Raw genomic sequence first — 57,202 nt, forward strand, 5'->3', positions numbered from 1 at the left:
ACACCCACCTTACCTTTTTTTTGGGCCGGCCGGGGGGGGTGCCCCCGTGTCGGGGGGGGGGGGGGGGGGGGGGGGCCCCCCCCCCCACCCCACCCCTTGGATTCCGGCCATGGAACTGGAGTCTCTACCCGGGGTAACGAGTACTGGACAAGGGTCGGATGGGGCCGGAGAATGATCGCCACCCCACCCCCCCCAACCGCCTTTCCCAGCCTGACGGACCTGCGTGGAGATCCAGGCCTCCACTGCCATCCACACGCTCCTCCGCCGCTTCCCGCTTTCCTCTCACCAACTGGCCCGGAGCCGACATGTCCGAAGACCTCTATCCCGTGAAGCCGCACATCCGTGAGCGGGCCCACATCAAGACCATGGAGGAGTACCAGCGCCTGTACCGCCTGTCCCTCGACAACCCGGAGTGGTTCTGGGGCGAGCAGGCCAAGTCCCTCACCTGGTTCCATCCCTGGCAGTCCGTCTTCGACGCCGACTACAAGGAAGTGGACTTCTCCTGGTTCTCGGGCGGGCGGCTGAATGCCTGCTTCAACTGTGTGGACCGGCACCTGCCGCACCTGGGGGACAAGACCGCCCTCATCTGGGCCCAGGACGAGCCCGGCGTCTACACCCACATCACCTATCGCGACCTCAAGCACCACGTGGCGCGGGTGGCCAATGTCCTGCTGCACAACGGCGTGCAGAAGGGCGACCGGGTCTGCATCTACCTGACGATGATTCCCGAGCTGGTCTACACCATGCTGGCCTGCGCCCGCATCGGGGCCGTGCACTCCGTGGTCTTCGGCGGATTCTCCGCGGAATCCCTGCGCGATCGCATCGTGGATGCCCACTGCAAGGTGGTGATCACGGCCAACGAAGGCATGCGCGGCGGCAAGCGCGTTCCGCTCAAGCGCACCGTGGACCGGGCCATCGAGGGCATGTCCCTGGTGGAGACGGTGCTCGTGGCCCGCCGGACCGATGGCGAAGTGCCCATGCAGCCCGGCCGGGACCTCTGGCTGGATGACGAGACCGCCAAGCAGCGCTCCACCTGCACCAACGAGTGGATGGGCGCGGAGGACCCCCTCTTCATCCTCTACACCTCGGGCAGCACGGGGAAGCCCAAGGGCCTCATGCACACGACGGGCGGCTATCTCACCTATGCCGCGTTCACCCACAAGCTGGTCTTCGACTACCATCCGGACGACATCTACTTCTGTGCTGCGGACGTGGGTTGGGTCACGGGCCACAGCTACATCGTCTACGGTCCCCTGGCCAACGGCGCCACCTCGGTGATTTTCGAATCCACGCCGCTCTACCCCGATGCCGGCCGCTACTGGCAGATCGTGGACGACCTGGGCGTGAACATCCTCTACACGGCACCCACGGCCCTGCGCGCGCTGGCTCAGGCCGGAGACGACTGGATCAAGAAGTACAGCCGCAAGTCGCTCCGCATCCTCGGCACCGTGGGCGAGCCCATCAACCCCGAAGTCTGGCGCTGGTACCACGATGTGGTGGGCGAAGGGCGCTGCACGGTGGTGGACACCTGGTGGCAGACCGAAACCGGCGGCATCCTCATCACGCCCCTGCCCGGCGTGACGCCCACCAAGCCCGGGTCGGCCACCCTGCCGTTCTTCGGGGTGAAGCCCGTGATCGTGGACCCCGCCACCGGCGTTCCGCTGGAGGGCAACGATGTGTCCGGCGCCCTGTGCCTCGGGGCTCCCTGGCCGGGCCAGGCCCGCACGGTCCACGGCGACCACAAGCGCTTCCGGGACACCTACTTCACCCAGTACCCGGGCTACTACTTCACGGGGGATGGAGCCCGGCGGGACGAGGACGGCTACTACTGGATCACCGGCCGCATCGATGACGTGATCAACGTCTCTGGCCACCGCCTGGGCACCGCCGAGGTGGAGAGCGCCCTGGTGGCCCACGAGGCCGTGGCCGAGGCCGCCGTGGTCGGCTACCCGCATCCCATCAAGGGGCAGGGCATCTACTGCTACGTGCTGCTCAACAACGGCTACGCGGAACAGGGGAACCAGCAGCTCATCGGCGCCCTCAAGGAGCAGGTGCGGCAGGTCATCGGCGCCTTCGCGGCCCCGGATGTCATCCACATCTCCTCGGGCCTGCCCAAAACGCGCAGCGGCAAGATCATGCGGCGCATCCTGCGGAAGATCGCCTCGGCCGAGTACGACGGCATGGGCGACACCTCCACGCTGGCCGAACCGGATGTGGTCAACCGGCTGATCGAAGAGCACCAGAAGAACAACGCCTGATGTTCTCCGGGGATCTGCGCTGCGCGCGCACCCCCGGACCCCCAAGCAGAAGCCCGGCAAAGCCGGGCTTCTGCTTGCTCAAGGGCGGGGTTCCAGAGGGGCCTACAGCGGCAGGCCGCGGACGAAGGCCCGCACCAGGGCTTCGAAGCGGCCTGCCGCGGCGGCGCCGGCCTCGAGCACTTCCTGGTGGGTGAGCGCCTGGGGCAGGATGCCGGCGGCCATGTTGCACAGGCAGGAGATCCCGGCGACGCGCAGGCCCTCGTGCCGGGCGACGATGGCTTCGGGCACGGTGCTCATTCCGACGGCGTCGGCCCCCAGGACGCGGAAGGCCCGGATCTCCGCCGGGGTCTCGTAGCTCGGGCCCGTCAGCCCCAGGTAGACGCCCTCGCGAAGGGTCTGGCCCAGGCGCTGGGCACAGGCCTGGAGGTGGTTCCGGAGGGCCGGGTCGTAGACGGCGGTCATGTCGGGGAACCGGGGGCCGGGCTCGACGTTGGGGCCGATGAGGGGGTTGGTGCCGAACAGGTTGATGTGGTCGGTGAGGGCCATGAGCTCACCCACCCCGAAGGCGGGGTTGAGGGCGCCGGCGGCGTTGGTGAGCAGCACGGCCTTCGCGCCCAGCCGCCCATAGAGGCGCATGGGGGTGACGACGAGGGGCATGGGATGACCCTCGTAGAAGTGGAAGCGTCCGGCCTGGAGGACCACCTTGCGGCCTTCGAACGTGCAGAAGACCAGCTTGCCGCCATGGCCCGCCACGGTGGGGGCGGGGAATCCCGGCAGGTCCGTGAAGGGGATGGCCACACCGGCCTTCGCCTCCGGGCTTTCGGCCAGGGCCCCGAGGCCGGAGCCCAGGACGATGGCGAGATCCGGGGCGAAGGGGGCCTTGGCCCGCAGGACCTGGAGGGGGGCGGAGGCGGTCATGGCGGCTCCTGGAGCGGACGGGACTAGAGGCTGGGGGTGAAGCTCACCGTCACGACGACATCCGGCTGGACGGTGCTCGGGCTGTTCAGGCGCACCCGGACCGGCTGATAGATCGGGGGCGTCGTGGTCACCGAGACGACCGTGGCTGGGGTGGATCCGCCGCTGCCGGTGAAGGCGAAGCTCCGGTTGAGGAAGGGCAGATCCAGGTCGAGCTCGACGCCGGCCGCCAGGGCGGGCGTGATGGAGACGCCGATCACGTAGCGCTTGTCGACGCTCAGGCCGAAGCCGCTGTAGAAGACCTCCCCTTCGGAGAGGTTCGGATAGCTGCCCCGCACCTGGACGGCCTTGGCCATGCTGAGGGTGAAGGGGGCCAGCGGAGTCGTGGTGGCATTGGGATCCAGGCCCCAGTCGGAGACGAAGGAGGCGTAGGTCCCGGTGGTGGGCCGGGGCCAGGGCAGGCCGAAAGGCGCGGTGAGGTTGGTCAGGACCGAATCCGTGAAGATGGTGGAGAGGTCCACCGGCTCGGTCGAGGTCTTGCCCTCCTTGAGGCGGGCGAGCTGGGAGTAGATGTTGAGGGGCTCCGCATCACGGCTGCCATCCGGGTTGGTCCGGCCCGGGGCCAGGAAGAACCGGGCGGCAGCCAGACTGTTGATCGTGGACCAGGTCGTCGGGGTGCCAGGGCTCGCGACGCTGTTCGCCTTGAGGACGAGTTCCCAGGCCAGGGCGCGGAGGGCGGGGGCGGAATAGGGGGTGAGCTGGGTGGTCGCCAGTCCGCTGATGTCCCGGATATCCAGCACGGGGCCCGCCAGGGCGGTGCCCTGGGTGTCGGCCAGGTAGGGCGACTTCAGGATGTTCGCGGCCATGGCCTCGGCCAGGCCCTCGATCCGCGCCATGTCCGGGCTCAGGTCCGTCAGCGCGGTCGCCACAGGGAACAGGGGCGCGAGGGGGACCGAATAGGTCCGTCCGTTGTTGCTCCCGAAGAGGACGTTCCTCGCGATCAGGGGCAGGATCACGCCCTCGTCCCAGGCATCGTCGTTGGCGGGGCCGCCCTGGAGGGAGCCGAAATAGTGGTAGCCGGAGAGGTTGTCGTCGTAGGCCAGGGGGTAGACCGTGCGGTTGTATTCCACGAAGGAACCCCGGGTCTCGGAGACGCCCGGGGCGTAATGCAGGTCGAAGGTGGATCCGGGGGTGGCGAGACCGTAGATGCTCTTGAAGCTGTAGATGGTGTCGCCGATGCCCAGGATGCGGCTGCCGGTCCCGGTGGTCCGGCCGGCCAGGGTGGTCTCAAGGACCGGGTTGCCGGCGTCGGGCGCCACCGAGCTGCTGAAGAGGTAGCTGGGGTTGACCAGCCACCAGGCATCGGTGAGCCCCACCGTGAAATTGACGACGCTGTCCTTGGCGGGGATGGCGGAGGGGATCGGGTCTCCCGCGGTCGCCGTGCCATCGGCGGCCTTCCGCATGGCGTAGCGGTAGCGGGTCGCCTGGGTGATGGTGCTGTTGATGCCCGCAGGATCGCCGACGAGGTTCACCGAGTGCCCCTCACCGCCGTCGAAGCTGCTCATCAGTTCGACCATCAGGGGCTTGTCGCCGGGTACCGTGACGGAGTAGGCGCCGTTGGCATCGGTGAAGGTGGAACCGCCGGAGAGTACCAGCCAGGAGGTGGTCTTGGTGACGCCGTCGGGGTTGAGCTGGTCATTGCGCTGATAGACGCGGATCATCACGCCCCGGGCGGGCAGCGACTTGAGGTTCGTCGAGACGGAACCGTCCATCAGCCCCGTGGGCACGCCGTTGGCATCCGTCGCCAGGGGGACGCGGGAGTAGGTGACCGTCCCGGTGATGGTGGCGGTGGGGGTGGCGGTGGGACTGGATCCACCCTTCTTGCCTCCGCAGGCCAGCGCCGCAGCGAGAAGCGCAACGGCCCCCAGGGCCCGGAGGGAAGCTCGGTACAGCGGCATGACCACCTCAGAACGGCGAAAGGATCAAGTCTAGCATGGCGCCCGCGGCCGATCCCGCGCCGGGACACAGTGGGACGCTTCCTTCCAGTGCCGCGGGTGGCGCGGAGGTTCAGTCCTCCTAGCGCCGTGCGCCAGGGGCCAGCAGGGCGTTCTGGGCCGCGAGTTCGGCGGAGACCTCTTCCTCGTCGTTGAGGACCGGCAGGGGATTCCGCTGCACGCCGTCGACCTTCAGCTCGAAGTGGAGATGGGGGCCCGTGGCGTTGCCCGTGCGGCCCACTTCGGCGATCTTCTGGCCGCGGCGGACGATGTCGCCCTCGTGAACCAGGTTCAGCTTGTGGTGGGCATAGAGGGTGGCCACGCCGTTGCCGTGGTCGACCACCACATAGTTGCCGTACTGCTTGTGCTTCCCGGCCATCACCACCTGTCCGTCCAGGGCCGCGAACACGGCGGTGCCGATGGGGGCGGTGAGGTCGATGCCGCGGTGGCGGCCCTTGTAGCGGACCCGCTTCTTGCGCTGGTTCTTCACCCGGACAGTCTTGGTGCGCATGCGGGGGCCCCAGGCCGAGCTGATGGTCCGGGTCTCCACCGGCCAGAGCAGGTCGAGGTGGCCCGGATCGGCGGGCGCGAAGGTGGGCAGCAGGGCGTTCAGTTCGGCTTCGCTGACCGGGGGCATGACCGACTGCATCCGGGCCAGGAGCTGGGCGGGCGTGCCCGGGGCGAGGTGGGCTTCGAGGTGGCCGGAGGTGGCCGTGCCACTGGCGGCGGGCACCACGGCCCGGACCTGGTAGGGCAGCAGGCGCTCCAGGTGGGGCATGGGGGCCGGAGGCACGACCGCGGGGGTGGGCAGGGCCGCCAGCGCGGGCCTCGGGGTCACGGGAAGGGCCTGGACGGGGGCGTCCTCCGTTTCCGAAGCCTCGGCCACCGCCCGGGAGGGGCGCACCTTCAGGCGAATGCCGACGGACAGCTTGGACAGCTTCCGTCCGGGGTTCAGGGCGGCCAGGTCGGCCAGGCTCATCCCATGGGCCCGGGCGACCGCGCCAGCGGTCTCACCCTTGCGCACGATGTGGACGGCACCATCATCGGCGGGCCTGGAAGAGGTCTTCTTGGAGGTCCGTTTCGGAGCGGCCTGGAGGCCGACACTGAGGGACGCGAGAACGAGGGTCAAGACGGCAATGCGCATGGGGTGAACTCCCGGCTGGAACGGAAAAGCCTGCTTCGCTAGGCCTCCTTGAGGGGGTCGTGACCCCGGTCGCTGATGAGATAGGAACAGTCCAGTTCCCATCCTACCGGGGTCCTGGAACCTTGCATATGCAAATGTTTTCCAACTGGGATGCCGTGCTCAGGGCTCCCAGGGGCACCCGGCCCAGGGCAGGGTCACCGTGCCCCGGCGGCCGCCTTCCTTGCGGAGAAGCCGGGCGGGGCCGATGGCCATGCCGTGGCTCACGGCCTTGAGCATGTCGTAGAGGACCAGAAGCCCCACGGTCACCCCGGCCAGGGCCTCCATCTCGATGCCCGTGCGCCCTTCGCAGCTGACCTGGACCCGGAGCCAGGCCCGGCGGGCGGCGGGATCCCAGTGGTGGACCACATCCACGGCCTCGATGGCCAGGGGGTGGGCCAGGGGGATCAGATCCGAGGCCCGCTTGACTCCGCCCACAGCCCCCAGGCGGGCCACGGACCAGGGATCGCCCTTGGGGCCGCCACCCTTCGACAGGGCCTCGGCGGCGGGGGCGTCCAGTTCCAGGTAGCCGGCGGCCACCGCCAGGCGCCGGGTCACCGCCTTGGCCGAGACATCGACCATCTTGGGGCGGCCTTCGGGATCGAGGTGCGTCAGTTCCGCCATCGTCAGCCCTCCACCCAGGCCAGCAGGATGTCCCTGAGCGCCGCGGTGTCCGGGGCATAGGCCCGGGGGCCGCAGGCCGCCAGGGCCTCCTGGGGATAGAAGCCGTGGCCCACGGCCAGGCTGGGCACGCCGGCGGCCTGGGCCATGTCCAGATCGAAGGGGGTGTCCCCCACCATGAGGATCTCCTCGGGGGCGAGGCCGGTGCGGGCCTGCATCAGCTCCAGGGTCTCCGGGTGGGGCTTGCCGTGGGTGACGTCATCGGGGGTGATGATGGGATCGAAGAAGGTCTCCCACCCGAACTGGGCCATCTGCCGCAGGAGGGGAACCGTCCGCTTGGAGGTGGCCACGCCCATGCGCTGGCCCCGGGCGCGGAGTTCTCCCAGAAGCTCGGGGATGCCGGCGAAGGGCTTCATCAGGTACTCGTGCTCGGCATGGCCGAAGCTGCGGTAGGCCTTCAGGACCGTATCGAGGTCCAGACCCAGCGGGTCGAAGGTGTTCCGGATGCCCGCGTTCACGGGCAGGCCCACATACTTGAGCCACTCGGCCATGACGGAGCGGGGCTGGCCCAGGGCGTCCAGGGTGTGGGCCATGCCGGCCTCGATGAGGGGGCGGCTGTCCACCAGCGTGCCGTCGAAGTCCCAGGCGATGAGTTTCAAAGAGGCCTCCCGGCCTCCATGATGGCAGACCGCGCGGTCGGGCTTCGCCCCGCCGGGCGGTGGGGGGCTCCGGGGGGGACTTGGCGAGCGCCAGCGAGCAGGCGGTTCTCCCCGGACAGCATCAGGCCGACGGCAGGTGGAGCGCCTGGATGAAGGTGGCCTCCGTGGCCCGCTGGAGCTCCGCGACCACCGGCAGCGGAACCGGGCTGTCCACGGAGAGGACCACCATGGCCTCGCCCTTCCGTTCCCGGCGGCCCAGGTTCATGAAGGCGATGTTGATGTCGCGCTGGCCGAGCACGGTGCCGATCTTGCCGATCATGCCGGGGCGGTCCATGTAGCTCAGCAGGAGCATGTGCTCCTCGGGCATGAAGTCCATGGCGTAGTCCCGCAGGCGGACAATCCGGGGCGTCCCTTCGAAGAGTGTGCCGGAGAGGACCCGGGTCTGGCCGCCGCCCTCCAGCATGAGGGTCACCAGGTTGGAGAAGGGGCCGCCTTCCGTGGACTTGCGCTCCTCCACCACCAGGCCCATGCGCTCGGCCACCAGGCCGGCGTTGACCATGTTCACGGGCTGGTCCGTGGCCCGGTCCAGCAGGGCGGCCAGGCCGCTCACGGTCAGGGGCGAGCAGTCGTGATGGGCGATGGCGCCGGCGAAGCCGAAGGTGACCCGATCCAGGCTGCCCTTCATGAGCTGGAGGCCGAATTCGCTGAGGACGGCCATGAGCTTGAAGTAGGGCCGCATCTGGTCCATGACCGCCGGATCGAAGCGGGGTAGGTTCACCGCGTTCTCCAGGGGGACCCGGTCCAGGTAGCTGAGGATCTCCCGGGACACGTCGATGGCCACGTTGACCTGAGCCTCCTGGGTGTTGGCCCCCAGGTGGGGCGTGACCACCACCCGCTCATGCTCGATGATCTGCCTGAGGGTCTCGGACTTGGGGGGCTCCTCGGACCAGACGTCCACCGCCGCGAGGCTCACCTTGCCGGATTGCAGGGCCGCCAGCAGGGCGGGCTCATCCAGGATGCCGCCCCGGGCCACGTTGAGCAGGATGACGCCCTCCTTCATGAGAGCCAGCTGGTCCGGGCCGATCATGCCGCGGGTCTCGTCGTTCAGGGGCGTGTGCACGGTGAGGATGTCGCAGGAACGGCAGAGCTCGTCGAGATCCACCAGGCGCACGCCCAGGTCCTGGGCGCGCTTGGCGCTCACGTAGGGGTCGCAGCCCAGCACCTCGCACTCGAAGGCCTTCAGCCGCATGGCCACTCGGCCCCCGACCTTGCCCAGACCGATGACGCCGGCCACCTTCCCCTTCAGCTCCACGCCCGTGAACTTCGCCCGCTTCCACTCGCCGGCCTTGAGGCTGGCGTTGGCGGCGGGCACGTGCCGGCAGGCGGACAGCAGCAGGGCCATGGTGTGCTCCGCCGCGCTGTTGGTGTTGCCGAAGGGCGCGTTCACCACGATGACGCCCTTGGAGCTGGCGTAGTCCACGTCCACGTTGTCGATGCCGACGCCCGCCCGCGCCACGATCTTCAGGTTGGTCGCCGCATCCAGCAGGGCCTTGTCCACCGTGGTGCCGCTGCGGGTGATGATGGCGTCGTACTCGCCGATGCAGGCGTGCAGGGCCTCCCTCGTCAGGCCGAGGCGGACATCCAGGGTGATGCGCGGGTCGCGCTGGAGCAGGGCTAGGCCTTCGCCAGTCACCTCGTCGGTCACGATGATCTTCATGGAGCCCCCGGTCGGATCCTGATGCAGCGCCGCATTGGGAATCCACCAGGGTACCGGCGAAAGGCTTTCAAGACAAGGATTCCGCGCCTACTCCCGGTAGAGGCTGATCAGACTTCCTGGTCGGGTAGTGGCTCCGGATCCGTGCCGAAGACGCCCTCCCAGCGCGCGACGACCACGCTGGCCAGTCCGTTGCCGATGACGTTCACGGTGGTGCGGGCCATGTCCATGATTTCGTCCACGGCCAGCAGCATGGCGATGCCCGCTTCGCCCGGCAGGCCGAAGCTGCCGCAGGTGCCGGCGATGATGACCAGGGTCGCCCGGGGCACGCCCGCCACGCCCTTGCTGGTGAGCATGAAGGTGAAGACCATCAGCAGCTGCTGGCCCAGGCTCATGTGGATGCCCGCCGCCTGGGCGATGGTGAGGCTGGCCAGCACCAGGTAGAGCGTGGAGCCGTCGAGGTTGAAGCTGTAGCCCGTGGGGATGACGAAGCTGGCCACCTGGCGGGGGACGCCGAAGCGGACCACCTCCTCCAGCAGTTTGGGCAGGGCGGCTTCGCTGCTGGCGGTGCTGAAGGCCGTGAGCGCCGGATCCTTGATGGCCTTCACGAAGCCCAGCACCCGGATGCCCGCCAGCCAGGCCACGGGCACGAAGACCAGGAGGAACAGCAGGGTGAGGGCCAGGTAGAGGCTTCCGACCAGCAGGCTGTACTGCTTGAGGAGGTGGAACACGGCGGGCCAGCCCTTGATGACCGCGCCGTTCACCGTGTGCCCCGCGGCCATGTGGCTCACGTTGTAGGCCATGGCGCCGAAGACGCCCAGGGGCGTGAGCTTCATGACGAAGTCGGTGTACTTGAACATGGTCTGGGCCACGCCGTCGAAGAAGGCCAGCACGGGCTTGCCACGCTCCCCGACCTTCGTGAGGGCGATGCCGAAGATCGTCGCGAAGATCACCACGGGCAGGATGTCGCCTTCCGCCGCGTGCTGGACGAGGTTCGAGGGGAACATGTGGAGCGCGATCTCCCAGCCCGTCTTCGCCTTGGCGGCGGCCACCCCGGCGTGGGCGCTCATGTCCATGGGCAGGTGCGCGCCGGGCTGGACCCAGTTGGCCACGGCCAGGCCGATGAAGAGGGCCAGGGTGGTGACCACCTCGAAGTAGATGAGCGCTTTGGCCCCCATGCGGCCCACGGCCCGGATGTCGCCGGTCTGGGCGATGCCCACGATGATGGTGGACAGCAGCAGGGGGACGATGAGGCCCTTGATGAGGCTGATGAAGGCCTTGGACAGGAAGCGGAAGGTGTCGTAGGCCCAAGGGTACTGATCCTGGGGCAGGAAACCGCCGAGCCCCACGCCCAGGGCCAGGCCCATGAAGATCCAGAAGGTACTGGATTGGTACCAAGGTCGCTTGACGGTCACAGAAACCTCACGCCAGGGGAAAGGGCAAGTTTGGCATGGGACGCCGGTTGCATGCGTCCGGTAGAATTAATCTCTGTTTTGGAGTCAATGGCATGGTCCATGGCAAGCGCTGGAATCTTCTCAATACGCTCTTCCTCACGGGGACCCTGGCCCTCGCGCTGGTGCTGGTGCCCTGGCGCCTGGCCACCTCGGGCCTGGGCTGGAGCGAGGCGCTGGTCTTCCTCGCCATGATCTTCGCCGTGGGCACCGCCATCAGCGGCGGCTACCACCGGCTCTTCAGCCACCGGGCCTACAAGGCCTCCTGGCTGGTGCGCTTCCTCTTCCTCTGCTTCGGCGCCGCCGCCTTCGAGAACTCGGCCCTCAAGTGGTCGAGCGACCACCGGGTGCATCACCAGCACGTGGACACCGAGAAGGATCCCTACCAGATCGGCAAGGGCTTCTGGTACGCCCACTGGACCTGGGTGATGGAGGCCAAGGGCCTGCCCCTGGCCGGCGTGGCGGACCTGGAGAAGGACCCCCTGGTGCGCTGGCAGCACCGGCACCACTTCCTCATCGGGGCCGTAGTGGCCACCATCCCCCTGTGGATCGGCCTCGCCACCGGCAACATCCTGGGCCACCTCGTCTTTGGCGTGGTGCTGCGCATCGTGATGACGCACCACACCACCTTCTTCATCAACAGCGCCGCCCACATGTTCGGCAGCCGCCCCTATACGGACGCCAACACGGCCCGAGACAACTGGATCCTGGCGCCCCTCACCTACGGCGAGGGCTACCACAACTTCCACCACCTCTGGCAGTGGGACTACCGCAACGGCGCCCTCTGGTACCAGTGGGACACCACCAAGTGGCTGCTGAACGTCCTGGGCTGGATGGGCCTCGTGGGGCAGTTCCGCCGCGTGTCCGCCGCGGCCATGACCCGGGCCCGCCTCCACATGGAGGAGAAGCGGCTCCGCGAGCGGCTGGCCCTGGCCAGCCCCGGCGTGGCCACGCCCATGCATGACCGGCTCGCGGCGGCCCGCCTGAAGCTGGATGCCGCCCTGGCGTCCCTCCATGACCGGCACGAAGCCTGGCAGGCCAGGAAGGCCGAGTGGCGGGCCAAGGGCCTGGCCAAGGCCGAGACCTGGCGCGAGGCCAAGGCGGAGTGGAAGGCTTCCGCAGCCTTGCACCGCGCGGAACTCCAGACCGCCTGGGCGGAGTGGAAAGCCGCCCGGTTGGAGATCCGATCGGCCCTGGTTTACGCCTAGGCGTCACGGCAGGTTCGCGAGCGACTTCTGCAATTCCTCGCGGGAGTAAGGTTTGCCGAGCATGGCGGTGTGCCCCAGCCGCCTGAAGCCGTCCCGCACCTCGTCATCGGCATAGCCCGAGGTGATGACCGCGGGAAGGGTTGCGTGGAGCCGCCGGATGCGACGCAGCGTCTCCAGGCCACTCATCCCCGGCATGTTCTGGTCGAGCAGCACGACATCCCAGGCGGCACCGGGTCCGGCGAGGCCGATGGCGCGGTACCCCTCGGCCACCATGGTCACCCGATGTCCCAGGTTCTCCAGGAGGGACATCGAAGCCTCGCCCACGATGGGATCATCCTCCACCAGGAGGATCTTCAACCCCGGGCCGCTCGGGCTGGGGGCGACCGCCTCCTCCACGGCAGGAAGGGTCGGATCCTCCGGTGTGATGGGGAGCCGGATCTGGACCCGGGTTCCGGCGCCGGGCGCGCTATGCATCGCCAGGGTGCCCTTGTGGGCCTGCACGGTGCCGTACACCATGGACAGCCCCAGGCCCGTACCCTTGCCCATGGGCTTGGTGGTGTAGAACGGCTCCACCGCGCGCTTCAAGACCTCCGGAGGCATGCCCTGACCCGTGTCTTCGACGATCAGTTCCAGCTCCCGATCGCCCAGGAGCGCGGTGCGGATGATGAGCTTCCCACCGTCCGGCATGGCGTCCACCGCATTCACGCAGAGGTTCATCAGGGCCGTGCCCAGAGCCGTGCTGGAACCCATGAACAGGGGCAGCTTGGGATCCAGGTCCGTCTTCAGCTGGATCCGCTGCAGGGTGGTGTTGGAGAGCAGCTCGACCTCATTGGACACGAGGGCGTTGAGGTCCACCAGCTCCGCGTCCTCCACCTCCTTGCGGGCATAGGCCATCAGGCCCTTGATCAGGCTCCTTCCGCGATGGGCCGCCTTCAGGATCAGCTCCGCCTGCTTCTGGCAGGGATCCCCTTTGGACTGGATGAGGCTCGCCGTCGACATCACCGCCGCCAGGACGTTGTTCATGTCGTGGGCGATCCCCCCCGCCAGGCGGCCGACGGCCTCCAGGCGCTGGAGGTGCTGGAGCTGACCCTCGAGTGCGGCCTGGGCTTCCTCGGCCTTCTTCCGTTCCGTCACGTCCAGGAGGTTCCCGATGATGCCCGGGCGACCGTTGAAGCAGATGGTGCCGCCGAGGATCTCGATGTGGATGATCCCGCCATCCTTCCTCACCGCGCGGGTTTCAAACCGGCTGGACATGGTCCCCTGGATCCTGCGACGGATGTTTTCCGTGACGAGAGCCTGGTCGTCGGGGTGGATGACCATCAGGGGCGACTTCCCGAGCAGCTCCTCGGCCGAGTAGCCCAGGAGTTCCGCCAGGGTGGGGTTGACATAGGTGAGCACCCCTTCCTGGATGATGTAGGTGCCCGCGAGGGCCGATTCGCTCAGGGCCCGGAACCGGGCCTCACTTTCCCTCAGGGCGTCCTGGGTGCGCTTCCGCTCGGTGATGTCATGGATGAGCGAGTACATGAGCACCTGCTCCCCCATCCGGATGGGGGCGGAGTGCACCTCCACGTCCCGCAGGGAGCCGTCGGCCCCGCGATGGCGGAACTCGAACAGCCGCTTCACGCCGGTCCTCGACAGTTCCATCTGCTGGCGGATCTCGGCCTCCGACAGCGCATTGATCTCCCAGATCCTCATGCGCAGAAGCTGGTCCCGGCTCCAGCCATAGAAGGCGGCCGCCGCGGGGTTGGCGTCGACGATCCGTCCGGTTTCCGGGGCGATGAGCAGCTTGACGCTCGGGCTCTCCTCGAACAGGCTCCGGTAGCGCGCCTCGCTCTCGAGCTGGGCCAGCTGGGCCTCCCGCAGCCCCGTGATGTCCCGTCCGAACACCGAAAGGGCCAGGGGCCTGGTATCCCGGTCGATCCGGTGGATCACCAGGTTGAGGATGGGGGTGCCGGCATAGGTGGCGTACTCGGTCTCGAAGCGCCCCTTTTCAAGGGCCTCCTGGAAATATCCCCGCCACTGGTTGATGTACCCCGGGTCCGAGAACAGATCCTCGGGGCGATCCCCCAGCTTGATCGGATGGTGCCGCCGATCCCGGAAGTAGTCGGAAAAGGATCGGTTGAAGGAAAGGACCCCAAAGGTCACGGGATCGACCGACCAGATGAAATCCTCGGTGCTGTCGAGGATCATGTTCACCATTTCCTTCGATTCGTACATGGCCGGCGCTCCTGGATTGCGGCTGGGAAGGCGGGCGTTTCACGGCACGCAAAACCATACCTGGAGATCGGATTCCTGGGTAATTTCCTTTAATCGGGAACTCCCGGCCAGATTTTCATCTACGGCAGGCGGAACGGGATCGCCGAAGGCGTGGATGTCCGGCGCGGGGCCGGTCTGGGCGGCCCAGCTAGCCTCCCCCCAAGCGCCAGCTCGTGTGGGATCATGGGCTCCTGTTCTTTGGAGCACTGCATGGCTTCCTTCGACCTCATCGTCATCGGCTCCGGCCCCGGCGGGTACATCGCCGCCATCCGCGGCGCCCAGCTGGGCCTGGCCACGGCCCTCGTGGAGAAGGATGCGGGCCTGGGGGGCACCTGCCTCCACCGCGGCTGCATCCCGGCCAAGACCTGGCTGGAGAGCGCCCACCGCTTCGAGCAGATGCAGGTGGCCGACGACTACGGCATCGACGGCGTGGACGCCAAGAGCCTGAAGGCCAACCTCGCCACCATCGTCAAGCGCAAGGGCCGCATCGTCCTGAAGAACGCCAAGGGCATCGAGTTCCTCATGAAGAAGAACAAGGTGACCGTGCTCAAGGGCTTCGGCAAACTGCTGGGCGGCGGGCGCGTGGATGTGGCGGGCGAAGTGCATGAGGCCAAGCGCATCATCCTGGCCACGGGATCGGCCCCCAAGCCCATCCCCGGCCTGGAGACCGATGGCGTCCGGGTGCTCAACAGCGACCACATCCTGGACCTCACCGAGCTGCCGAGCCACCTGGTGATCCTGGGCGCCGGCGCCATCGGCGTGGAGTTCGCCTCCGTGTTCAGCCGCCTGGGCTCCAAAGTCACCCTGGTGGAGTTCATGGACACGATCCTGCCCCTGGAGGACGAGGAGATCGGCCTCGAGCTGGCCAAGATCTTCAAGAAGACCTACAAGATGGACGTGCGCACCAAGACCAAGATCACCCGCATCGAGAAGCGGGCCGACGGCGTGGTGTGCTTCCTCGAAGGTGAGACCCCCGGCGAGGTGGTGGGCAGCCACCTGCTGGTGGCCGTGGGCCGCGCGCCCATGGTGGAGGGCATCGGCCTGGAGGCCACCAAGGCCCAGGTGGACCGCGGCTGCGTGGTCATCGACAAGTTCATGCAGACCGGCGAGCCCGGCCTCTACGCCATCGGCGACATCGTGCGCACCCCCTGGCTGGCCCACGTGGCCAGCGACGAGGGCATCGTGGCCGCCGAGCACGCCGCCCAGAGCCTCGGCAAGGATGTGCATCCCCACCCCGTGCGCTACGACCGTTTCCCCGCCTGCACCTACTGCGATCCCGAGGTGGGCACCATCGGCCTCAACGAGAAGGCCGCCCGGGCCAAGGGCTACGACGTGCAGGTGGGCACCTTCCCCTTCGCGCCCATGGCCAAGGCCAACATCGTGGGCGAGCCCCACGGCTTCATCAAGATCGTGGCCGACAAGAAGTACGGCGAGATCCTCGGCATCCACATCCTCGGCCCCAAGGCCACCGAGCTCGTGGCCTCCAGCGTGGCCCTCATGGGCGGCGAGTTCACCGTGGACGAGCTGATCAACACGATGTACCCGCACCCCAGCCTGAACGAAGTGTTCCCCGAGGCGGCGCGGGCGGTATACGGGCGGGCATTGAATATGTAGGTTGGGGATCATCGCGCCCGGTTAGGGCGCGGAGATGCCAAAAACCGCCCGGCTGGGCGGTTTTTGGCATGGGGTGAAATTTTGAGTGTTGACGAATGGGACTAACCGACTCCGCCTGCACCGACGCTGTGGGCGGAGCCGAGGAAGCTGGAAATCTCGAGAAAGCGAAAGGCTAGGCCGACGGCACCCGACGGCGAATGCTGTCCATTTATATCAAATAATCACCCAATTTTAGGGTTTGTTAATTGTGAAAGACTGGGATGAAGTCCACCAGACGTCTGGAGTGGATACAAAGACGCCAACAACTTCAGATGTCATCAGTGCACTCGCGGGGACCTGGGCCTGTAGTTCAGTTGCACTGACATAAGTGGTCTTGAGCGGATAGGCGGGAGGCGAGAAGCTCGAGTTCCACATGACAACAGAATCCGGGGAAAACCCGGTACCGGTGGCGATCAATGTAAAACCTGCTGACCCAGCGGTAGCGCTTGCAGGTGTGATGCTGTTTAAATTGGGGAGAAAAGCCACAACGGTAATTTTTTTGCTCAAGACATTCGATACATTTCCTGTGGTTGTTTCCAATTGAATTTCATTGGTAAAAACACCGACGGAAGCATTGTTTACCTGAAGTCTGCACACAATGGTATTGACGTCAGGGCCATAAATGGTCCCGAAGGAAGAACCGATATACCCGTTGCCGCTGAGCAGCCTCATCCCTTTGATGGGTCCTACTGAAGGGCTTACATCAACAGAAACATCGGCCAGGGCTTGTCCGGTTTGGGTAAATAAGCTCGGTGAAATGGTGAGGTTCGAGATCGTAAAGCTAGGTTGTTTGGGAACGCTCACCCCATTGCTACCACTGGCATTGCCACCACCGGCATTGCCGCCGCCGCAGGCCATGGCAAGGGCAATGATCATTACGGCCGAAAAGGCTCGAATGTCTCTAAACATGGGAGACTCCAGGAAAGGAATGGCAAGAGCGGCCTAAACGAATGAAGCTAGGCGGCCACGCCTGCACCGAGAGGATGAGCGAAGTCGAGATAGCGAAATGACGAGAGAGAGCGGAAGGCAATGCAGGCGGGGCCCGACTTGAGCGAGAGGTTAGGTTACAGGCCTCAACCTATGAAGTCTGAATTTCTTCAAATATCTTGATTGCTCTCTCGGCTTCTTGTTCACGGCCTTCCTCAGCACCGATCCGAAAGTGGTTCAAGTATTCGACAAAAGCACTCTTATCTTGTCTCGCAGCCATTAGTAAATAGCCGAGGTAAAGAGTGCCAATGCCGGTGGGAAACCTTGTGTATGTCTTTTTAGAAAACCACTTCTTTGCGAACATTGCAGCTGAATTCTGATTCTGCTTCGCCATCTGCTCAGCTTCAGACACTGTGCTAATGCCCAAATATAGAAGCCGACTTAGTAGCCGCTCGTAGACGTCATTCGTTCCTTCATCTAGCTTGGCTGAAACAATGGCAGCAATCGCTCGGTCCAGTTCTACTAGAGCGGAGCCGCTGCTGTAGAGAGATTTCAAGGCCGGTAGATCTAGGTCAATGTTCTTTTCATTATCCGCAATTTTCTTACCAACTTCCAACTCGTAGCCCTTAAGTTCCTCACGGAGCGCACAAAATTCATCATCTGCAATTTCGAGGAGTCCGGCCACTCGGGCAAATCGACGTCGAATGCCTCTGGGAACGCCGCTTGCGGATTTGTATCCAAGGTCATGCTCAATCTCAGCCCATGCGTGTTGAAGGATCGATCTAATCTGGATTTCGAATTTTTTGCCAGCGAAGGTTTTATATTCGATTAACTCTCTTCTCGACGAGCTCAGAAGTGCGACATAGTGCAAGGACTGGTAACCAAATCTATCCGGATCTATTGAAGTGCGTTTGTCGATCGAGTTGTTTCTGTCAATTTCAAACTCACGTTCAACTACTTCGGCGACTCTGTCCACATCTGTGGCGAAGTAGGTTGTGACTCTGATTCCGGCTAGGTCTGTAATCTCATTAAGAGATTGGTAAGATTTCTCAGGCTTGCTTACCTTTCTAGAAAAGCTCTCGATCGATTTGCAACGGCTTGTAGTGGAGTGCACTACAATTCCTTCTCTCACAAGAATTTGCGAGAGAAGATCGGCCATCTTTGAACTCAATTGCTTATAGGTGCTGTTCTCGGAAGCATATTCAATTACAAGCTCACTACCTTCTTTTGACTCGCTCATGGTTCTCCTGGACAACTTTGTAACCTAACTAGAATTAGACGATCAGAGCGGAGAGGGGCGAGGATCGCCCAATTTGGGAGTACAGAGACGTTACTGCTGATCGGATATCAAAATCATGAGATGAATCGACATGCTTAGGCACTCGAAAAGTGTTACGGCCTAAGTCGTTGGTGAACACTAAGGGCCGTTTGGTTCGCCTCATGAAGACACGCTTATCTCGTATCCCCAAGGGAATCATCCGAACGGGCGAATTCAATCCCCGAACGGGGAGGCCAAACCCCCAACAGGACTCACGCTAGCCTCAACACCGCGCGCAGAAGTGCGGCGGCGCGGGCAGGCGGGAGAGGCCTTCGAAGGCCAGCTCCCAGGCTCGGGCGGGCCCGCGGAAGGCGGTGGCTTCAAGGGTGAGCGTGCGCAGCGCGTGGAGGGGCGCGGGGTCGCCGGGCAGGGGCAGGAAGGGGATCGGCTGGCCCGTGGCCGCGCGCAGGGCCGTGCGCAGGGCGGTCGTGAGCGCCGTGCCCTCCGGCAGCACCAGGGGCGGCACCCGCAGCTCGGCGCCCTCGGGCAGGGGCACGCCGGGCCAGAGGTCCGCTTCGAAGCCGCCGTGCTGCTCGTGGTCCGGGGCCTCGCGCCACTCGGGCCGGCGGAAGGTCATCTTGCGGCGGGCCTTGTCCCAGTCCGGCAGGAACAGCTTCAGATCCGCCTTCTCCAGGGGGCCCATGGGGGCCTTCTCCAGGGCCACGGGCACGGCCCGGGCGACGCGGCCCGGCAGGCGCCGGACCAGCATGGGCTTCCCGTCCAGCCAGGGCAGGCCCGCATCCAGCGCGCAGACCAGGGCGCCCAGGCGGCGGCGGTGGAGCTGCAGGGCCTGGGCCAGGTCGCAGCCGGGCGCGGGTACGAGGCCCAGCACGTTCACCGCCAGGCCCCGGGCGTGGACAGTGGCCGCGGCGGAGAGGGGCTCCCGCAGGTCTTCCGCCGTGCGGCCCAGCACCAGGATCTGCGGCAGGCCATGCCCCTGGATGCGCTCCACGAGCACCAGGCTGCCGCCACCAGAAGCGCCGGGGGCCGACAGCACCGCCCCGCCCAGCTCAGCGGCGAGGCGCAGGGCCTCGGGGTTCACGCGGGGCTCCCGGCCCTCGGCCGGAGGGGCCGTGTCAGGGCGATGGGGTCGCTGGCAGGGACGGAGCGCGCTGGGCGCGCGAGGACTGACATGATCCCAGGGTACCTGAGCCCGGATCGCCCGGCAGGCGTCATAGATCTATTAAAGAGATATCAATGCCTTATTTTTCTTGTTCAAGGGCAGTTCGAATGCTATCTTGCCCTTTCAATCGAGGGGCTGAGGTCGGCCCCGTTGACAAGGGATGTGCATGAATAAAGCGCTGCTCCTCACCGTGACGCTGGTCGCCGGCGCGACCCCCGCCCTCCGGGCCCAGGATGGGTTCCGCGTGGGTGCCTCCGTCGGCTCCATGAAGACCACCGGCCCCACCACCCCCTTCGCGATGATCATCGCGACCTCCGGCAGCACCCAGACGGCGCCGACCTACACCTACGGCCAGCCCACGCAGACGCCGCTGTCCCTGGACCTGGCCCTGGTGAAGGGGGACGACGAGTTCTCCCTCACCTACATGGCCTCCAGCAAGAAGGACGGGCGGGACCTGTACGACGCGGCGGGCGCCATCCGGATCGGCGGCGCGATTGGCGGCTCCAACAGCGACACGGCCCACGGCCGCCAGGAGCTGAAGGTGTCCACGCTGGACCTGGCCTGGAAGCGCACCTTCGTGAAGGGCGAGGCCGGCTCGCTGGCCTTCTCCACGGGCCTCCGCGCCTTCGAGCTCACCGACGAGTTCACCACCGAGGGCACCACCACCGGCACGCTGGATCTCGGCATCCACGCCAAGGGCAAGGCCACGGGCTTCGGCCTCACCGCGGGCCTCCACGCCCGCCTGAACCTGTCGAACCAGGTGTGGGTGACCACCGGCTTCACCCTGGCCCAGCTGGACACGACCCAGAAGGCGGAGGACTACCGGCTCTACAACACCACCACCACCTACCTCCTCCCCACCGAGAACACCCACGCCTCCAACCTCCAGACCGAGTCCTACCTGCGCCTGAACATGGCTTTCGTGAAGGGCTTCAACGGGTACCTGGGCTACGAGGTGAAGAACTTCGGCAACGACGCCGTCAAGATCGACAACCTCTACACCCAGATCGGCATGCCGGCCCCCCACGGCTTCGGCCTGTCGGGCTTCACCCTGGGTCTCAGCTACACCTTCTGAGGCCGCACCGCGGGAAACGGACGAGGGGGCCCCGGGGCCCCCTCGTCGCGTCCGGGGTCGGCGAGCTCAGCCCAGCGCCTCCACCAGCTTCTCCCGGCGCCGGTCCAGGGCCGCGGCCGCGGCGGGCAGCAGGAGCAGGTGGGCGGTCAGCACCAGCCCGAAGAGCAGCGCCATGCCCGGCACCAGCAGCCGGGGCCAGGCCCAGGCCAGCAGGGCGTAGGCGCTGCCGAAGAGGCCGGCCCAGAAGGCCGAGGTGCCCATGCTCAGCAGGCCCAGGGCGATGGGCATGTTGTTGTTCTTGAGGCTGTCCATGGCCATGGGCCGTGGCGCCCAGGTGGAGGTCCACTGCCCCACGGCGGTCTGGGCCAGGAAGATGCAGCCCATGAGCAGCATGCCGCCCAGGAGCGGGGCGGGGCCCGCGTGGTCCAGGGCCAGCAGGAGGACCGCCAGCGTCAGGGCCTGGAGCCCCTGGTGGGCGGCCAGGCCCAGCAGCTTCCCCTTGAGCAGGTCCTCCGAGCCCACGGGCAGGAGCAGCAGGCCCTTCACGCCGTGCCGGTCCAGGCCGAACTGGTTGAACACGAAGTTGTTCGCCACCAGGGACAGGTAGGCGAAGGCCGCAGGCACGGTCCAGAGCGGGTTCGCCTTGAACTGGGCGAAGGGGCCCTTCAGCAGCACCACGGTCATGAGGGGCATGAGGAAGGCGAAGCGGCCCAGGTGGCTGCGCATGAGGGTCTGGAAGTGGAGCCGCCCGAGGCCCTCCGCGGGGTGGCGGAAGCTCCAGAGGCGGTCGGGGCCGCGGGTCTGCGGGGCCACCGACGTGCCGCTGGCTTCCCGCGCCATGATGCGGGCGCCCAGGACCATCACCAGGGCCAGCAGGCCCAGCGGGTAGAGGTGCAGGGCCAGGGCCGCGCCCCAGTTCCCTTCCTGGGCCTTCACCAGGCTCCGGGCGGTGGCGTGGGTGGGCAGGGCCTCCAGCACCCGGGCCGCGCCCCGGCCCAGGGCCTGGACCTTCTCGACCTGGGCGGCCTGGAGGGGCCGGGTGGGCGGGTTCCCTCCGCGCGTCGACAGGCCGGGGGACATCAGTGTGGAGCCCAGCCAGGCCAGGATGGCCAGCGCCGTCAGGGCCAGGCGGAGGCGCTTCACCAGGGCCGAGGCCAGACCGCCCACGAGCACCTGGAGGGCCAGCAGCATCAGCAGCGTCTCGAGGAAGACGAGGGGCACCAGCACCAGGGTCCGGGGCGCGGCCAGGCCGAGGCCCAGCATCAGCCCCGTCAGGGCGAGGCCCATCGTCAGCGGCAGCATGTCCGCTAGGCCCGCCGTCAGCTCGGCCAGGTAGAGGGTCCGCAGCCGCAGGGGGAAGCCCCGGTAGGCCTCCCAGGCGAGCTCCCGGGCGCCGCCCAGCACGCCGCCGATGAGGCCGCCGCCGAAGCCCAGGAAGGCGAGCAGGGCCCCCAAGATCGTGAGGACCACGGGCCGTTCGAGGCGGCTGCCCAGCAGCCAGCCCAGGGCGCCGCCGCCGAAGATCAGGCCCACCGCCGCGAGGAGGGCGAGGATCCCCACCACCAGGGCCAGGACCCAGGCGCCCTGCCGGCCCAGTTCCCGCGCGGAGCGGTTCCAGGTGGCCTGGCTGTGGGCCGCCAGCAGGGCGCGGAAGGGGCTCACAACCACGAGAGCGCCCCCTTCTGCGCGCCGCCCACGAGCCCGACGAAGAGCTGTTCCAGGCTCTCGCCGCCGCGGCGCAGCTCGTCCAGGGGGCCGAAGCCCTTGAGCCGGCCCTCGTCCAGGATGGCGATGAGGGGGCAGAGCTTCTCCACCACTTCGAGGATGTGGCTGGTGAGGACCAGCGTCACGCCGCTCTGCTGAAGGCTCTGGAGGATGTCCTTGATGGTGCGGCTGGTGACGGGGTCGATGCCTTCGAAGGGCTCGTCCAGGAACACGACCTGGGGCCCGTGGATCAGGGCCGCGCAGAGGGCCACCTTCTTCTTCATGCCGAAGCTGTAGTCCGCGATGAGGGTCTTGGGGCCGGGCGCCAGATCCAGGGTGTCGAAGAGCTCGGCCTGCCGCGCGTCGATGAGCGCGTCCGGCATCCCGTACATGCGACCCACGAAGCGCAGGTACTGCGGCCCGGTGAGCATGTCGAGCAGGGCCATGTCCTCGGGCATGGCGCCGATCTGGCGCTTCACCGCCAGGGGGTCCGCCTCGAGGTCCAGGCCCAGCACGCGAATGCGGCCGGCGGTGGGCTTCAGCAGGCCCGTGACCATCTTCAGCGTGGTGGACTTCCCGGCGCCGTTGCGGCCCAGGAGGCCCAGGAAGGCGCCAGGTTCGAGGGCCAGGCTGAGGTCTTCGACGGCCGTCTTGTCGCCGAAGCGCTTGGTGAGGGAGGCCAGTTCCAGGGCGGGCATCCTTCGAGGGTAGCAGTGGCGCCCGGAGGCTTCAGGGCCGGAGGGCCCGGTATACTGCGCGCCATGGCAGCCCCTGGAACCTCGATGTCGTCCCTGCTGGGCCTGGTGGCCGTGCTGGCGCTGTCCGCCTGCGCCAAGCCCGAGACCTCCGGCCTGTCCGCCGCCGCCACGGCGCCCCTGGGCGACCTCAACCTGGTGCGCGCCAAGATCCCGCCGATCCTCCTGGCGGCCCAGAAGGCCCCCTACGGACCGCCGGCGGACCCCAGCTGCGCAGGCCTGGTGGCGGAGGTGCAGCAGCTGGACGCGGCCCTGCCTCCGGACTTGGATGCCCCCCCGGCGGCGGATCCGAGCCTGGCCGACCGCGGCCGGGCCGAGGCGAGTGGCGCGGCCGTGGGTGCCCTGCGCCACACCACCGAGGGTCTCCTCCCCTTCCGGGGCTGGGTGCGGAAGCTGAGCGGGGCCGAACGCCACTCCAGGCTGGTGGCTGAGGCCGTCGCCGCGGGCCTGACCCGGCGGGCCTACCTCAAGGGGCTGGGACAGGCCCAGGGTTGCCCGCCGCCCGCGGCTCCCCGGCGCGCCGAACCGGCCCCGCTCCCCGAACCCACGCCCCCACCTTCACCCCAGTAGCCCAGGAGGAACCCATGGATCTCGGCATTCGCGGCAAGGTGGCCATGGTGGCGGCCGGCAGCAAGGGATTGGGCCGGGCCACGGCCCTGGCCCTGGCGGCCGAGGGCTGCGCCGTGTCGGTCTGCGGCCGGGGCGGCGAGGCCCTGGCCACGGTGAAGGCGGAGCTGGAGGCCCTGGGCGTGCCCGCCCTGGCCCTGGCCGCGGACGTGACGAAGGCCGAGGACCTGGCCCGCTGGCACCAGGCCACGGCCGTGGCCCTGGGCCCCGTGCAGATCCTCGTGACCAACACGGGCGGGCCCAAGGCCGCCGGATTCTCGGGGCTTTCCGATGACGACTGGGCCGCCGGGGTGGACTCCACGCTCATGAACGTGGTGCGCCTCTCGCGGCTCGTGCTGCCCGGCATGCGGGCGGCCAAGTGGGGGCGCATCGTCCACATCACCAGCCTGGTCGCCAAGCAGCCCACGCCCCTGCTCACCATCAGTTCGACGCTCCGGGCCGGCCTCTCTGGCCTCACCCGCACCCTGGCCCTGGAGACTGCCGCGGATGGGATCACGGTGAATGCCGTGCTGCCCGGCCATGTGATGACCGACCGTCAGGTCCACCTCGCCGAGGTGCGGTCCGCCGCCGAAGGCATCTCCATGGACGAGTACTACGCCCGCACGGCCGCCGCCATCCCCGCCGCCCGCCTCGGCGATCCCGGCGAGATCGGCGCCGTCATCGCCTTCCTCTGCGGAACCCCCGCAAGCTACCTCACCGGCCAGAGCCTGCTGGTGGATGGGGGGCTCGTGCAGGGCACGTTCTGACGCAGAATCGCCGGCCCGCGGCCGGCGATTCTGCGCAGGTGAGGAACCGTCAGCTCTTGATTCCGCTCACGGTCTGGAAGTAGTGCGCGAAGGCCGCGATGCCGCCGCTGGCCTGCTCCCAGTCGTAGTTCTCGTTGGGCGCGTGGTAGCCGTGGCTGGGGAGGCTGAGGCCGAGGAAGAACACCTCGCAGCCCAGGATGTCCTCCATGGTCTTCACGGCGCCGATGCTGCCGCCTTCGCGGGTGAAGGAGCAGGGGGCGTCGAAGGCGAAGCGGTAGGCGTCCTTGATGGCCTCGGCATAGGGGCCGGTGACGTGGCCCTTGAAGGGCGCCAGCCCGTGCTCCTCGTGGAACTGCACGTCAGGGAAGTGCTCGTTCACGAAGGCGCGGATGCGCTCGATGGTCTTCGCCTCGTCCATGTCCGGCACCAGGCGGCAGGAGAGCTTCACCTCGGCGCGGGGCGGCACGGCGCTCTTGATGCCGGGGCCCGTGTAGCCGCCCACGACGCCGTGGACTTCCATGGTGGGCCGGCCCCACACGCGCTTCATGACCTTGAGGGGATCCTCCGTGCGCATGCCGGTGATCATGTGGTCCTTCTTGAAGGTCTCCACGCTGAAGCCCGCGTGGGCCCACTCCTCCAGCTCCTGCTTGGAGGGCTTCACCACCTCGTCGTAGAAGCCGGGGACCTTCACCTTGCCCGTCTCGCCGTCCATCATGGCGGCGACCACCTTGATGAGCTCGGCCAGGGGGTTGCGGGCCGCGCCGCCCACCACGCCGCTGTGCAGGTCGTGGTCCGCGGTCTCCAGCGTGAGGCGGAAGCCCTTGAGGCCCCGCAGTCCGGCGGGGGTGCTGGGCTTGCCGCGGGTGATCCAGACCGTGTCGCTCACCACGATGGCGTCGGTCTTCAGGCGGTCCCGGTGGCGGTTCAGGCCGCCCTCGAAGCTGGGGGAGCCGATCTCCTCCTCGGTCTCCCACAGGAAGTGGATGTTGAGGGGCACGCCCGCCTGCCGGGCCGCCAGGGCGCCGAAGAAGGCCGTCACCGCCGGGCCCTTGTCGTCCGTGCTGCCGCGGCCCCGGTAGGTGTCGCCGTCCACCACGAAGGTGAAGGGCTCCGCCGTCCACTCGGGCTCATTGGCGGGCTGCACGTCCATGTGGTTGTAGACCGTGATGGTCGAGCAGCTGGGATCCTCCCCGAACCAGCCGTGGATGAGCGGATTGCCGCTGGTCTCCAGGATCTCGGCCTTCCCCCCGTGCCGCTCGAAGAGGGCCCGGGCCGCCTCGGCCACGCGGCGCACGTCGCCCTGGCGGGCCGGATCGGCGCTGATGGAGGGGATCTCCACCAGGGTCTTCAGCTCCGCTTCGAAGGCCGCACGGCTCGCGCTGGCGAACTGCCCCAGGGCTTCACGGGTGAGAAGGGACGGGTTCATAGACGCTCCGGAAAGGGTCAATCATCATCCCACATCCGGAAGTCTTGTCTATTAAGCGATCTAGGCGTCCTCGATGGCTCAGCCGGGATAGCCGCCGGCCATCTTCAGTCCGGTCCACTCCGGCAGTCCCAGGGCCAGGTTCAGGTTCTGCACGGCCTGGGCGGCCATGCCCTTGCCCAGGTTGTCCAGGGCGACCATGACGGCGCCGTGGCCGTGCCGGGCCGCCACCCCGATGTCCGCGAAGGCGCTGCCCGTGGTGGCCGCCACGCGGGGCGATCCGTCCACGATCCGGACGAAGAAGCGGCCCCGATAGAAGGCTTCGAAGTGGGCCTTGAGCGCGGCCGCATCCATCCCCGCGGGCAGCGGGAACTGAGCCGTGGCGAAGATCCCCCGCACCATGGGCGCGCTCTGCGGCACGAAGCTGAGGGGCGCCTCCCAGCCCTCCGCGGCCAGGGTGCGCAGCACCTCGGCCTCGTGCTGGTGGCTCAGCATCTTGTAGGCGCGGAAGTCGGTGGCCCGCGTCGGGTGGTGGGTGGTGTCGCTGGGCGCGGCGCCGGATCCGCTGGATCCCGTGGCGGCGGTGACGGCCACGAAGGCGGGCTTCCACGCGGCCAGCGGCAGCAGGGCCAGCTGCAGGGCCGTGGCGAAGCAGCCGGGATTGGCGATGCGGGTCGCGCCCTTCATGCGCTCGGGCTTCCAGTCCACCAGCCCGTAGACCCAGGCGGGATCCAGCCGGAAGTCCGTGGAGAGGTCGATGACCGTGATCCGGCCGGCGAGGCCCAGGCGCGCCCACTCCGTCTGGCATTCCGGCCACAGCTTCGCCAGCTCGCCGTGCGGCAGGGCGGAGAACACCACGGGGAAGGCGCTGTCGGCCAGGGCGGCCCAATCCGGAGCGGCCTCGAAGGCGCCGTCCACCAGGCCCCGCAGGTTCGGGTGCTGGGCGTGGAAGGGCTTGCCCGCGTGGGTCCGCGCGGTGCCGCGCAGGGACTTCACTGCCGGATGGTTCGCGAGCCACCGCAGCAGCTCGCCTCCACCGTAGCCGGAAGCGCCGAGGATGACGACGTCGACCTTGCTCATGCCCTGGCCGCGATCTTGGATTCGACCAGTCCCAGCACGAACTTGCCGAGGGCCTCGGCGTCGGCCCGGGCGTTGCGGGCGGGGAGGCCCAGGGTGGCCACGAACCGCTCGCCCACGCGGTTGTCCGTGGCGGGGCCGGCCACCAGATCCGTCTGGATGCCGAAGGCGGATTTCAGGTACTGGACACCGCCCGCCGCGCCCACGGGATCGTTGGCGCAGAGGAGGAAGGCGCCGCCCAGGGCTTGCAGGTCCGGGTCCGCGAGGATGGCCTGGACGCCGTACTCGCCCATGATGCCGTCCCCGGTCTCCGCCACGATGACGTCCACGCCGTGCGTGGCCAGCTCCGAGAAGATGATGCGCGACATGGTGGCGGCGCTGCCCGCGTCCGTGCAGACGCAGCCGGCGTCCGTGAAGTCCAGGGCGACTTCGGCGCCGTAGTCCCGCATGGCCAGGGCATCGCGCATGAGCGACACGCCCGTGAGCTTGCAGGCGCCCACGCGGTAGCCCGCGCGGCTGAGCTGGCGGATGGTGGCGCAGGCCGCGGCGGTCTTGCCCGCGTTCATGCAGGTGCCCGCCACATAGACCACGGGGCAGTGGGCGGAGAGGCCCGTGCCCTTGAGCGCGCCCATGCGGATGTGCGCCGGCTGGCCGGCCCGGGACTGGAACTCGGGGAACACCAGCACCTGGCCCAGCACTTCCAGCTCGAAGGGCTTGCCCACGTCCGGGTTGTGGGAGAGGCACTTGCCGAGGACGCCGCCCATGTTGAGGAGGTTCACCGTGTCGCCGGGCTTCAGGGACTCGGGCATGACGCCCTCATAGCCCTGGAGGGCGTTGCGGTGGCCCAGGGCGCCCACGAGGATGTCCCCGTCGTGCAGGGTGCTCATGCGCCCGTAGGGGTCCTCCAGCTGGTTGTAGGTGGTCTTCTCGCCCCGGATGCGGCAGGCGATGACCGAGCCCTCCTCCAGCAGGATCTCCGGCCCGAGGGTGAGGGTCCGGCTCAGCCGCAGGTTGCGGGTGACCGAGGCGAGCTTGTCGACGTGGATGCGCATGGGGGACCTCGAAATCAGTTCGACTTGGCCTTGAGGGTGAGGGTCTGCTGGACGCCGAAGACCTTCGCGAAGCCCGCCGCTTCGGCGCCGGTCCAGAGCTTGTTGGCTTCGCCGTAGGTGGCGATGCGGGGATCCATCAGGGAGTAGGGCGACTGGACGCCCTCCACCACGAAGGCCCGGGGGTGCAGGGTGAGGCGCACCTCGCCGGTCACGCGATCCTGGCTGGACGCCAGGAAGGCCTCCAGGTCCCGGGCCAGGGGATCGAAGAAGTGGCCCTCGTGGAGGAGCGAGCCGTAGAGGTTGCCGAGGCTCTCCTTCCAGAAGAGCTGCTTGCCGCTGAGCACCAGCTTCTCCAGCTCCCGGTGGGCGCCGATGAGCAGGTGCGCGGCCGGGGCCTCGAAGCCCACGCGGCCCTTGATGCCCAGGATGGTATCGCCCAGGTGCACGCCCCGGCCGAGGCCGTAGGGCCGGCCCACGGCATTGAGCTGGGCGACGAGGGTGACCGGATCCATGCTGTTGCCGTCCAGGGAGACGGGCACGCCCGCCTCGAAGCCGATGACCAGCGACTTGGGCGGCAGGCTGCCGATGACGCCACCGGGGAAGGCGGCCTCGGGCAGGGTGGTCCAGGGGTCGAGGGTCTCCCGGCCGCCCACGCTGGTGCCCCACATGCCCTCGTTGATGGAGTAGTCCTTGGTCTTGGGGGGGAAGATCACGCCGCGGTCGGCGCAGTAGGCCATCTCCTCGGCCCGGGAGAGGGCCAGGTCCCGGATGGGCGTGAGGATCTGGAGGTCCGGCGCCAGGGCCCGGAAGGCCACATCGAAGCGCACCTGGTCGTTGCCGGCGCCGGTGGAGCCGTGGGCGATGGCGGCGGCGCCCATGTCCTTGGCCAGCTCCGCCACGGCCCGGGCCTGGCAGACGCGTTCGGCCGACACCGACAGCGGGTACATCTGGCCCCGCAGCACATTGCCGTAGACCAGGTAGCGCAGGTAGCCGTCGAAGAGCCCGGCCCGGGCGTCCACCGTGGTGTGGCTCACGGCGCCCAGCTTGGGCGAGGCGGCCTCGATGCGGGCCAGCTCCTCCGGCGAAAAGCCCCCCGTGTTCACCGTGACCGTGGCCACGTCGTAGCCCTGCTCCTTGAGGTAGAGCACGCAGAAGGAGGTGTCGAGGCCGCCCGAGAAGGCGAGAACGGCGAGCTGGCTCATGGGAGACCTTTCAAGAGAGAAACATCAGGGGAGCCGTGCCTCAGTTCGCCCACAGCGCAGCCTCCGCCTGGGCATGGGCCTGCTGCCTGGCCTCGATCCAGCCGCGGGCGGCGGCGAGGTCGGCGGCGAGGGTGTCCAGGGCCAGGTTGCCGGCGCCGCCCAGGTGGGTGGCGGTGAGGGCCGCCCGGTCCGGGGCGAAGGTGCCGTCCTGGATCTGCTGGGCGACCTTGCGGTAGGCCTCGCGGAAGGGCATGCCGCCCTGCACGAGGACATAGGCCTGGTGGGCGGCGTAGAGCTCGTCGCTGGAGGCCGCGGCGGCCGCTTCGGCCTTCACCTGGAGGGCGGGCAGCAGGGGCCGCAGCACGGTGAAGAGGTCGTCGGCATGCCGCAGGGCGGTGATCAGCGGCTGCTTCAGCAGCTGGAAGTCCCGGTGGTAGCTGGAGGGCAGGCCCGAGGCGACCTGCTCCACGAGGCCGGCGGCGCCGCGCAGCTCGCGGCAGCGGCCGCGCGCGAGCTCCACCACATCCGGATTCTTCTTCTGGGGCATGATGCTCGACCCGGTGGTGAAGGCATCCGGCAGCTTGAGGAAGCCGAACTCCTCGGTGCTGTAGAGCGAGACATCCCACAGGAACTTCTCCAGCACCCCGCCCACGGAGGCGGCCCACTGGAGTACGGCGGTCTCGTGGCGGCCCCGGCTGTTCTGCACGTCGATGGGGCTGCGCTGGACCTTCGAGAAGCCCAGTAGCTTCGCGGTGAGTTCCCGGTCGATGGGCAGGGGCACGCCGAAACCGGCGGCGGAGCCCAGCGGGCAGCGGTCCAGGCGGCCGTACACGCCCTGCAGGGCCTCCAGTTCCTCCAGCAGGCCTTCGGCGAAGGCCGTGGCCCAGAGGCCGAAGGTGCTGGGCATGGCGCGGCGCAGGTGGGTGTAGCCCGGCAGGGGCGTGTCCTGGTGCGCCTTGGCGAAGGCCAGGAAGCCCTCGGCCAGGTCCGCCACCCGCAGGCCCAGGACCACCAGGGCGTTGCGGAGGTAGAGGCGCAGGGCCAGGATCACCTGGTCGTTGCGCGAACGGCCCAGATGGATGCGGCCGCCCACGGGGCCCAGGTTCCGCATGAGGTCGGCCTCGATGGCGGTGTGGCCGTCCTCCATGTGGGGCGGGATGGGGAAGGCGCCCTGCTTGGCCAGATTGGCGATGCGCCGAAGGCCGCGGACGAGCGAGACGGCGTCCGCCTCGGGGATGAGGCCCGTGGCGGCCAGCATCCGGGCGTGGGCGGCGCTGCCCAGGGCGTCCCAGGCCAGGAGGGCCAGGTCGGTCTCGGGGTCTTCGCCCACGGTGAAGCGGTGGATGGCCGCGTCGAGCGGGACATCCTTGGCCCAGAGGGTGGTGGCTTCAGGCCTCATGCGGCACCTGCATCTTGAAGAACGCGGGAACGAGCTTGGCATAGAAGTCCGCCCCCGCCTCGAGTTCCTGGATGGTCAGGTACTCGTTGGGGCTGTGGCTGCGGAAGGTGTCGCCGGGGCCCACCTTCACGGCCGGGATGCCGCCGAGGAAGGCCCAGTCCGAGGTGGTGCCCGAGCCCACGGGGCCCGCCTTCTTGGCGGCCTGGAGGGCGGCCCGGACGATGGCGTGGCCGGGATCCGTGCCTTTGGGGAGGTAGCGCTGGGAGTGGATGGCGACCTCGCTCTCCAGCTGCCGCTGGAAGTCGGCACACAGGGCGTCGTGGTCCTGGTCCGGGCCCGTGCGGAGGTCGATGAAGAACTCGCAGGCGTCCGGCACCTGGTTGCGGCGCAGGCCGCCGCTGATCTGCGTGACCTGGGCCTTCTGGCTGCCCAGGAGCGGGTGGGCCGGGAACTCCATGGCCGCGATCTTGGCGATGTCCCGGGCGGCCTTGTGGATGGCGTTCTCGGCGCCCAGCATCTGGGCATTGGCCACATGGCCGCTCTGGCCCCGGGCCGTGCACTTCAGCAGGAGCATGCCCCGCTGGGCCGCGCAGACGCGCAGGCCCGTGGGCTCGCCCACCACGGCGCCGTCCAGGGGGCCCAGCTGGTCGAGGATGGTGGCGATGCCCTGGCCGCCGGTCTCCTCCTCGGCGGTGAGGGCCACGACGACTTCGCCGTCGAGGGGCTGCGAGACCAGGTCGAACGCGGCGAGAAGGATGGCGGTCACGCAGCCCTTGGCATCGTTGGCGCCCAGGCCCTGGAGCCGCGAGCCGTGCCAGACCGGCGTGAAGGGGTCGCCCTCCCAGCCGCTGCTGGGAGGTACGGTGTCCAGGTGGGAGTTGAGCAGGAGCCGCGGTCCACCCTTCTTCCCGAAGGTGAACCAGAGGTTGTGGCCCTGGCGCTGGACCTCGAAACCCTGGGCGGAGACGAGGTTCTGCACCAGGTCCGCGAGGGGGCCCTCTTCGCCGGACACGCTGGGCGTGCCGACCAGGAGCGTGAGCAGCTCGGCTGGGCTCATGGCTTGGTCCCTGCGGTGGGCGCGGCGGCGCCCGACACGATCATCGTCCCGCTGCCCTCATTGGTGAAGATCTCCGCCAGCAGGGCGTCGGGGGCGATGCCGCTCACCAGGTGGGCGCTGAACACGCCGCCCTGGAGGGCCGCCCTCACCGCCGCCACCTTGGGGCGCATGCCGCCGCTGATGACGCCCTTGGCCTCGAAGGCGGCGAGCTCCTCCAGGGTGGCGTGGGGGATCAGCGAGGAGGACTTGGCCACATCCTTCAGCAGGCCCGGCACCGACAGCAGGAAGAACAGCTTCTCGGCGTGCAGGGCCTCGGCCAGGCTGGCGGCGATGGTGTCGGCATTGGTGTTGTAGATGGCGCCGTCCTCTCCGCCGGAGAGCGGCGCCACCACAGGCACGAAGCCGCCGTCCAGCAGGTGGCTCAGCACGTGGGGATCCACGGTGTCGATGTCGCCCACCAGGCCGAAATCCACCAGCTGGGGCTCGGTGGCGCCGTCCGGCACGACGGGCACCGGCGGCCGCTTGGTGGCCTTGAGCAGGCCGGCGTCCAGCCCCGTGAGGCCCACGGCGGGCACGCCCGCGGCCTGCAGCTCCGCCAGCAGGTCCATGTGCACCTGGCCCGCGAAGACCATCTTGGCGGCGTCCAGCACCTCGGGACTCGTCACCCGCCGCCCCGCCACCTTCTGCACAGGGATGTTCATGGCCTCGCAGACGGCGTCCAGCTCGGCACCGCCGCCATGCACCACCACCACCTTGATGGAGAAGGACCACAGCAGGGCGATCTGCTCGCAGAGGGCCTTGCGGATCTTGGGCTCGGCGATGACTTCGCCGCCCACCTTCACCACGAAGGTCTTGCCGCGGAACAGGCGGACATACCGGGAGGCTTCCTTGAGGGCGGCGTAGGGATTGGGGGAGAGCGGCATCAGTGACTCCAGGATCGGACGGAAGGTCAATCGTTCAGAAGGTGATCGATGGTGGCCCGCTGCACGTGGAAGCGGTTCTCGGCCTCGTCCACCACGCGGCTCCAGGGACCGTCGAGGACGCTGTCGTGGACCTCCAGGTTCCGGCGCACGGGGAGGCAGTGGGTGAAGATCGCCTCCTTGGCGGCCTTCTGCATGTGGGCGGCGGTGGGCATCCAGGCGCCCAGGTCGGCCATGGGCGCGGCCTCCAGGCCCGACGTCGTGGAGGGGCCCCAGGCCTTGGCGTAGACGGCCGCACTGCCCTCCAGGGCGGCATCCTGGTCCGTGGTGTAGACGACCTTCCCACCGGTGGCCGCCGCGTACTTCTCGGCCTCGGCCCGGACTTCCGGCGCCAGCTCGTAGCCCTTGGGGTGGGCCACGCGGATCTCCGCACCGCAGGCCGCGGCGGTCAGCAGGAAGGAGTTGGGCACGGCCTTGGGCAGGGGCTTCATGTGGGGCGCCCAGGTGAGGGTCACGGGCACCTTGGTGCTGCCATGGGCCTCCTGGATGGTGAGCAGGTCCGCCAGGCCCTGGTGGGGATGCTCCCGGGCGCTCTCCATGCTCAGCACGGGCACGGTGGAGAAGCGCCGGAAGGCGTTGATGACGGGATCCAGCTCATCGATGGCGTCCCCATCGCCGTGGGAGAAGGTCCGCACCGCCAGGGCGTCCACGTAGCGGCCCAGCACGGGCACGCCCTCGCGCACGTGCTCGGCGCGGTCCTGGTCCATCACGGCGCCGTCCCGGTCCTCCAGCTTCCAGGTGCCGGCGCCCACTTCGAGCACGATGGCGTGGCCGCCGTGGCGCAGCATGGCCGCCTCGAAGCTGGCCCGGGTGCGCAGGCTGGGGTTGAAGAAGACCATGCCCAGGATGCGGTCCGCGAAGATGGCGCCGGGGCGCTGCTTCTTCCAGGCGGCGGCCTTGGCCAGGATCTGCTGGACGCCCTCGGGGCCCAGGTCGGCGATGCGGGTGAAGTGCTTCATGTCGGCTCCCGGAGTCAGGGCTTGGCGAAGGCGTGGATGGCGGCGACGAGGGCGGTGAGGGCGGCGTCGCTGACATTGAGGGGCGGCATGAGGCGCAGCACCTGGGGATCGCCGGAGCCGCCCAGGAGGATGTGCTGCGCCATGAGGTGCTTCTTGAGGGCGGCGGCGTGGGGTGTGCGGAGGCCTAGGAGGAGGCCCTCGCCCTGGATGGCCTCGACGACCGATCCCTTCAATTCCTTCCGGAGTCGCGCCGCGGCTTCGGAAGCCTGTGTCATCAGCCCCTCCGATTCGATGACGTCCACCGTGGCGAGCAGGGCCGCGCAGGCCAGGGGGCCGCCGCCGAAGGTGCTGCCGAGGTCGCCGCCCTTGAGCTTCGAGGCCACGGCGGCGGTCATGAGCAGGGCGCCCATGGGCACGCCGGAGGCCAGGCCCTTGGCGGAGGTCATGAGGTCGGGCCGCACGCCGTAGAACTGGGAGGCGAAGGGCGTGCCCAGGCGGCCCATGCCCGTCTGGATCTCGTCGAAGATGAGCAGGGTGCCGGTGGCGTCGCACTTGGCGCGCAGGGCCTGGAACCACTCCTTCGAGGCGGTCTTGATGCCGGCCATGCTCTGGATGGGCTCGAGGATGACGCCGGCCACGCCCGAGAAGTCCGCCGCGTCGAGGGCCGCGAGGTCGCCGAAGGGCAGGCGCAGGCAGGGGGTGAGGCTGTCCGCGAAGGGCTGGGTGATCTTGGGATCGTCCGTCACGGAGAGGGCGAGCGTGGTCCGGCCGTGCCAGCCGCCCTCGAAGGCGCCGAGCGTCTTCCGGCCCGTGAGCAGCAGCGCCACCTTCAGGGCGTTCTCGTTGGCCTCGGCCCCGCTGTTGCAGAAGAAGACCGAGTCCATGCCGGAGAAGGCCGTGATCGTCGCGGCGGCGGCATCCCGCACGGGCAGGGCCGCGGCGGCGGAGTAGAAGAGCAGCGAGGCGGCCTGGTCCGCCACGGCCTTCACCACCTTGGGGTGGCTGTGGCCCGTGGCGCACACGCAGTGGCCCCCGTAGAAGTCCCACCAGGCCTGGCCGCGGTCGTCGAAGACCCGGTCGCCTTCGCCCTTCACCAACGGGAAGGGGTAGGGGGCGTAGGTGGGCAGCAGGGCGGGAACGGCGGGCGTGGAAGGCATGCGGGAATCCTGTGCATATGCGCGCATGGGGATGCATAACCATGCAATCGTTTGCATAATATGCACAGATCGAATGCTTGGAAGCAAGAACTATTTCACGACTTTTGCGGAACGGCCGTGTGATTGGCTTGCGAATTCATGCAATTTCATGCAACATCCATGCATGGACTTGGATCAGCTCATCCTCCGGCTGCTGGAGGCCCACCCCATCGCGGATCAGACCGACCTGCTGGAGCGGCTGTCCGCCGAAGGCCACGAACTCACCCAGTCCACCCTGTCCCGACGCCTCAAGCGCCTGGGGGTGCAGAAGGTCCAGGGGCGCTACCGCCGGGTGGAGGGCTCCGCCCAGATCCTGCCCGACATCACCATCACCGAGGCGCCGCCCAACCTGCTGGTCCTGCGCACGGCCCCGGGGTTTGCCCAGGCCCTGGGCCTCAGCCTCGATGCCGACCCGATCCCGGGCCAGGTGGGCACCCTCGCCGGGGACGACACGGTGTTCGTGGCGGTCCTGCCCGAGCGCCTGGCCGAGGTGAAGGCGCACCTGGCGCGGATGGCGGCGGGGAGGTAGGGTCTCCGGGTGCCAGCCTGTAGACTTACCTGGTACCCGCCAGGAGCCCCTCATGGACCGTTTCGGTAGTTCGAAGCTGCGCATCGGCTGGACCCTGGTCTGCCTGTTCTTCGCCGGGCTGATGCTCATGGGGGTCCGGGGCCAGCAGGGCGCGGAGGGCTCGCAGATCGTCGTCTTCGGCACCCAGGTGCCCCTGGGCGCGGATTCGCTGCGGGACTACGCCCTGGGCAGCCTCCAGGGGGTCATGTACTGGCTGGTGTCGCTCGTGGTGCTGTTGGGGGCCTTCGGGCCCGTGAGCCAGTGGACGGCCGCCGCGGCCCGGGGCGAGCGGCTCAAAGGCTTCTTCGCCGGCACGGGCCTGGGCTTCGCCCATGGACTCTTCCTCTCCCAGGTGGCGCTGATCCCCGTGTGGGCGCTGAGCTGGCGCCTCGTCGGCCAGGCCTGGCCCCCGGAGCTGCTGCGGGCGGACCTGCACGGCCTCCTGCTGGGCCTCCAGATGCTGCTGTGGGCGGTGCTGCTGTCGCGCCTGCTGAAGTCCAGCGCCGGCCTGGCGCTGCTGCTCACCCTGCTGCTCCGGGAGCTGGGGCCGCGCCTGAGCTTCTTCCTGGACTTCGGGCAGGACCTGGGCTGGAGCGCGGGGCAGGTGAAGGTGCTGGAGGTCTTCGTCCGCCTGCTGCCCATGGCCCAGCTGCCCTCGGATCCCTTCTCGCCGCTGGCCCTGCCGCTGTCGATCGGCGGGCCCCTGGTGCTGGGGGCCCTGGCGATGCTGCTTCCCACGGGTGGTGGTCGGAAGTAGCCGGTGCGCCGCGGCCTGGGCTTCCTCCTCCCGGTGATCCTCCTGGGCCAGTCGGCCCAGGATCCGGGCGAACTCCGCCAGAAACTCGCGGCCATCCAGGGGCGCCTGGGCCAGGTGGACCAGCAGCTCGCGGCCCTGAAGAAGCGGCGCAAAGGCGTGCTGGTGGACCTCCAGGGCATTTCCCTGCAACGGGACCGGGCGAAGGCCCAGGTGGAGGGCGCCCGGTTGCGGCGGGACCAGGCCCAGAGCGAGGTCCAGGTCATCGGCCGCGAGCAGGCCCGCATCCAGGGCGAAGTGCTGAAGCTCCAGGCCGACCTCCGCCGGCAGGTGCGCTGGATGCAGGCACTGGGTCCCTGGGGCGACTTCGGCCTCTACGCCACCTTCAAGGATCTGGACGCCTGGCTGGAGCGGGGCCGCGTGCTGGCCTGGGCGCGGCTGCAGGAGCGGAAGCGCCTCGACCAGATCCACCGCCTCCAGGGCGATCTCGCCACCAAGGAGAAGGCCCTGAAGGAGGTGCTCGCGCGGCTGGCCAGCGAGGAGCGGGACGCTGCCCAGCTCCAGGCTGCGCTGCGCCTCCAGGAGGAGAAGCTCAACGGGTTCCTGGACGGCCTCCAGAAGGATGAGTCCGCCCAGAAGCAGGTGCAGGCGGAGCTGGCGGAAGAGGCGGTGCAGCTCGAGCGCCTCCTGGCCGGCCTGCTGGTCCAGCCCAAGGGCGAGGTCTTCGAGGCCGCCGTGGGGTTCGCGACGCTGCATGGGAGCCTGCCGCAGCCCGTCGACGGAACGCTGGCCCAGGGGTTCGGTGAGCACCTGCACCCGCGCTTCCACACCAAGACGGTGCAGAGCGGCCTGCTCATCGCGGCCGCCACGGGCGCGCCCGTCGCGGCGGTGGCGGATGGCAAGGTGGTCTACGCGGACTACTACCAGAGCTACGGACCCATGGTGATCCTCGAGCATGGCGGCGGCTGGTTCACCCTCTACACCCACCTGCTGGGGCTCCAGGTGGCCAAGGGCCAGGTGCTCAAGGCGGGTGAGGCCGTGGGCGCCGTGGGCGACACCGTGGACGGCCCCCGCCTCGGCTTCGAGATCCGCCACCAGGCCCAGCCCCAGGATCCGCAGAAGTGGCTGAAGAATCGGTATCGCTAGGCTGAGAAAGCGGATCCCCGGCTCTGCCGTGGATCTGCGCGGGGGCCCGGGGGTGTTCGCGCAGCGAAGCGGAGCGTGCCCATCAGATCCCGGCGACGCATGCGTCGCCGGGGGAACCCCCGAAGGATATTCAGCGCACCACGTTGCTGGCGTTGAAGAGCGGCACGTAGATGGCCAGCAGGAGGGCGAGGACGACCACGCCCATGAAGAGGATCAGGATGGGGCCGATGAGGCTGGTGACGGCCGTGGTGGCCTTCTCCACTTCCTGATCGAAGAAGTCGGCCACGTGGTCGAGCATTTCGGGCAGGGCGCTGCTCTGCTCGCCCACGCGCACCATCTCGACGGCCAGGGGGTCCAGGATCTTCGCCTGTTCCAGGGCCAGGTGCAGGCTGCTGCCGGCGCGCACCTTCTCCGTGACGGTGGTCAGGCCCCCCTTCATGCGCTCGCTGGGGCTGGTCCGCTGCACGACCTCGAGGGCCTGGACCACGGGCAGGCCGCCGGACAGCAGCACGCCCAGGGTGCGCGAGAAGACGCTGGAGTGGTACATGCGGTAGAGGGTGCCGACCTTGGGCACCGTCAGCAGCAGGCGCTCGGCCAGCTTGCGGCCGGCCTCGGAAGCCGCCATCCAGCGGGCGAGGACGCCGAGGCCGACGAGGACGAGGCCCTGGAGCCAGATCGTGGAGCTGACCACCTTGCCCATGCCCAGCAGGATCCGCGTGAACAGGGGCATCTCGATGTCGCCGCCGGCGTAGAACTCCGCGAAGCGGGGCAGCACCACGTTGAAGATCACGCCGAGGGCGAGGATCAGCACCATCACCAGGAAGGCGGGATAGAAGAGGGCTTCGATGATGCGGCGGCGGCTGGTCTGGGCGAATTTCTGGAAGGACAGCCAGCGGGCCAGCACGTCGGGGAGGGTGCCGCTGCGTTCACCCGCCACGACATTGCTGCGGTAGATCGCCGGGAAGGTTCCGGCCTGTTCCATGGCATCCGAAAAGGACATGCCCTCGCGCACCAGCTCCACCACCTGGCCCAGGCTGCGGCGCAGCTGGGGATCCTTGCCGTGGCCCACCAGCAGTTCCAGGGACTGCAGCAGGGGGATGCCGGCCTTGAGCAGGGCCAGCAGCTCCTGGTTGAAGAGCACCAGGGATTCGGTCTTCAGCTGCGCCCGGCTGCTGAAGGCCGTGTCGGTGCGGGTGATCTCCAGGGGGAACCCGCCTTCGGCCAGGACTCGGGTCCGCAGCGCCTCGACACTCTCCGCCTCGAAGTCGCGAACGAGGACCTCGCCGTTGGAATGGGTGAGCCGGACTGTGAATCGCATGGGCACCTGGAAGCTTGAGGATAACGGGAAAGGGGGCCCGGAGGCTGGAGGCTCCCCGCGCAACCGGTTAGCCTCGGGGGTGCCCCCGGAGGCTCCGTGCCACGACGCCCGCTGTTCCTGCTGCCTGTCCTGACCCTCGCCCTGGCGGCCCAGGCCCCCCCGGCGGCCCCTCTGCGCAGCGGCGTGCCGGAGCCCGCGGTCCTGGACCTGCGGACGGAGGACGGGGCCCGGCTGGTGCCGAAAGACAACCGGGATGCGGCCCAGGTGGAAGCGGCCCGGCAGCGCTGGGCGCCCCTGGTGGCGGGCCTGAAGGGCGCCCCGGCCGTGCGGCTGCTCCTGCCTGCCGGCGAGACGCGGCTCCCCCTCCTGCTGGCGGCGGCCCAGGCCCTGAAGGCCCAGTCACCGGACCAGCGGCTCTACGTGGCCTTCGATCCCCAGGCCGCGCCCCTATTGGATGAAACAGCCTGGGGCGCCGTGGACGGCGGGGCCCTGGTGCCGGCGGACCTGAACCTGGATCCCGCCCAATGGCGGGGCCAGCTCACCCGGGCCCAGGATGCCTTCCCCGGGCGGCCCTGGACCCTCTGGCTGCCCTCGGATCCCGGCCCCCTGGTGTCGACGCTCCTGGGCGATGGCGGGCGGGTGGTGGTACCCGCCGGCGGTCCCGGGGCCCGGCTGGCGGAGGCGCTCCCCGCGGGCTTCACCGAGGTCGAGGGCGGCCTGGGCGACCTGACCCTGCGGAACCGGGCCGGGGCCATGCGGCGCTGGACCTTCGCGGGGGGCGTCTGGTCCTCGGTGCCCCTGCCCAAGGACCGGACCGAGGTGGCCGTGAGCGCCGCCGAGGCCTATGACGTGGGTGCCCTGCTGGCCAGGGTGCGGGCGGCCCAGCTGCGCTCCCGGGCCGCGGCCCGCACCGTGCAGGCCAAGGCGGAACTGGATCTGCACCTGCAGGCTCCCACGGGACGCGGGGGGGATCTGGGCTTCAGCTTCGGCTACTTCGAGCAGGCCGGCGAGTGGCCGGAGCTGCTCCAGAAGGCGGTCCGCTTCAACGGGGTGACCGCCAAGCTGGATGGCGAGGTGCAGCTGCCCCTCATCGAAAGCCGCCAGTCCATGTCACTGCCCGTGGCCCTGGGCCTGACCGAACGCTACCGCTACCGGGACGGCGGCCCCGCGGGGCCGGGTCGGCGCCGGCTGAGCTTCGAGCCGGTGGATGCGGATCCGCTGCTGTACTCCGGGGACCTGGAGGTGGAGGAGGCCACCGGGCGGATCCTGGTGGAGCACCGGGAGCGCACGAACCTGCCCGGCACCGTGAAGAGCGAGCGGGAGATCCTCACCTACGGCCAGGCGACGCCGGACCTTTGGCGGCCCGTCGCGGTGCAGACCTTCGAGCGCTGGGTGAGCGCGGGCGGCGTGGTGCAGGTGCAGCGGCGCTTCACCTACCGCGACTTCCAGGTCAATGGCGAGGGCTTCGAGGCCAGTCGCGCCGCGGCGCGGGAGTCCGGGTCCACCATGCTCAAGGTGACGCCGGAAGGGGCCCGCTACTTCACGAAGCAGGGGGACGGCACCCGGAAGATCGAGGAGAAGGCGAAGAGCAGCGGCCGGGCCCTGGCGGGCGTGGTGCTGGTGGATCCGGGCCTCACCCCCCCGGTGGCGCCCCTGGGCGGCCTCCTCTACTTCGACTACGACGCCTTCGGCAAGGGTGTGCAGCTGAACGCCCTCACGGCCATCCTCTTCAACACCGCCAGCCTGGCCATCCCCCGGGGCCTGGGCAGCTTCGACGTGAGCGCCGACGCCACCACCCTGCTGCTGAGGACCACGGAGCGCCCCGTGGTGAACGGGCGCCTGTCCGATCAGGATGGCGTGGGCCGCCGCTTCGGGAAGGCGGGGGTGGAGTTGGGTCGGGATCTGGGCCTGGGCTTCCGCCTGGAGGGCCGCGGGGACTTCCAGTACGACGACTATGGGGAAGGGGACGACAAGTACCGCACCCCCGGGTACCAGCTGCCGCCCTCGGGGCTGACGCGCATCGGCACCCTCCAGGGCTCCTGGCTGTTCCGGGGCTTCCAGGTCCGGGCCTACCACGGGTGGGGGCGCCGTCCGGAGGGCACCTACGGCCTGGCTTCGGCGCCCCAGGAGGTTCCGGAAGGCGGCGACTTCCGCCGCTGGGGCGGCAGCCTGGGCCTGGATCGGGAGGTGACTCCGGGGTTCTGGCTCCACGGCGAGGCGGGCTGGGCCTCGGGCCGGGCCTTCGACCGCTTCAACGCGCTGGATGTGGGGGGCATGGGCGGTGCGGTGCGGATCGCGGGCATCCGGTCCCACGCCATCACGGCCGACCGGCTGGCCTACGGCAAGGCTGCCCTCGCCATCCCCACCGGTCCGAACCTGCGCCTGTCCCTCAGCCTCGAGTACGCCCGCGCCCGCAGCCTGGATGACCAGAAGACCTATGGGATGAGCGGCGCCGGCATCACAGGCGACCTGCCGGGCTTCTGGCTCTTCACGGCCGTGCGCGTGGACCTGGGCGTGGGCCTGCAGAGCGACATCGCGGGGGTCCGGACCGTGAATGGGTACGTGGCCCTCCTCCGGGTTTTCTAGAGGGCTTAGACCTAAAGATCTATATCTTTAATTGATTGGGTTTAAGTGTAAATTTTGGGATTGCGGAGGAACCCTTCCGGGGCCATGATGGCTGTCCTGATGCCTTTCCCGTGGCACGGGTTCGGAGGTGAACATGCAGAGATGGCGCACACCCTTCCTGTGGCTGGCCGGTCTGGGGCTGGCCCTCATGACGGCCTGCAGCGGATCGAGTTCCGGCGGGGGCAGCGGAACCATGAACGTGCATCTGGTGGACGGACCCATTGCCGGCTACCAGGAGATCAACGTCAACATCCAGACCGTGGAGATCGCCAGCGATGGCGGCTGGATCACCCTCGGCACGCCCAACAAGACGATCAACCTGTTGAGCCTCGTGGGCGGTGTGGACGAGACGCTGGTTGCGGGCGCCACCCTGCCGGCGGGCCACTACGGGCAGATGCGGCTCGTCCTCGGTTCGGGGAACACCGTGAAGCTGTCGGACGGCACCGTGGAGCCCCTGAAGGTGCCTTCGGGCATGCAGAGTGGCATCAAGCTGATCGTGAACTTCGATGTGGCCGCGGGTACCACGAAGGATGTGTGGATCGACTTCGATGCGGCCCACTCCATCCAGGTCGTGCAGGCCGGGGCTTCGGGCCAGTACCTCCTCAGGCCGACGATCTGGGCCTTTGACAAGCTCGTCACGGGTTCCATCCACGGCGTGCTGACCGACGCCGCGACCTCCACGGGTCTGCCGGGCGCCACGGTCTATGCCGAGGTCCTGGACGGTTCCGGGAACGCCCGGATTTCCCGCAGCACCGTGACGGACGCCACCGGCGCCTACACCCTGGACCTGCTCCCCGTGGGTGCGACCTACTATGTGGTGAGCCAGCCCCTCACCGGCACGACCCCGAAGGCCTATGACGCCAAGGCCAGCGAGGCCTTCGCCCTGACCGCCACGACCCCCGTGTTCACCTACAGCGCGGCCTTCACCGCCAACGCCTCCACGGGCGGTGTGTCCGGCGGCCTCACGCCGCTGGCCACCAGCAGCCAGAGCGACCAGGTGAACCTGCTCCAGTCGCTGGTCACCTCTTCGGGGACGTTCAGCTTCATCGTGCGCACGACGATGGCGGTCGTGGGCACCACGGAGACCTACGGCTTCACCACCGTCCCGGTGGGAACCTACGGCGTCCAGGCCGTGCGGAGCACCCTGAACCTGGATGGGACCACCACCACGACCACCTCGACCGTCCAGCCGGCCACTGTGACCGCGAGCACGACGGCCACCGTGAACCTGGGGCTCTAGCCTCACCGGTTCGAGGTCCGGAGGCCCTGGCGACGGGGCTTCCGGACCTTGGTCTGCCCCGTGGCCAGCGGGCAAGAGGTTCGCATCTGCTTTGAAGACGGGGCTGGGTTGGGAGTAGCATGGGCCCAACCGATCCCGGCCCATCTGATGACGAGCCCCCTTCCAGGGTGGCCCCAGCCAAAACCTGAGCCGCCGGGCTCGCTATCTGAACCCGGAGCGTGCAGATGCTGGATGTGGCCTTGGTCCTCGCGTCCTCTGGATGCTGGTTCGCCGGGGCCCTGCTGTCCGCCTTCTCCCGGCCGCCGGAGCGCTTGGCCACCGGCCTCGGCCTTCTCGGCAGCCTCCTGGCTCTGGGCGCGTCGATCCACCTCCTGCTGGGAGGGCCCACCTCCTGGGTGGTGTTCCAGGCCTGGGGCCTGCCGGCCCGCCTGGAGGTGGATGCCCTCTCCGCCGCCTTCCTGCTGCCCCTGCACCTGGTCGGCGGCCTCGGCCTGATCTACGGGCGGCGCTACTGGCCGGCCCAGCTGCCCTGGGGTTCGGGGCGCTCCCTGCGCTTCTTCTACGGCCTGCTGGTGGCGGCCATGACGCTGCTCTTCCTGGCCCGGCACGGGCTGGTGTTCCTGGTGGCCTGGGAGCTGATGGCCGTATCCGCCTTCTTCCTGGTGGGCACCGACCACGAGAAGCCCGAGGTCCGGCGCGCCAGCTGGGTCTACCTGGCCTGCACCCACACGGGCACGCTGCTCCTCACGGCCATGGTGATCCTCATGGCCCAGCGGATGGGGGGGCTCCAGTGGACGGTCCTTCCGGTTTCCACCTCGCCCTGGTTCGAGGGCGGCATCCTCCTCCTGGCCCTGGTGGGCTTCGGCTTCAAGGCGGGCGTGCTGCCCCTGCACTTCTGGCTGCCGTCCGCCCATGCCAGCGCCCCCAGCCATGTCTCGGCCATCCTCTCGGCGGTGATGCTCAAGACGGGCATCTACGGCATCCTCCGCGTGTCGTGCCTGCTGCCCGCCATCCCCCGGGGGGTGGGCGGGACGCTCCTGGCCCTGGGCGCCCTCACGGCGGTGTACGGCGTGGGGAATGCGCTGGCCCAGCGGGACTACAAGCGCCTCCTGGCCTACTCCAGCATCGAGAACCTGGGGATCATCCTCATGGGCGTGGGCCTGGGCTGGACGGGCCGGGCCACCCACGATCCCTGGCTCATGGCCCTGGGCTTCGGCGGGGCCCTCTTCCACATCTGGAACCACTCGCTCTTCAAGAGCCTCCTGTTCTACGGGGCCGGGGCCATCCTGCACGCCACGGGCACCCGGGACATGGAGGCGCTGGGGGGGCTGGGCCGGAGGATGCCCCGCACGGCGCTGCTGGTCTTCCCCGCCGTGCTGGCGGTGACGGCCCTCCCGCCCTTCAACGCCTTCCTCAGCGAGTGGTTCCTCTACCGGGGCCTCTTCACCTCCCTCGCCCACGGCTATCCCTGGTCCGCGGCCCTGGGCCTCGTGGCCCTGGCCCTGGCCGGGGGCCTGGCGGCGGTGGCCTTCGCCCGGTTCTTCGGCACCCTGTTCCTGGGCTCGCCCCGGAGCGAGGCCGCCGAGCATGCCCATGATCCCGCCGGCTCCATGCTCCTGCCCATGGCCGTCCTGGCCGGGCTCTGCCTGGCCGTGGGCCTGGGCGCCTTCCTGCTCCTGCCCCTCCTGGATCGCGCGGTCGCCGTGCTGGCGCCCGGAACCCCGGCTCTGCTCGCCCGGGGCCTGCAGGGGGACCTGCGGCTGCTCGCGGGCCTGGAGCTCGTGTTCCTGCTGCTCGTCGCAGCGGGCCTCGCCTGGCTGCGCCGCCCCGAAGCGGTCGCCGCGGCGTCCGGACCCCAGGACCTTCCGACCTGGGGCTGCGGGTATGCGGTCCCCGTGCCCCGGGCCCAGTACACCGGCAGTTCCTTTGCGGACGCCTGGGCGCCGGTCCAGCCGGGCCTGCGGGCCCGGAGGCCGCACCTCCGGGGGCTCTTCCCGGGCGGGGCCTCCTTCCGCCAGGCCTTCAAGGAACCCGTCGGAGAAGTCTTTCTGGAACCGCGGGTGGCCCGGGTGGCGGAACGGCTGCTCCGGTTCCGGCGCTTCCAGCAGGGCCACCTGCCGGTCTATCTCCTCTATGTGCTGCTGACCCTCCTGGGCACCTTCCTCTGGATGCTGCTGAGAGAGAGGCTGCTGGGATGAGCCTCTACCTCCTCGCGCTCCTGGCTGCGGCGGTCTCCGGAGTGCCGGGACTGTTCCTGCGGCGGAGAGGGGGGGAGGTGGCGACGGGACTGCTGGGTCTGGCCGCCCTCCTGGGCCTGACGGCCTCTTTCCGCGTGCTCGCCGGAGGCTCCGGCGGAACCCTCGCGCTGCGCACGGCGGCGCTGGGCGCTCCGGGGCTCCTCGTGTTCGATCCGCTGGCGGCCTTCTTCGCCATCCCAGTGCTCGTGCTGGCCTTCTGCGGCAGCCTCTACGGCCTGGGCTATTGGGAGAGCCGCCGAGGCAACACGCCGGCCCTGCGCCTGGTCTTCGGGTGGCTGACGGCTTCTCTGGTGATGCTGGTGGCGGCCTCGCACGCGCTGACCTTCCTCCTGGCCTGGGAAGGCATGGCCATCGCCGCCTTCCTGCTGGTGATGGCGGAGGACCGCGAGGCCGAGACCCGCCGGGCCGGCTGGATCTACCTGGTCGCCACCCACACGGGCACCCTGATCCTGATCGCAGCCTTCGCATTGCTGGCCAGGACCACGGGCCAGTACGGGTTCACCGCGCTGCCCGCCGGGCTGGCCGCCAGCCGCGGGGGGACGATCCTCTTCGTGCTGTTCCTGCTGGGCTTCGGCTTCAAGGCGGGCATCCTGCCGCTGCACTTCTGGCTGCCGCCGGCCCACGCCGCCGCCCCCAGCCACGTCTCGGCGCTGATGTCGGGGGTGCTGCTCAAGATGGGCATCCTGGGGATCGCGCGTCTCCTCTCCTGGGTGCCGGACCCGCCGCTCTGGTGGGGCGGGACGCTGGTGGCGCTGGGTGTTTTGTCGGGCCTCCTCGGCGTGGCCTTCGCCCTGGGCCAGCACGACCTGAAGCGCCTGCTCGCCTACCACTCCATCGAGAACATCGGGATCATCCTGCTGGGCCTCGGCCTCGGCACCCTCGGCAAGAGCCAGGGGAACCCCGTGCTGCAGACGCTGGGGTACGCCGGGGCGCTGCTTCATGTGGTGAACCACAGCCTCTTCAAGGGGCTGCTGTTCCTGTCGGCGGGCTCGGTGCTGCACGCCACGGGCACCCGCGACTTGGAACGGCTGGGGGGCCTGGGGCAGCGCATGCCCTGGACTGCCGCGGCCTTCCTGGCGGGCTCCTGGGCCATCTGCGGCCTGCCTCCCCTCAACGGCTTCGTGAGCGAATGGCTGATCTATGTGGGGGCCTTCCGGGGATTGGGCCTCGGGCGGCAGGCCTGGCCCGTGGTGATCCTCCTGTCCCTGGCCCTCATCGGGGCCCTGGCCCTGGCCTGCTTCGCCAAGGCGTTCGGGGCCGTCTTCCTGGGACTGCCGAGGACGGAGGCGGGAGCCCGGGCCCAGGAGGCGCCCCGCGTGATGCTCCTGCCCATGGGGCTGCTGGCCCTGGCCTGCCTGGCCATCGGCGTGGCGCCCCTGTTCCTGATGCCCGCCCTGGGCCGCGTGGTGGACACCCTCGGCCCGGCGGGCGGGTCAGGCCTGCCCTCCTTGCCCGGCTTGGGCGCGATCTCGGGGATGGCCCTCGCCCTGGGACTCCTGGCGCTCCTGCTCTGGCGCTGGCTCCGGCCCGGTTCCCGGGAAGACGGCCTGCCCACCTGGGACTGCGGCTACGCAACCCCGGATGCGCGCATGCAGTACACGGCCTCGTCCTTCGCGGACGGCCTGGTCCGGGGCCTCCGCTGGGCCCTGTGGCCCGTGGTGCACCGCCCCAAGGTGTCGGGCTGGTTCCCGCGTCCGGCGCGATACGAAGGCCATGTGCCCGATCCGGTCCTCGACCGGGCCGCGGCCCCCGGCCTGCGGTTCGGCGTGCGGGGCGCCGCTCTGCTCCGCGTGGCCCAGGGCGGGGCGCTGCCCGTCTACCTGCTCTACGTCCTGCTCACCCTGCTGGTACTCCTGGTCTGGATGGTGGCCTGAGATGGTTCGATCCCTGCTCCCGACGATGCTCCAGTTCCTGCTGCACGGGCTCACCGTGCTGCTGCTGCCGCCCCTGCTTCCCGGCCTCATCGCCAAGACCAAGGCCCGGATGGCCGGTCGGCAGGGGCCGCCCGTGCTCCAGCTCTACTACGATCTGGCCAAGCTCGCCCGCAAGCGCGCCGTCTACAGCCGCACCACCACCTGGGTGTTCCTCGCCGGCCCCGTGGGCGGCGTGGCTGCGGGTCTGGCCGCCTCCGCCCTCGTCCCCTTCGGCCACACCCCGGCACCGATCTCCTTTGAGGGCGATGTCATCCTCTTCGCCTACCTCTTCGGGCTGGCCCGCTTCCTCACGATCCTCTCCGCCCTGGACACCGGCTCCAGCTTCGAGGGCATGGGCGCGGCGCGGGAGGCGACCTTCTCGGCCCTGGCGGAGCCCGCGCTCTTCCTGGGCTTCGCGGCCCTGGCCAAGGCCAATGCCAGCCTGTCGCTGGGGACCATGCTGGCCTTCCCCGGCAGCCTCACGACGCGGTTCACGGGACCCCTGATCCTCATCCTGGCGGGCTGGGTGATCGTCTACCTGGCGGAGAATTCGCGCATCCCCGTGGACGACCCCAACACGCACCTGGAGCTCACCATGATCCACGAGGTGATGGTGCTCGACCATTCGGGCCGGCCCTTCGCCCTGGTGCTCTACGGCGCCAGCCTCAAGCTCCTGGTGCTGGGCGCGCTCATCCTGACGCCGGCCCTGCCCCGCGCGGCGCACGCCTGGCAGAACTGGCTGGCGTTCTATGCGGCCCTGGCCGGCCTCGCGGTGGGGGTGGGCCTGGTGGAGAGCTCCATGGCGCGGTTCCGCATGACCAAGGTCCCGCAGTTCCTCGTGGCCGGGGTGCTGGCCACGGGTTTCGCCTTCCTGCTGATGCTGGTGTAGCCATGCTGCCCGACCTGCTCATCGCCCTCACCATGCTGTCCAACTTCAGCCTCGTGGCCACCAGCCGCGTCAGCAAGGCCATCCAGTTCGCCGTCCTCCAGGGCGTGCTGCTGGGCCTGATGCCGCTGGCCATGGGCCTGGGCCGCCACTTCCACATCGTCCTGCTGGCCGTCGCGGCGGTCACGGTGAAGGGCTGGCTCATCCCCTTCCTGTTCCGCCGCGCCCTGAAGCAGGTCCACATCCAGCGCGAGGTGGACCCCTACATCGGCTACACCGTGTCGCTGATGCTCTGCGCCCTGGGCACGGGCCTCAGCCTGCTCCTGGCCCACAACCTGCCGCTCAAGCCGGGCACGGAGTACGTTCTGATGGTGCCGGCCTCGCTGGCGACGCTGTTCACGGGCTTCCTGCTGCTGGTGTCCCGCCGGAAGGCCCTCACCCAGGTGGTGGGCTACCTGGTGCTGGAGAACGGCATCTACCTCTTCGGCCTGCTGCTGGTGGAGGACATGCCGGCCTTGGTGGAGGCGGGGATCCTGCTGGACCTCTTCGTGGGCATCTTCGTGATGGGCATCGTCATCAACCACATCCGCGTGGCCTTCGATTCCACCGACACCCGGCACCTGGCCGAGCTGAAGGACTGACCCATGGCCTGGCTGCTCATCCTCGTCCCCCTCCTGGCCGCCGCCCTGGCCTTCGCCGTGTCGTCCCCGACCCTCCGCGCCTGGATCCTGCCGGCCGTGGGCATCCTCCACCTGGGGCTGCTGCTCGTGGCACTCGGCGGATGGCGGGCCCTGCCGGCCACCGCCTGGTTCGGCCTCGACGCCCTGGGCGGCTGGGTGCTGCTCGTCATCAGCGTGCTGTTCTGCATCTGCGCCTTCTACGCCCCGGCCTACCTGGCCCTGCGCCCCGAGCGTGACCACCGCGTGCTCTCCACCTGCCTCCTGGGCTTCCTGGGCCTGGCCTCGCTGCTGGCGCAGGCCCGCCACCCCGGCATCGCCTGGGTGGCCATGGAGACCACCACCCTGGTCACCGCACCCCTCATCTACTTCAACCACAACCGCCGCTCCCTCGAGGCCACCTGGAAATATCTCGTGATCGGCTCGGTGGGCATCGCCCTGGCGCTGCTGGGCACCCTCTTCATCGCCTACGCGGCGCACATGGGCGGGCTGGAGGAGCCCCTGCGCTACACGCGGCTCATGGAGAACGCCTCGCTCCTGTCCCGGCCCTGGCTGCGGGCGGGCTTCGTGCTGACCCTGGTGGGCTACGGCACCAAGATGGGCCTGGCGCCCCTGCACACCTGGAAGCCCGATGCCTACGGCGAGACGCCGGGCCTGGTGGGCGCCCTCCTGGCGGGCGGGGTCACCAGCTGCGCGTTCCTCGCGTTGCTTCGGATCTACGCGGTGGTGGCCGCGGCGGGCGAGGGCGCCTTCGCCCGGGAGCTGCTGGTGGCCTTCGGCATGCTCTCCATGGCCTGGGCCCTGGTCTTCATGATCCGGCAGACGGACATCAAGCGGCTGCTGGCGTACTCCAGCGTCGAGCACATGGGCATCCTCGTCTTCGGCATCGGCATCGGGGGCCTGGCGGCGAAGTTCGCCCTCTTCCACCTGGCGGCCAACGCCCTGGTGAAGAGCGTGCTGTTCCTGTCCGCGGGCAACATCCACCGCAGCTACGCCAGCAAGCAGCTGCCCTTCGTCACCGGGGCCCTGCGCCGCACGCCGGTGTCCGGCTGGCTCTTCCTCCTGGCCTTCCTCGCCATCACAGGCATGCCGCCCTTCGCGCCCTTCCTCAGCGAGTTCAGCATCGCGTCGGGTGCCCTCGGCACGGGCCATCTCGCAGGCGGGGCGGCCTTCCTCATCCTGCTGGGCAGCATCTTCCTGGCCATGAGCGAGACGGTGGTGAAGGTGGTCTTCGGCACGCCCAGCGCTCAGCGGGTCCGCACGCCCTACAAGGATGCGCCGGCCACCACGGCGCCCCTCATCGCGGCGCTGGCGCTGGCCTTGGTCCTGGGCATCTGGCTGCCCCGGCCCCTCCAGGCCATGCTCGACCACGCCAGCACCACCGCGGAGGGCCTCCCCTCCGCCCGCCTGGAGGTGCGGCCATGACCCTCGTCCTGCCCATCCTCCGCAACGGCCAGCGCCTGCCCCTTCGGGAGGTGCCCGAACTGCCGATCCGAGAGTTCCGCGAGGCCATCCTGCAGCGCATCCATGAAGGGGACCGCCTCGCCTGCCTCTGCGCCGACTTCGACCTCCACCTCCATGCGGTGCTGGCCGACGATGCGGGACAGGCGCTTCGCGCCCTCCGCACGAAGCTGGACGCACCCCGCTATCCCGCGCTTACGCCCGACTGCCCCCAGGCCCACCTCTTCGAGCGGGAGATCGCCGAGCAGACCGGCATCGTCCCCGAGGGCCATCCCTGGCTCAAGCCGGTGCGGTTCCACCTCCCCTGGACCGGCGCGCCGGATCCCTGGCAGCGGGGTGGGGCACCGGTCCCCGGTGCCATGGACTTCTACCGGGTGGAGGGTGAAGAGGTTCACGAGGTGGCCGTGGGGCCGGTCCATGCCGGCGTCATCGAGCCTGGCCACTTCCGGTTCCAGTGCCACGGTGAGCGGGTCTTCCACCTGGAGATCGCCCTGGGCTATCAGCACCGCGGGCTGGAGAAGGCCCTCCTCGGGGGTCCCCATCCCCTCAGCCTCAAGCAGGCGGAGACGGCCTGCGGGGACAGCAGCATCGCCCACGCCTGGGCCTACTGCCGCCTGCTGGAGGGCCTGGCGGGTGTGGAAATCACGCCTCGCGTGGATCTGGTGCGCGGTGTGGCCCTGGAACTGGAGCGCGTCGCCAACCATGTGGGCGACCTGGGCGCCCTGTCCGGCGATGTGGGCTTCCTGCCCACGGCCTCCTTCTGCGGGCGCATCCGGGGTGACTGGCTGAACCTGAGCGCCGAGGGCTGCGGCAGCCGCCTGGGCCGGGACTGGCTGCGTCCCGGGGGCCTGCGGCAGGACCTGGAGCCGGCGCGGGCCGCCGCCATGCGCCCGCGCCTGGACCGGGCCTGGATGGACACGAAGGACGCGGTGGAACTGCTCTGGGGCGCGGCCTCCGTGATGATCCGCTTCGAGGCGGCGGGTCGCGTGGACCCGGACCAGGCCCGCGAGATCGGGCTGGTGGGCGTGGCGGCGCGGGCCTGCGGGCTGAGCCGGGACGTGCGCCAGGACCATCCCTTCGGCCCCTACGGGACCCGGCCCGTCCCCGTGGCCCAGGCCGAGAGCGGCAATGTGCATTCCCGGGCCTGGGTGCGCTGGCTGGAGCTGGGCGAGAGCGCGGGATTCCTTTCCGCGGCCCTGGCCTCGCTGGCGGAAAGCGAAGCCGACCCCAGGCCCCGACCCCTGCCGCCACGGGCTCCGGAGCACCTGTGCATCTCGCTCACGGAGGGCTGGCGCGGCGAGGTACTGCACCTCGCCTGGACGGACGCCCAGGGCCGCTTTGCCCGCTACAAGATCGTGGATCCCTCCTTCCACAACTGGTTCGGCCTGGCCCTGGCCCTGCGGGGCGAGCAGGTCTCCGACTTCCCCCTGTGCAACAAGAGCTTCAACCTCTCCTACTGCGGGCATGACCTATGATCCACATCCTGCTCTCCCGCTGGCGCCAGGGGTACCGCACCTTGCCCTATCCGAAGGAACTGCCCGCGCTGCCCGAGCGGTTCCGGGGGCGGCCACTGATCCATCCGGAGCGTTGCCCCGACGGCTGCCGGGCCTGTGCGGAGGCCTGCCCCACCGAGGCCATCGCCTTCGGAGCCACGGGCCCGCGCATCGACCTGGGCCGCTGCCTCTTCTGCCCCGATTGCACGGAGGCCTGCCCCGAGGGCGCCATCGAGTACACCCAGGAGCACCGCCTCGCCACCCGGACGCGGGAGGACCTGAGCCTGGGTCCGGCGGTGGAATACCGGCTGGCGGCGGCCCTGGACGGGGAGCTGAAGCGGCTCTTCGGCCGGTCGCTCAAGCTCCGGGTGGTGAGCGCCGGCGGTTGCAACGGCTGCGAGGTGGACGTGAACGTGCTGGGCACCCTGGCCTGGGACCTGGGGCGCTTCGGCATCCAGTTTGTGGCCTCGCCGCGCCACGCCGACGGCCTGCTCCTCTGCGGGCCGGTGACGCAGAACATGGAGCTGGCCGTGCGCAAGACCTACGACGCCATCCCGGGGCCCAAGCTCGTCATCGCCGTGGGGGCCTGTGCCATTGCCGGCGGACCCTACTACCGACAGGAGGAGCAGCTTGGCGGGGCCGCGAGCGTGGTGCCCGTGGACCTCTTCATCCCCGGCTGCCCGCCCCACCCCCTGACCATCCTGGATGGCCTGCTCCGCCTGCTCGGCAGGCTGGAACCCAGGGCGGGGACCGCATGAAGATGTAGTAAAAGTACACACTCGCCCTCCTCGGAACGCAGGGATGGACGCGATACGAGTGTCCAAACATGCATGACCGGGGGGCTTGGCCGCCTGGCTGGCAATTCTGGGTCTCAACCTAAAAATGGTCTCGGGACTCCATTGCCCCAGGAGGCGACCATGAATCGTTGGCGCGGCATATCCATCCTTTTGGCAAGTATGGGCTTGGCCTTTCTGCTGGCCTGCGGGGGATCCTCCGGCTCCAGCAGTGGCGCCATGACCGTCCACCTGGTGGATGGCCCCATCAGCGGCTATCAGGAGATCAACGTCAACATCCAGACCGTGGAGATCAGCGGCAACGGCGGTTGGATCACCCTCGGAACCCCGAACAAGACCTACAACCTGCTGAGCCTCACCGGCGGCGTGAGCGAGCTGCTGGCCTCCGGAGCGACGCTGCCCGCGGGCCACTACCAGCAGATGCGGCTGGTCCTCGGGTCGGGCAACACCGTGAAGCTGGCGGACGGCAGCGTCCAGCCCCTCACCGTGCCCTCGGGCCTGCAGACGGGCATCAAGCTGATCGTGAGCTTTGACGTGGCCGCCGGCACCACGAAGGATGTGTGGATCGACTTCGACGCGGCCCACTCCATCCAGGTGGTGCAGGCCGGGGCCTCCAGCCAGTACCTCCTGCGGCCGACGGTCTGGGCCTACGACAAGATCGTCACCGGCTCCATCTCCGGGAAGCTGACCGACGCCGCGACCTCGACGGGCCTCGCCGGCGCCGTGGTCTATGCCGAGACCCTGGACACGGGCGGGAATCCCCGGATCGCCCGCAGCACGGTCACCGACGCCACCGGGGCCTACACCCTGGACCTCCTGCCGGTGGGCGCCACCTACTACGTGGTGAGCCAGCCCGTGCTGGGCACCACCACCCCCAAGGCCTATGACGCCAAGGCCAGCGATGGCTATGCCCTCAGCGGTACCACGCCGGTCTTCACTTACAATGCCGCCTTCACCGCGGATGCGGCCACCGGCGGGGTGTCCGGCGGCCTGACGCCCGTGGCCACCAGCAGCCAGAGCGATGCCGTGAACCTGCTCCAGACCCTGGCCACGCCCACCTCGGGCAGCTTCGCCTTCATCGTGGACAGCACCATGGCCACCGTGGCCACCTCCACCGAGTCCTACGCCTTCGCGACGGTGCCGGTGGGCCTCTACAGTGTCCAGGCGGTGCGGACCACGCTGAACCTGGATGGCACCACCACGGTGACCTCCTCCACCCTCCAGCCCGCTACCGTGACGACCGGGCTCACCGTGACCGTGAACCTGGGGCTCTGAGCCGGGGAAGAAGGTCCATGGGGGCGGTCCGGACAAGGGCCGCCCCTGTGGCTCACCCGGCCAGTCCGGTCAGCACGCTCAGGACCTCCTCGTCCCCGGGCCGCTGGTCGGGGTCCTTGCGGCAGAGCCGTTCGACGAGGTCCACGAGGGCGGCGGGGAGGTCGGGCCGGAGCGCCGCCAGATCCGGCAGAGGATCCCGCCGGTGCTTGTCGAGGATCTCGAAGGGCGTCTCCCCGTCGAAGGGCGGATGCCCCGCCAGCAGCTCGAACAGCATGATGCCGAGGGAGTACCGGTCCGCGGCGGGCCCCACCTGGGCTCGGATCTGGGCTTCCGGCGCGGCATAGCGGGGGGTGCCCAGGAAGGCGTAGGTGGTGGTCAGGGTGTTGGAGTCCACGATCCGGGAGATTCCGAAATCCATCACCTTGGCTTGATCGCCGTCGAAGATCACGTTGCCGGGCTTCAGGTCGCGGTGGACGATGCCGAGGTGGTGGGCGTGGGCCATGGCCCCGGCAATCTGCAGCGCGAGGCGGTAGAAGGCGGGCAGCGAGGGGGGGCCATCCTCGCGGAGGGCCTGGTCCAGCCGCCGACCGGAGATGTACTCCATGGCCAGCCAGGGAGGGCCTGCCTCCGGGCCGGGATCCAGCATCCGCACCAGGTTGGGGTGATCCAGCATGGCGCCGAGTTTCGCCTCCTGCCGGAATCGCCGCAGGAACTCGGGATCATCGTGCCGGTAGGGGTGCAGCAGCTTCAGGGCCACGGGCAGCTTGGTGGTGCCGTGGCGGGCGAGGTAGGTGCTCGCGAACCCGCCCCGGCCGAGCAGCCGTTCGATCCGGTACGGCCCCAGCTGTTCGGGGTCGCCGAAGGAGGAGGATTCGGGCGGGCGTCTCCGGCGCCGGAGGAGCAGCCAGGCGCCGGCCACGGCCAGGGAGAGGCCGACGGCCCATCGCAGACGGGAAGCGGGTGCCGGGGTGCCCTGGGGGGCTGCCGCGGGGGTGGGAAGGGTGGCTTGGGCCGGAGCGGAGGTGGCCTGGTCCGGGCTGCGGGGCGGGGGGGGGTCCCGCCGAGGGGGCGGCGGGTTCCTGGTCGCGGCGGCCGGGCCCCCTTCCCGGGATGGTCCGGGCGCGGGAACCGGTGTTGGGTCCGCAGGGGTCGGGGCGGGCTGGCTTTGGGCCGGGGGCACCGCCACGGGCTTCGACGGCGCTGGAACCGGGTCGGGGTCCTTCGGGGGCGGGACGGCCTGGGCCTTCTGGCTGAGGCGGTGGGCGAGGGCCTCCCGCGCCGCGTTGGGTTCCCGCTGGTGGGCTGCGCGGTCCAGGGCCGCATGGGCGGCTTCGGTTTCTCCCAGCTCGATGAGGCAGCGGGCCAGATGGGTGTAGGGCGCGTAGTCGTTGAGCAGGTTGTTGCCGTAGATGACGATCCGCGTGGCCGAGGCCGGCCGCAGCTCGATCGCCCGGCGGAAGGCGGCGGCGGCCGTCTGCCATTGTCCCTGCCGCTCGGCATCCAGGCCGTCCTGATAGGCGGCATAGAAGGTGGGCTGGCTCTGGGCCGCCAGCAGGGGTGCGAGGCCGAGCATGAGCGCACTCCGGCGCATCTCAGTCCCCCACGAAGAGGTGGCGCAGGACCCGTTCCAGGGGCTTGCGGTCGAACTGGATGATGGCCGAGAGGTCCAGCCGGTGTTCGCGGATGCGCTCGGTGCCCAGGGAGGTGGAGCCGATGCGGGACAGGATCTGATCCACGTCGAGGGCCTTCGAGACCCGGCGGTTGGACCAGCCGTACCGGTAGGCGACATCCAGGCCGAGGGGCCCCTGCTTGAGTCCGGTCCCGAGGGCGACCCGGTACATGACGCGCTGGAGGCCGGTGGCGGCGTCGACCACGGGCTGGGGTTCCCGGCTGATGCCCGCCCGGAGGGGGATCACAGTGCCGTTGGAGGTGATGTGGAGGTACTCGGTCCCGAGGTGCAGGTCCGTGGCATTGGGGGTCCGGTCGCCCTTGTCGAAGTCGAAGAAGCTCTGGCCATTGAGCCGGGGGGAGTCGGACATGTAGCGGGTGGTGGACCACAGGGTGTGGGAGAGGTCCGCCGTGATCAGCCACTGGTCCGTGGGGCGGTAGGCGTAGCCCAGGCCGGTGCCCGATGGCCAGTGGAGACCCGTGCTCATGGGGGATCCCGTGAAGCCGCCGCGGGGGAGGTTGGTGGCCAGTTGGGTCGCGAACGTGTAGTCGGCATGGAAGCCGGTGCGGTGGACGATCCCGAAGCTCCAGGTGGGCCAGCGCCAGATGAGCCCGAGGTTGAAGTTCTCGCCGTCCATGGCATTCCCCTGCTGGAAGGTCGCCACGGTCTGCGTCGTGCCCGTGGTGCGCAGGCTGGTGGAGACGAGATCCCAGCGCCCGCGCCACTGGTTGTACGAGAACCCCAGCAGGATGCGCTGGGACACTTCGTAGGCTGCGGCCAGGGAGTAGAGATCGATCTGGCCGGTCTGGGTGATGTCCTGGACCAGCAGGGAGGGGGATCCGGAGGTGGTGAGCGGGGATTCCGTGAGGGTGCGGTGGCTGTGGTCGGTCAGGGCCAGGGCGCGCTGGATGGACAGCTGCAGCACCAGGTTCCGCCCGGCCACCTGCAGGGGTGCGGTGGCGGAGATGAAGAGGGGATCGAAGCGGGTGCTGCTGACGAGGGAATCGCTCACGGCCAGGATGCGGCCCTGGCTGGAGGTCTCGAAGTCCTCGTAGCTCACGGAGCGCTGGGTCCCCCGGGCCACGAAGCTGACCTCGGGATGGAGGAGCTGCGCCAGGCCGGCAGGATTGAAGGACACCGCCGTCGCATCGTCGGCCACGGCGATGAAGGCGCCGCCCAGTCCCATGGCGCGGGCGCCGGCGCCCTGAACGGTGAAGTTGGTGCGGGACTGCTCGGAGATCAGGGTGCCGATGGGAGTCTGCGCCCGCAGAAACCCGGACCCCCCCGCCGCGAGAAGCAGGCAGGGAAGGAGCATCTGGCAGCGGCCGAAGGAGGAGGACTTCACTCGTACATCATGCCTGTATCCAGGAACGGCGGGAACCAGGGCCGCTGGGCCTTCCGGGCGGATCAGGAGGAGGTGAGGACCGTCCGGATTTGCCGGGACAGGTCGTCCAGGAACTGGTAGCGCTTGGTGTACATCGAGCGCTTGTTGGGCTTGATGTCCTCTGCGGTCCTGCGCGGCGCCTTGATCGGCAGCTGGTACCAACCATCTTCCCGGCGCACTCCGCTGGACTCCCGCCAGAGCTCATCGTAGTCGAATAGGATCTTCTTGCCCGGCCCCAGGAGCCGGCCCCGCGCGACGTGAATGCCGTTGCCCACTCCGAGCAGGCTGGCCACCCGAAGGGACCGGGTGATCTCCTGCGCCACGAAGACCATCAGGGCCTTGGGCCGGAGCCCATGCATGGCCTTGGTCGCGAGCTTGATGGTCTCCTCGTCGCCGCCCTTCCGGCCCTGGAGGGCGCCGAGGTAGCAGCACCATCCGGCGGCCTGGTGTTCGAGGGAGTAGGCGAACGAGCTGATGGCTCCGGGAATGCCCTCCAGCTCGAGGAAGACCCCGATCTCGCCTTCCTTGCGGAACTGGGGGTCCGCCCGCATCAGGAGGCGCAGGGTGCCCGCCTTTTCCAGCGGGATGCGCGCCAGCAGGAGGCCCTCCTCCCGGAGCATGGCCTGCTGGAACGCCCCGCCTTTGGCGTTCACGAAGATGTAGGTGTCGCGGATGACCTTGAAGCGCTTGGCCCAGTCCCACCGGCGGGACATGTAGGTTCCCATGGGGCGGAAGGCCAGCCTTGGGCTGGCGGCCACGAAGGGGCGGACGACCGGCTCATCGAGAAAGGCGAACCAGCCCTGAACGGAGGCTTCCCGGAGGATCGCCAGGGCGGCCCAGCGGAGGTGGCGCTTGATCTTCTTCCGCTCTTCAGGGCGGGCTTCGTAGGCCTGGGTGCTGTAGTGCCAGGCCTTTCTGGAAACCAGGATGTAGCTTCGGATCACGCGTAGAAACCGCGGTACTTCATGGCCTGGGCCACGCGATCCAGGGCCAGGATGTAGGCGCCGATGCGGGGGTTGGTCTTGTACTTGTCCGTGGTGGCGAAGGTGGCCTGGAAGGCGTGGGTCATGTAGTCCACCAGGCGCTCGTTGACTTCGCGCTCCCGCCAGTAGAAGCCCTGGCGGTTCTGCACCCACTCGAAGTAGCTGACGGTGACGCCGCCCACGTTGGCCAGAATGTCGGGCACCACGAGCACGCCGTGCTCCAGCAGGA

Annotated in this window: 46 protein-coding genes (1 of these 46 running past the window's edge); 19 read left to right on the top strand and 27 right to left on the bottom strand. The window is 69.1% G+C overall.

Translation table 11 applies throughout. The features are described 5' to 3' along the window. Nucleotides 1-305 precede the first annotated feature (305 nt). Entirely contained in the window at nt 306-2,258 is a 1,953-nt protein-coding gene (gene acs, locus MLE43_RS08420; protein ID WP_243303199.1) for an acetate--CoA ligase, read from the top strand. Nucleotides 2,259-2,360: 102 nt separating this feature from the next. Here acs and MLE43_RS08425 read toward each other — a convergent pair whose 3' ends face one another. The 7 genes from MLE43_RS08425 to MLE43_RS08455 form a co-directional block, all read right to left on the bottom strand. Then, nucleotides 2,361-3,176: a purine-nucleoside phosphorylase gene (locus tag MLE43_RS08425; RefSeq protein ID WP_243303200.1), complete on the bottom strand. Its 816-nt coding sequence runs from the start codon at nt 3,174-3,176 to the stop codon at nt 2,361-2,363. Between the two features lie 23 nt (nt 3,177-3,199). After that, nucleotides 3,200-5,131 carry a hypothetical protein gene (locus MLE43_RS08430; RefSeq protein ID WP_243303201.1) on the bottom strand — a complete coding sequence of 644 codons (1,932 nt, stop codon included), beginning with the start codon at nt 5,129-5,131 and terminating at the stop codon, nt 3,200-3,202. 118 nt (nt 5,132-5,249) lie between these two features. Further along, nucleotides 5,250-6,311, bottom strand: coding sequence for a peptidoglycan DD-metalloendopeptidase family protein (locus tag MLE43_RS08435; protein ID WP_243303203.1), 1,062 nt, complete (start codon nt 6,309-6,311; stop codon nt 5,250-5,252). 159 nt (nt 6,312-6,470) lie between these two features. Continuing rightward, nucleotides 6,471-6,971, bottom strand: a complete 501-nt coding sequence (moaC, locus tag MLE43_RS08440) for a cyclic pyranopterin monophosphate synthase MoaC (protein ID WP_243303204.1) — start codon at nt 6,969-6,971, stop codon at nt 6,471-6,473. Nucleotides 6,972-6,973: 2 nt separating this feature from the next. Next, nucleotides 6,974-7,627: an HAD family hydrolase gene (locus MLE43_RS08445; RefSeq protein ID WP_243303205.1), complete on the bottom strand. Its 654-nt coding sequence runs from the start codon at nt 7,625-7,627 to the stop codon at nt 6,974-6,976. Nucleotides 7,628-7,748: 121 nt separating this feature from the next. Further along, the gene (gene serA, locus MLE43_RS08450) at nt 7,749-9,344 is read right to left on the bottom strand and encodes a phosphoglycerate dehydrogenase (protein WP_243303206.1); all 1,596 of its coding nucleotides are present in this window, start codon (nt 9,342-9,344) and stop codon (nt 7,749-7,751) included. Nucleotides 9,345-9,451: 107 nt separating this feature from the next. Next, nucleotides 9,452-10,756, bottom strand: a complete 1,305-nt coding sequence (locus MLE43_RS08455) for a dicarboxylate/amino acid:cation symporter (RefSeq protein ID WP_243303207.1) — start codon at nt 10,754-10,756, stop codon at nt 9,452-9,454. 92 nt (nt 10,757-10,848) lie between these two features. Here MLE43_RS08455 and MLE43_RS08460 point away from each other — a divergent pair, with 92 nt between their 5' ends. Beyond that, a complete protein-coding gene (locus tag MLE43_RS08460) occupies nt 10,849-12,000 on the top strand; it encodes an acyl-CoA desaturase (protein ID WP_243303208.1) in 1,152 nt (383 codons plus the stop codon). Nucleotides 12,001-12,003: 3 nt separating this feature from the next. Here the strand turns inward: MLE43_RS08460 and MLE43_RS08465 are convergent, their stop codons facing one another. Further along, nucleotides 12,004-14,217 (bottom strand): hybrid sensor histidine kinase/response regulator, encoded by a 2,214-nt coding sequence (locus MLE43_RS08465; RefSeq protein ID WP_243303209.1) that lies wholly within the window; start codon nt 14,215-14,217, stop codon nt 12,004-12,006. A gap of 249 nt (nt 14,218-14,466) precedes the next feature. Between MLE43_RS08465 and lpdA the strand changes: the two genes are divergently transcribed. Further along, on the top strand, nt 14,467-15,870 hold the full coding sequence (gene lpdA, locus MLE43_RS08470; RefSeq protein ID WP_243303210.1) for a dihydrolipoyl dehydrogenase: 1,404 nt from the start codon (nt 14,467-14,469) through the stop codon (nt 15,868-15,870). 231 nt (nt 15,871-16,101) lie between these two features. Here the strand turns inward: lpdA and MLE43_RS08475 are convergent, their stop codons facing one another. The 3 genes from MLE43_RS08475 to MLE43_RS08485 form a co-directional block, all read right to left on the bottom strand. Then, nucleotides 16,102-16,818 carry a hypothetical protein gene (locus tag MLE43_RS08475; protein ID WP_243303211.1) on the bottom strand — a complete coding sequence of 239 codons (717 nt, stop codon included), beginning with the start codon at nt 16,816-16,818 and terminating at the stop codon, nt 16,102-16,104. 169 nt (nt 16,819-16,987) lie between these two features. Then, the gene (locus MLE43_RS08480) at nt 16,988-18,076 is read right to left on the bottom strand and encodes a GTP pyrophosphokinase (RefSeq protein ID WP_243303213.1); all 1,089 of its coding nucleotides are present in this window, start codon (nt 18,074-18,076) and stop codon (nt 16,988-16,990) included. 301 nt (nt 18,077-18,377) lie between these two features. Next, a complete protein-coding gene (locus MLE43_RS08485) occupies nt 18,378-19,196 on the bottom strand; it encodes a hypothetical protein (RefSeq protein WP_243303214.1) in 819 nt (272 codons plus the stop codon). Between the two features lie 247 nt (nt 19,197-19,443). On the opposite strand from MLE43_RS08485, the gene MLE43_RS08490 reads away from it, so the two are divergent. Beyond that, complete coding sequence (locus MLE43_RS08490) at nt 19,444-20,352, top strand: hypothetical protein (protein ID WP_243303215.1); 909 nt, start codon at nt 19,444-19,446, stop codon at nt 20,350-20,352. Nucleotides 20,353-20,418: 66 nt separating this feature from the next. Here MLE43_RS08490 and MLE43_RS08495 read toward each other — a convergent pair whose 3' ends face one another. Then, a complete protein-coding gene (locus MLE43_RS08495; RefSeq protein WP_243303216.1) occupies nt 20,419-22,020 on the bottom strand; it encodes a hypothetical protein in 1,602 nt (533 codons plus the stop codon). Continuing rightward, on the bottom strand, nt 22,011-22,754 hold the full coding sequence (locus MLE43_RS08500) for an ABC transporter ATP-binding protein (protein ID WP_243303217.1): 744 nt from the start codon (nt 22,752-22,754) through the stop codon (nt 22,011-22,013). The genes MLE43_RS08495 and MLE43_RS08500 overlap by 10 nt, the downstream gene beginning before the upstream one ends. 84 nt (nt 22,755-22,838) lie before the next feature. On the opposite strand from MLE43_RS08500, the gene MLE43_RS08505 reads away from it, so the two are divergent. Both MLE43_RS08505 and MLE43_RS08510 read left to right on the top strand, forming a co-directional pair. Continuing rightward, nucleotides 22,839-23,381 carry a hypothetical protein gene (locus MLE43_RS08505; protein WP_243303218.1) on the top strand — a complete coding sequence of 181 codons (543 nt, stop codon included), beginning with the start codon at nt 22,839-22,841 and terminating at the stop codon, nt 23,379-23,381. A gap of 14 nt (nt 23,382-23,395) precedes the next feature. Next, nucleotides 23,396-24,184, top strand: a complete 789-nt coding sequence (locus MLE43_RS08510) for an SDR family oxidoreductase (RefSeq protein ID WP_243303219.1) — start codon at nt 23,396-23,398, stop codon at nt 24,182-24,184. A 49-nt stretch (nt 24,185-24,233) separates the two neighbouring features. On the opposite strand, the gene MLE43_RS08515 is transcribed toward MLE43_RS08510, so the two are convergent. From MLE43_RS08515 to MLE43_RS08555, 9 genes are all read right to left on the bottom strand, one after another. Further along, entirely contained in the window at nt 24,234-25,610 is a 1,377-nt protein-coding gene (locus tag MLE43_RS08515) for a M20/M25/M40 family metallo-hydrolase (RefSeq protein WP_243303220.1), read from the bottom strand. Nucleotides 25,611-25,688: 78 nt separating this feature from the next. Further along, a complete protein-coding gene (gene argC / locus MLE43_RS08520; protein WP_243303221.1) occupies nt 25,689-26,687 on the bottom strand; it encodes an N-acetyl-gamma-glutamyl-phosphate reductase in 999 nt (332 codons plus the stop codon). Next, on the bottom strand, nt 26,684-27,736 hold the full coding sequence (locus tag MLE43_RS08525; protein ID WP_243303222.1) for a hypothetical protein: 1,053 nt from the start codon (nt 27,734-27,736) through the stop codon (nt 26,684-26,686). Before MLE43_RS08525 ends, argC begins: the two co-directional genes overlap by 4 nt. Nucleotides 27,737-27,750: 14 nt before the next feature. Further along, a complete protein-coding gene (gene argG / locus MLE43_RS08530; protein WP_243303223.1) occupies nt 27,751-28,938 on the bottom strand; it encodes an argininosuccinate synthase in 1,188 nt (395 codons plus the stop codon). A 40-nt stretch (nt 28,939-28,978) separates the two neighbouring features. Beyond that, a complete protein-coding gene (gene argH, locus MLE43_RS08535; RefSeq protein WP_243303224.1) occupies nt 28,979-30,337 on the bottom strand; it encodes an argininosuccinate lyase in 1,359 nt (452 codons plus the stop codon). Further along, a complete protein-coding gene (locus MLE43_RS08540) occupies nt 30,327-31,394 on the bottom strand; it encodes a M20/M25/M40 family metallo-hydrolase (RefSeq protein WP_243303225.1) in 1,068 nt (355 codons plus the stop codon). Before MLE43_RS08540 ends, argH begins: the two co-directional genes overlap by 11 nt. Then, nucleotides 31,391-32,317, bottom strand: coding sequence for an acetylglutamate kinase (gene argB / locus MLE43_RS08545; protein WP_243303226.1), 927 nt, complete (start codon nt 32,315-32,317; stop codon nt 31,391-31,393). The genes MLE43_RS08540 and argB overlap by 4 nt, the downstream gene beginning before the upstream one ends. A 26-nt stretch (nt 32,318-32,343) precedes the next feature. Next, nucleotides 32,344-33,333, bottom strand: coding sequence for an N-acetylornithine carbamoyltransferase (locus tag MLE43_RS08550; RefSeq protein WP_243303227.1), 990 nt, complete (start codon nt 33,331-33,333; stop codon nt 32,344-32,346). A gap of 14 nt (nt 33,334-33,347) precedes the next feature. Further along, on the bottom strand, nt 33,348-34,490 hold the full coding sequence (locus tag MLE43_RS08555) for an aspartate aminotransferase family protein (RefSeq protein WP_243303229.1): 1,143 nt from the start codon (nt 34,488-34,490) through the stop codon (nt 33,348-33,350). 148 nt (nt 34,491-34,638) lie between these two features. Between MLE43_RS08555 and MLE43_RS08560 the strand changes: the two genes are divergently transcribed. From MLE43_RS08560 to MLE43_RS08570, 3 genes are read left to right on the top strand one after another with little or no spacing between them, the layout of a single operon-like run. After that, a complete protein-coding gene (locus tag MLE43_RS08560) occupies nt 34,639-35,058 on the top strand; it encodes an arginine repressor (protein ID WP_243303231.1) in 420 nt (139 codons plus the stop codon). A gap of 52 nt (nt 35,059-35,110) precedes the next feature. After that, on the top strand, nt 35,111-35,854 hold the full coding sequence (locus tag MLE43_RS08565) for a hypothetical protein (RefSeq protein ID WP_243303234.1): 744 nt from the start codon (nt 35,111-35,113) through the stop codon (nt 35,852-35,854). A gap of 3 nt (nt 35,855-35,857) precedes the next feature. After that, nucleotides 35,858-36,997, top strand: a complete 1,140-nt coding sequence (locus MLE43_RS08570; RefSeq protein WP_243303236.1) for a murein hydrolase activator EnvC family protein — start codon at nt 35,858-35,860, stop codon at nt 36,995-36,997. Between the two features lie 130 nt (nt 36,998-37,127). Here MLE43_RS08570 and MLE43_RS08575 read toward each other — a convergent pair whose 3' ends face one another. After that, nucleotides 37,128-38,315 (bottom strand): type II secretion system F family protein, encoded by a 1,188-nt coding sequence (locus tag MLE43_RS08575; protein ID WP_243303237.1) that lies wholly within the window; start codon nt 38,313-38,315, stop codon nt 37,128-37,130. 96 nt (nt 38,316-38,411) lie between these two features. Here MLE43_RS08575 and MLE43_RS08580 point away from each other — a divergent pair, with 96 nt between their 5' ends. The 10 genes from MLE43_RS08580 to MLE43_RS08625 all read left to right on the top strand — a co-directional run bounded on the left by MLE43_RS08580 (nt 38,412) and on the right by MLE43_RS08625 (nt 52,937). Beyond that, a complete protein-coding gene (locus MLE43_RS08580) occupies nt 38,412-40,901 on the top strand; it encodes a hypothetical protein (RefSeq protein WP_243303239.1) in 2,490 nt (829 codons plus the stop codon). A gap of 133 nt (nt 40,902-41,034) precedes the next feature. Continuing rightward, the gene (locus MLE43_RS08585; RefSeq protein ID WP_243303241.1) at nt 41,035-42,180 is read left to right on the top strand and encodes a DUF4382 domain-containing protein; all 1,146 of its coding nucleotides are present in this window, start codon (nt 41,035-41,037) and stop codon (nt 42,178-42,180) included. A 224-nt stretch (nt 42,181-42,404) separates the two neighbouring features. Next, nucleotides 42,405-44,378, top strand: a complete 1,974-nt coding sequence (locus tag MLE43_RS08590) for a proton-conducting transporter transmembrane domain-containing protein (RefSeq protein WP_243303242.1) — start codon at nt 42,405-42,407, stop codon at nt 44,376-44,378. Next, nucleotides 44,375-46,312, top strand: a complete 1,938-nt coding sequence (locus tag MLE43_RS08595) for a proton-conducting transporter transmembrane domain-containing protein (RefSeq protein WP_243303243.1) — start codon at nt 44,375-44,377, stop codon at nt 46,310-46,312. The genes MLE43_RS08590 and MLE43_RS08595 overlap by 4 nt, the downstream gene beginning before the upstream one ends. 25 nt (nt 46,313-46,337) lie before the next feature. Further along, nucleotides 46,338-47,240: a respiratory chain complex I subunit 1 family protein gene (locus MLE43_RS08600; protein WP_420843193.1), complete on the top strand. Its 903-nt coding sequence runs from the start codon at nt 46,338-46,340 to the stop codon at nt 47,238-47,240. Nucleotides 47,241-47,242: 2 nt separating this feature from the next. Next, the gene (locus tag MLE43_RS08605) at nt 47,243-47,878 is read left to right on the top strand and encodes a hypothetical protein (protein WP_243288378.1); all 636 of its coding nucleotides are present in this window, start codon (nt 47,243-47,245) and stop codon (nt 47,876-47,878) included. 3 nt (nt 47,879-47,881) lie between these two features. Then, a complete protein-coding gene (locus tag MLE43_RS08610; protein ID WP_243303245.1) occupies nt 47,882-49,339 on the top strand; it encodes a proton-conducting transporter transmembrane domain-containing protein in 1,458 nt (485 codons plus the stop codon). Continuing rightward, nucleotides 49,336-50,850, top strand: a complete 1,515-nt coding sequence (locus MLE43_RS08615; protein ID WP_243303246.1) for a hydrogenase large subunit — start codon at nt 49,336-49,338, stop codon at nt 50,848-50,850. Before MLE43_RS08610 ends, MLE43_RS08615 begins: the two co-directional genes overlap by 4 nt. Next, nucleotides 50,847-51,626, top strand: coding sequence for an NADH-quinone oxidoreductase subunit B family protein (locus tag MLE43_RS08620; RefSeq protein WP_243303247.1), 780 nt, complete (start codon nt 50,847-50,849; stop codon nt 51,624-51,626). The genes MLE43_RS08615 and MLE43_RS08620 overlap by 4 nt, the downstream gene beginning before the upstream one ends. A 255-nt stretch (nt 51,627-51,881) precedes the next feature. Further along, a complete protein-coding gene (locus tag MLE43_RS08625) occupies nt 51,882-52,937 on the top strand; it encodes a DUF4382 domain-containing protein (protein WP_243303248.1) in 1,056 nt (351 codons plus the stop codon). Nucleotides 52,938-52,989: 52 nt separating this feature from the next. On the opposite strand, the gene MLE43_RS14860 is transcribed toward MLE43_RS08625, so the two are convergent. From MLE43_RS14860 to MLE43_RS08645, 4 genes are all read right to left on the bottom strand, one after another. Next, on the bottom strand, nt 52,990-54,510 hold the full coding sequence (locus MLE43_RS14860; protein WP_275976143.1) for a serine/threonine-protein kinase: 1,521 nt from the start codon (nt 54,508-54,510) through the stop codon (nt 52,990-52,992). Between the two features lie 19 nt (nt 54,511-54,529). Continuing rightward, on the bottom strand, nt 54,530-55,951 hold the full coding sequence (locus MLE43_RS08635) for an OmpP1/FadL family transporter (protein ID WP_243303250.1): 1,422 nt from the start codon (nt 55,949-55,951) through the stop codon (nt 54,530-54,532). A gap of 62 nt (nt 55,952-56,013) precedes the next feature. After that, nucleotides 56,014-56,934 (bottom strand): VirK/YbjX family protein, encoded by a 921-nt coding sequence (locus MLE43_RS08640; RefSeq protein WP_243303251.1) that lies wholly within the window; start codon nt 56,932-56,934, stop codon nt 56,014-56,016. Further along, on the bottom strand, nt 56,931-57,202 hold the final stretch of the coding sequence (locus tag MLE43_RS08645; protein WP_243303252.1) for a Glu/Leu/Phe/Val family dehydrogenase. It continues 982 nt past the right edge of the window; the window shows 272 of its 1,254 coding nt (coding positions 983-1,254); the start codon falls outside the window, past its right edge; its stop codon occupies nt 56,931-56,933. The genes MLE43_RS08640 and MLE43_RS08645 overlap by 4 nt, the downstream gene beginning before the upstream one ends.

The sequence above is a fragment of the Geothrix oryzisoli genome (assembly GCF_022808865.1).
In the GTDB taxonomy this organism is placed as follows: domain Bacteria; phylum Acidobacteriota; class Holophagae; order Holophagales; family Holophagaceae; genus Geothrix; species Geothrix oryzisoli.

What these genes read in the sequence shown, in the direction of transcription:
- serA (WP_243303206.1), bottom strand. Translation starts at nt 9,344, where the DNA reads ATGAAGATCATCGTGACCGACGAGGTGACTGGCGAAGGCCTAGCCCTG.
- MLE43_RS08560 (WP_243303231.1), top strand. Translation starts at nt 34,639, where the DNA reads ATGCAACATCCATGCATGGACTTGGATCAGCTCATCCTCCGGCTGCTG.
- MLE43_RS08460 (WP_243303208.1), top strand. Translation starts at nt 10,849, where the DNA reads ATGGTCCATGGCAAGCGCTGGAATCTTCTCAATACGCTCTTCCTCACG.
- lpdA (WP_243303210.1), top strand. Translation starts at nt 14,467, where the DNA reads ATGGCTTCCTTCGACCTCATCGTCATCGGCTCCGGCCCCGGCGGGTAC.
- MLE43_RS14860 (WP_275976143.1), bottom strand. Translation starts at nt 54,510, where the DNA reads ATGCTCGGCCTCGCACCCCTGCTGGCGGCCCAGAGCCAGCCCACCTTC.
- MLE43_RS08500 (WP_243303217.1), bottom strand. Translation starts at nt 22,754, where the DNA reads ATGCCCGCCCTGGAACTGGCCTCCCTCACCAAGCGCTTCGGCGACAAG.
- MLE43_RS08515 (WP_243303220.1), bottom strand. Translation starts at nt 25,610, where the DNA reads ATGAACCCGTCCCTTCTCACCCGTGAAGCCCTGGGGCAGTTCGCCAGC.
- MLE43_RS08425 (WP_243303200.1), bottom strand. Translation starts at nt 3,176, where the DNA reads ATGACCGCCTCCGCCCCCCTCCAGGTCCTGCGGGCCAAGGCCCCCTTC.
- argC (WP_243303221.1), bottom strand. Translation starts at nt 26,687, where the DNA reads ATGAGCAAGGTCGACGTCGTCATCCTCGGCGCTTCCGGCTACGGTGGA.
- MLE43_RS08480 (WP_243303213.1), bottom strand. Translation starts at nt 18,076, where the DNA reads ATGAGCGAGTCAAAAGAAGGTAGTGAGCTTGTAATTGAATATGCTTCC.
- MLE43_RS08605 (WP_243288378.1), top strand. Translation starts at nt 47,243, where the DNA reads ATGCTGCCCGACCTGCTCATCGCCCTCACCATGCTGTCCAACTTCAGC.
- MLE43_RS08585 (WP_243303241.1), top strand. Translation starts at nt 41,035, where the DNA reads ATGCAGAGATGGCGCACACCCTTCCTGTGGCTGGCCGGTCTGGGGCTG.
- MLE43_RS08555 (WP_243303229.1), bottom strand. Translation starts at nt 34,490, where the DNA reads ATGCCTTCCACGCCCGCCGTTCCCGCCCTGCTGCCCACCTACGCCCCC.
- MLE43_RS08620 (WP_243303247.1), top strand. Translation starts at nt 50,847, where the DNA reads ATGATCCACATCCTGCTCTCCCGCTGGCGCCAGGGGTACCGCACCTTG.
- MLE43_RS08430 (WP_243303201.1), bottom strand. Translation starts at nt 5,131, where the DNA reads ATGCCGCTGTACCGAGCTTCCCTCCGGGCCCTGGGGGCCGTTGCGCTT.
- MLE43_RS08475 (WP_243303211.1), bottom strand. Translation starts at nt 16,818, where the DNA reads ATGTTTAGAGACATTCGAGCCTTTTCGGCCGTAATGATCATTGCCCTT.
- MLE43_RS08510 (WP_243303219.1), top strand. Translation starts at nt 23,396, where the DNA reads ATGGATCTCGGCATTCGCGGCAAGGTGGCCATGGTGGCGGCCGGCAGC.
- moaC (WP_243303204.1), bottom strand. Translation starts at nt 6,971, where the DNA reads ATGGCGGAACTGACGCACCTCGATCCCGAAGGCCGCCCCAAGATGGTC.
- MLE43_RS08600 (WP_420843193.1), top strand. Translation starts at nt 46,338, where the DNA reads ATGCTCCAGTTCCTGCTGCACGGGCTCACCGTGCTGCTGCTGCCGCCC.
- argB (WP_243303226.1), bottom strand. Translation starts at nt 32,317, where the DNA reads ATGCCGCTCTCCCCCAATCCCTACGCCGCCCTCAAGGAAGCCTCCCGG.
- MLE43_RS08565 (WP_243303234.1), top strand. Translation starts at nt 35,111, where the DNA reads ATGGACCGTTTCGGTAGTTCGAAGCTGCGCATCGGCTGGACCCTGGTC.
- MLE43_RS08550 (WP_243303227.1), bottom strand. Translation starts at nt 33,333, where the DNA reads ATGAAGCACTTCACCCGCATCGCCGACCTGGGCCCCGAGGGCGTCCAG.
- argG (WP_243303223.1), bottom strand. Translation starts at nt 28,938, where the DNA reads ATGAGCCAGCTCGCCGTTCTCGCCTTCTCGGGCGGCCTCGACACCTCC.
- acs (WP_243303199.1), top strand. Translation starts at nt 306, where the DNA reads ATGTCCGAAGACCTCTATCCCGTGAAGCCGCACATCCGTGAGCGGGCC.
- MLE43_RS08595 (WP_243303243.1), top strand. Translation starts at nt 44,375, where the DNA reads ATGAGCCTCTACCTCCTCGCGCTCCTGGCTGCGGCGGTCTCCGGAGTG.
- MLE43_RS08505 (WP_243303218.1), top strand. Translation starts at nt 22,839, where the DNA reads ATGTCGTCCCTGCTGGGCCTGGTGGCCGTGCTGGCGCTGTCCGCCTGC.
- MLE43_RS08625 (WP_243303248.1), top strand. Translation starts at nt 51,882, where the DNA reads ATGACCGTCCACCTGGTGGATGGCCCCATCAGCGGCTATCAGGAGATC.
- MLE43_RS08615 (WP_243303246.1), top strand. Translation starts at nt 49,336, where the DNA reads ATGACCCTCGTCCTGCCCATCCTCCGCAACGGCCAGCGCCTGCCCCTT.
- argH (WP_243303224.1), bottom strand. Translation starts at nt 30,337, where the DNA reads ATGAGGCCTGAAGCCACCACCCTCTGGGCCAAGGATGTCCCGCTCGAC.
- MLE43_RS08590 (WP_243303242.1), top strand. Translation starts at nt 42,405, where the DNA reads ATGCTGGATGTGGCCTTGGTCCTCGCGTCCTCTGGATGCTGGTTCGCC.
- MLE43_RS08490 (WP_243303215.1), top strand. Translation starts at nt 19,444, where the DNA reads ATGAATAAAGCGCTGCTCCTCACCGTGACGCTGGTCGCCGGCGCGACC.
- MLE43_RS08540 (WP_243303225.1), bottom strand. Translation starts at nt 31,394, where the DNA reads ATGAGCCCAGCCGAGCTGCTCACGCTCCTGGTCGGCACGCCCAGCGTG.
- MLE43_RS08435 (WP_243303203.1), bottom strand. Translation starts at nt 6,311, where the DNA reads ATGCGCATTGCCGTCTTGACCCTCGTTCTCGCGTCCCTCAGTGTCGGC.
- MLE43_RS08575 (WP_243303237.1), bottom strand. Translation starts at nt 38,315, where the DNA reads ATGCGATTCACAGTCCGGCTCACCCATTCCAACGGCGAGGTCCTCGTT.
- MLE43_RS08465 (WP_243303209.1), bottom strand. Translation starts at nt 14,217, where the DNA reads ATGTACGAATCGAAGGAAATGGTGAACATGATCCTCGACAGCACCGAG.
- MLE43_RS08610 (WP_243303245.1), top strand. Translation starts at nt 47,882, where the DNA reads ATGGCCTGGCTGCTCATCCTCGTCCCCCTCCTGGCCGCCGCCCTGGCC.
- MLE43_RS08525 (WP_243303222.1), bottom strand. Translation starts at nt 27,736, where the DNA reads ATGCGCATCCACGTCGACAAGCTCGCCTCGGTCACCCGCAACCTGCGG.